This is a genomic window from Microbulbifer mixtoriginis (SeqCode), from assembly GCF_052466695.1.
On record NZ_CP174285.1, the window covers coordinates 4188839 to 4245000 of the forward strand.

Here is a 56162-nt window from a genome sequence, read left to right on the forward strand (position 1 = left end):
GTCGATGGCGGTTATTCCTGGAATAGCGGTATGTTCCTATTCCGCGCTTCCCGTTATCTGGAGGAACTGGGCCAGCATCGAGAGGATATTCTCGGTGCCTGTCGCACAGCCTACGAGCAGGCCGCTCGAGATCTCGACTTTACCCGGGTGGATAGAGAGGCCTTCGCCGCTTGTGCCGATGAATCTGTGGATTATGCGGTTATGGAGCCTACGGAGTCGGCGGCGGTAGTGCCTATGGATGCTGGCTGGAGCGATGTGGGCTCCTGGCTGGGTTTGTGGGAGCTGGCCGAGCGGGATGACGACGACAACCTGCTGCAAGGAGATGTGTTGCAGGAAGACAGCAGCGGTTGCCTGGTGCGTGCGGAAAGTCGCTTGGTCAGTTTACTCGGTGTAGAGGACCTGGTGGTGGTGGATACCGACGACGCCCTGCTGATTGCTGACAAACAGCGGGTTCAGGAGGTGAAAAAACTGGTGGGGAGCCTCAAGCGCTCCGGCCGCAGCGAGGCCCAGCGACACCGCAAGGTGTATAGACCTTGGGGCTACTACGACTCTATCGATGCGGGTCCGCGTTTTCAGGTAAAACGCATCGTGGTTAAGCCTGGACAACAGCTTTCACTGCAGATGCACCACCACCGCGCGGAGCACTGGATTGTGGTGCGTGGCACCGCAAGGGTGACCCGCGGTGATGAAGAGCTACTGGTTACCGAGAATCAATCCACCTATATCCCCCTGGGGGTTACGCACCGGTTGGAAAATCCCGGCACCATCCCTCTGGAGCTGATCGAGGTGCAGTCCGGCAGCTACCTGGGCGAGGACGATATAGTCCGTTTCGATGACGACTATGGTCGAGGCTAGATCTCCGCGAAAGTTGTACTGCTCCCACTACAGCCTGGCGCTCACTCGCTGTACAATGCGCGCCCACTTTGACGCTGTTCCGGGAGCTGCATGAATTCTATTGAGCGCCGAGCCCTGGGTGGGCTGGCTTCCCTTTATGTGTTTCGCATGCTCGGCCTGTTTATGGTGCTGCCGGTGCTCACGGTGTACGGTGAAGGCTATCGTGATAGCACTCCGATGCTGCTGGGGTTGGCCATGGGTGCCTACGGTTTGAGCCAGGCCTTATTGCAGATTCCGCTGGGACTTCTGTCTGATCGCTGGGGCCGAAAACCCGTAATTTATACCGGCCTGGCGCTATTCGCCCTAGGCAGTATCGTCGCTGCTCAGACAGATTCCGTATATGGGCTGATTGTCGGCCGGGTGTTACAGGGGTGTGGAGCGATCGCTGCCGCAGTGATGGCGCTGGTGGCTGATTTGACCCGGGATGAAAAGCGCGGCATTGCCATGGCCGTGATCGGGGCCTCGATCGGTGTGGCCTTTATGTTGGCGGTAATACTGGGCCCGGCACTCGCGGGTGCTGGCGGACTGCCGGCCATTTTCTGGCTGACAGCAGCACTGGCCGTACTCGGCATGTTGCTGGTATGGCGGGTGGTACCAACCCCTCAAGTAGCAAAGCGCCCTGCGGTATTTAAGGGTGGTTTCCGCAAAGTATTGGGTAGTGGCCTGACCTGGCGCCTGGTCAGCGGGGCCTTCTTTTCTCACTTACTATTGACGGCGCTGTTTGTGGCATTGCCACTGGTGCTAGTCGATCGCCTGGATTGGCCGGCGGATGAGCACTGGAAACTTTATGGTCCGCTAATGCTGGGCACCTTTATCATTATGCTGCCCTTAATGCGTGTGGCCGAGCGCTCTGGCAAAGTGCCGCTTGCGCTGAACCTGGCGGCGCTTGCTCTGGTGGCTGGCAGCGCGGCGTTACTGCCGATGAATGGAACAATAGCAGTTGTACTGCTGCTGAGTATTTTCTTTGTGGGCTTCAATCTGTTGGAAGCCTTACTGCCGGCCCAGTTGACTCGCAAAGCCCCGGAGGATGCCCGTGGGGCAGCTTCGGGCCTGTATGCGACGCTACAGTTTTTTGGCACCTTTGTCGGCGGCAGTCTGGGCGGATATCTGTATGGACTCGGTGGCGCCAGTGCTGTAGCGGGGCTCGGTTTTGCTGTAGTGGTAACTTGGATGCTGCTTTGGTGGGCTCTGCGCGAGCGGCTCTCCGATATCCGTGAGGGTAGCGCTTACTAACAGTGGGTGTCTGTTGTATGCTGCTGTATAAAAATACACTGTCTGCAGCTGTAAGTGGCTGCATGCTTACATACTCAGAGTACGAGTGAAACCGTACCTGAAATTTAATATTGAATGATTAGTGCTCCGGGTGGGACCCGGGTCGAAGAGAGGAGAGGGCCATGGCCAGGGGTATCAACAAAGTAATCTTAATTGGCAATCTGGGTAATGACCCAGAAACCAAATATATGCCGAGCGGTGGTGCGGTTACCAACATTAGCTTAGCCACCAGCGAGAGCTGGAAGGATAAGCAGACTGGCCAGCAGCAGGAGCGCACTGAATGGCACCGCGTAGTATTTTTCAACCGCTTGGCAGAGATTGCCGGTGAGTATTTACGTAAAGGTGCAAAGGTCTATGTAGAAGGTTCGCTGCGCACGCGTAAATGGCAGGATAAGAATACTGGTCAGGATCGCTACACTACGGAGATTGTTGCCAGTGAAATGCAAATGCTGGATGGTCGCGGAGAGCAGGGCGGTTTCGGTCAGGGTATGGGCGGTGCCGCAATGGGTGCGGCAGGTGCAGCTATGGGGAGCCAGATGGGCGGTCAGCAAGGCGGTTACGAACAGCAGGGCGGTTTCCAGCAAGGTGGCTATCAGCAGGGTAATCAGGGGCGCCAGGCTCCCAGTAACCAACAGCAACCTGCGCAGCAGCAAAGCCAGGGCCCTGCCGGTGGTTTTGATAATAGCTTTGACGACGATATCCCCTTCTAAAACAGGCCTGTCCTGTGTCTGATCTACATACCGGATATAAGCCGGATCGGGTTGCGCTGATTCGCGCCGGAAACGATATCGATAGCGCGCTGCAGAAACGCCTGCAGCGTGCTGGTTTCCGTATACAGCTGCTCGCACCCGCAGAACTCGATAAGTTGCGCCCCGCCTCAATTGTCATTAATGCGTCGGCATGCGCGGATGACCAGGGTATGCCGGAAGCCCTAGAGGTTGCTGAGTCATTGGCACAGTGCTCCTGTCGGCATGTTATTCACCTCTCTTCCTATGCGGTCTTTGCCGGTGGTGAACCGAGGAAATATGACGAGGATGAGGTGGCGGCACCTCAATCTCACAGTGGGCGGCAATGGCTGGCTTGTGAGGAAGCCTTTTCAGAATTTGAGAATCTGACAATTCTGCGTTTTGGCTGGATGGTGGATAGCAATCCGGATGCTCTGCTGGGGCGGGTGTTACGGGGTTTTGTGACGGGTGAGCCGGTCACACTGGATGGCTGCAATAGCGGTAACCCGGTCACGGCCCTGGATCTGGCTCGTGTTGCAGTTGCAGTGGCGCAGCAACTAGCCAGTGGCGCTGAGGCTAGAGGGATCTATCACTACGGCAGCTCGGATGACTGTACTGCGGTGGAGTTTGCCCTTGAGGTTGTGGAGCGAGCCCAGTCACTCTACGACGAGGGCAGGTTCGCACAATTCAGCGCACTGGAAACCGGGCCGGACCAGAACCGAGGGGTGGTGTTGGCCTGTGGTAAGTTGCGCGATGTCTTTGGCATACAGCAGCATAGCTGGCGCCAAGGCCTCACTAGGCAGGTGGAGCTGTGGTTGGAGCGTCTGGATGCGGAGACGCAGGAATAGCTTTAGAGCGATTGTAAAAAGGGCGCCAATGTGGCGCCCTTTTTATTTGGATCAAGATAACGGCTTTAAACTTTATCGAAAATCAGGCACGCGTTGGTACCACCGAAACCAAAGCTGTTGGACATGGCACGCTTAATCTCGCACTCGCGCAATTCAGTGACTAGATCCATCCCTTCCGCTTCTGGGGCCCGGTGCTCCACATTGGCGGAAGCGGCAATAAAGTTATTTTGCATCATTAGCAGACTGTAGATGGCCTCCTGCACGCCGGCAGCGCCGAGGGAGTGTCCGGTTAGAGACTTGGTGGAGGCAAATGCGGGCACTTTGCCGGCAAAGACTTCGCTCATGGCTTTTAGCTCAGCGATATCGCCGACCGGGGTTGAGGTGCCGTGGGTGTTGATGTAGTCCACACCGCCTTGAAGCCCCTTGCCATCCATACCCGCCAGGGCTTGCTGCATGCAGCGCACTGCGCCTTCTCCACTCGGGGCCACCATATCGTATCCATCAGAAGTTGCGCCGTAGCCAGTGAGTTCGGCGTAAATGGTTGCGCCGCGGGCGAGTGCATGGTCCATTTCTTCCAGAATCAGACAGCCACCACCACCGGCGATAACAAAACCATCCCGATCGGCATCGTAGGGGCGTGAAGCCTTAGTGGGGTCGTCGTTAAACTTGCTCGATAGGGCGCCCATGGCGTCGAACAGGTGCGTGAGACTCCAGGCCAGTTCCTCACCGCCACCGGCGAAGACAATATCCTGTTTGCCCATCTGAATTAGCTCGGCACCGTTGCCGATGCAGTGGGCACTTGTGGCACAGGCGGAGGAGATACTGTAGTTCACACCTTTGATTTTATAGGGTGTGGATAAGCAGGCTGAAACGGTGCTGTTCATCACCTGGGGAACTCGGTAGGCGCCGACACGGCGAACCCCCTTTTCCTTGAGCGTGTGTGCGGCATCAATAATATTTTGGGTGGAGGTGCCGCCGGAACCCATCACAATGCCGGTTCGAGGGTTGGAGATGTCTTTCTCCTCCAAGCCGGACATTTCGATTGCCTCTCGCATGGCGATGTAAGCATAGGCTGCTGCATCTCCCATAAAGCGCAGTTGCTTGCGGTCTATATGTTCTTTGAAATCGATATCCACAGGGCCTGCAACCTGGCTGCGCAGGCCTAGCTCTTTGTACTCCTCCTGGAAGCGGATACCGCTGCGGCCTGCTCTTAGTGAATCGGTAACTTCTTTTGTATTGGTACCGATACAGGATGTGATGCCCATCCCGGTAATGACTACCCGACGCATAGTGATCTCCAACAGTACTTGGTAGTAAAGGCCTTTAAAGTTTTGCCCGCCTGAGCTTAATAAAGTTAAAAGTTATCAGTACGAGTAAATAAACCAACGCGAAGGTCTTTTGCAGTGTAGATTTCACGCCCATCCACCGACACAGTGCCATCGCCAATACCCATAACCAGCTTTCGTTCAACAAGCCGACTCATTTGAATGTGGTAGGTTACCTTCTTGCTGGTAGGTAAAATTTGACCGGTAAACTTTACCTCCCCACAGCCGAGGGCACGGCCATGTCCGGGATTACCCTTCCAGGCCAAAAAATAGCCTAGGAGCTGCCACATAGCATCGAGCCCCAAGCATCCGGGCATTACCGGATCACCGGGAAAGTGGCAATCAAAAAACCAGAGGTCGGGGTGTATATCCAGCTCGGCGATGACTTCGCCCTTATCATATGCTCCCCCCTCTTTTGATATATGGGTGATACGGTCAAGCATCAGCATGTTGGGGGCGGGCAATTGTGCATTGCCTGGACCAAACATTTCTCCGCTGGAGCAGGTCAGTAGCTCCTCTCTGTTGTAGCTACTTTTTTGAACAAAATTACTCATCTTCTCCCCGGCTGTGGGTGGTTACGCAACTCATGTTGAGCGTTTTTGTAAGAGCGGGCATTCTAAGCGCTGTGTGTCGCTTGTCCAGTCAGTCAAAATTATTTTTGTGACTGTCGTAGTAATTACCTTCACAACATCTTATATGATCAATTGTGTAGAGCGCTGACACATCGGAGGAATTTGGCGTCATCCTTTGTAAGTGAACTCTCTTTTTAGCTATGTTAGGTTCCCGTCGGGCGCGGGGGAGCGCTCGTTTTAAGTTCATGGGGGAGCATAATGCTCAAGAAATGTTTATTCCCGGTTGCCGGTTACGGCACCCGTTTCCTGCCAGCCACCAAGGCGATGCCGAAGGAAATGTTGCCACTGGTGAACAAGCCGTTGGTGCAGTATGGGGTAGAAGAGGCCATCGAAGCCGGCCTGACAGAGATAGGTTTCGTTACTGGACGCGGTAAGCGCGCTATTGAGGACCACTTTGATACCAATTACGAGCTGGAGCACCAAATTGCCGGAACTGGTAAAGAGCGCTATTTGGACTCTGTTCGGAAGGTGATTGACAGTGCCAGCTTTTCTTATACCCGCCAAGGCGAAATGCGTGGTTTAGGCGATGCGATATTACAGGGACGCCGCTTGGTGGGGGATGAGCCATTTGGGGTAGTGTTGGCGGATGACCTGTGTCTAAATAATGACCTTGGCGTACTATCGCAGATGGTGCAGCTTTACAAGCAGTTTCGCTGCAGCATAGTGGCCGTCGAAGAAGTGCCGATGGAGCAGATTCATAAATTCGGTGTGATTGCCGGCAATGAAATCAAGCCGGGCCTATACCAGGTAACGGATATGGTGGAAAAGCCGGCCGCTGAAGATGCGCCAAGCAATAAGGCAATCATCGGCCGCTATATTCTCACTCCAGATATTTTTGATCTCATCCGTGACACCCCGCCGGGCAAAAATGGAGAAGTGCAAATTACCGATGCGCTGCTGACCCAGGCGCGCCAGGGTTGTGTTCTTGCTTACGCTTTTAAAGGGCGGCGCTTTGACTGTGGCTCTGTGGAAGGGTTTATTGAGGCCACTAACCACGTCTTTGAAAATGTGTATTTGCCGGAACAGGCTGCCGAGGAGAAAAAATAAGTGTCAGAGCTGACCTGCTTTAAAGCCTATGATTTGCGTGGCCGGGTGCCTGATGAGCTGAATACCGAAGTGGCTTATCGGGTGGGGCGGGCATTTGCCCAATTTCTGGGGGCGAAACGTGTTGTGGTTGGTCATGATATTCGACTCACCAGTGGTGAGCTGACGGATGCCCTGGTGAATGGTTTGCGCGACGCTGGTACCGATGTCTTCCACATTGGTGAATGCGGCACCGAAGAAGTGTATTTCGCTACTTTCCATGGTGATTTTGATGGCGGTATCTGTGTTACCGCCAGCCATAACCCCATGAATTACAATGGCATGAAGTTTGTTCGTACGGGTAGTAGGCCGATTAGTGGGGATACCGGGTTATTGGAAATCAAGCGCCTGGCAGAGGAAAACAGCTTTGCTCCTGTTGCAGAGCGCGGTGGACTGCAGAGTTTTGAGCACAGGCCGGCTTTTGTTGAGCACTTATTGGGTTATGTTGATAGTAAAGCGCTGAAGCCTTTGAAGCTGGTAGTGAATGCGGGCAATGGTGGTGCAGGTGCAGTTGTCGATGCGCTAGCCCCTCATTTGCCTTTTGAGTTTGTGCGGGTTCACCATCAGCCTGATGGGAATTTCCCCAACGGTATCCCCAACCCAATCCTACCGGAAAACCGTGCTTCAACTGCAGAGGCGGTGCGTGAGAGTGGCGCCGACTTTGGTATTGCCTGGGATGGAGATTTTGACCGCTGTTTCTTCTTCGATGAAAACGGTGATTTTATCGAGGGCTACTATGTGGTCGGCCTGCTTGCCGAGGCCTTCCTGGTCAAGCACAAAGGCGCCAAAGTGGTCCACGATCCCCGCCTGCTGTGGAATACGGAAGATATTGTGCGTGCTGCTGGGGGTGAGCCGGTTCAAAGTAAAACTGGCCATGCCTTTATTAAGGAGCGCATGCGCAAAGAAGATGCTATTTATGGTGGTGAGATGAGTGCACACCATTATTTCCGTGACTTCGCCTACTGCGATAGTGGCATGATCCCCTGGTTGTTGGTGGCGGAGCTCGTCAGCCGAAGCGGTAAGACTCTGTCCCAGTTGGTGGGAGAACGTATGGCGGCTTTCCCTTGCTCGGGTGAGATCAACTCCAAGGTGCAGGATGCGGCAGCGGTTATTAAAGCTGCAGAGGAAAAGTATGGTGCAGATGCACTCAGTGTCGAGCACGTGGATGGTCTGAGCGTGGCTTATGCCGAGTGGCGCTTTAATTTACGCATGTCCAATACTGAACCAGTGATTCGCCTCAATGTTGAGTCCCGCGGGGATAAGGCTTTGATGCGTGAGAAGACCGAAGAGCTACTAAAGCTGATTCGTTCATGATTGATTTCCTGATTAGCTCTGAATAGGCTTCACGAGCTGCCGCCTTGAAATAAAAAAAGCCCCATTTTATGGGGCTTTTTTAATGGGTGCTGGTTTACGACATCTGGCCTTCTCGTATCTAGGGCTAGGACGATACTCCGAGCCTGCTAGACATTTCTCTCCACGGCAAAGCTGGCTAGTTGTTGTAGTGCGGTTTTTTGATCACTCTCGGGTAGGAAATCCAGCTGAGTTTTGGCATCCTCCACGGCAGCGCGGGCCCGCTCCATGGTGTAATCCAGTGCTCCGCAGGCCTCAATAGCCTCGACAATTTCTACCAGCTTTGCTGCACTGCGCTGTTCAATTGCCGCCTTTACCAGAGCCGCCTGGTTTTGGCTGCCATTGGCCATGGTGTAGATCAGGGGAAGTGTGGGCTTGCCCTCCGCAAGATCGTCGCCGACATTTTTGCCTAGTTCTTCCGGGTTGCCTCGATAGTCCAGGGCGTCATCCACCAGCTGGAATGCGAGGCCTAAATGGCGTCCATACAGTTTCAGGGCATTTTGTTCCTTGGCAGAACAGTCGGCCAAAACGGCGGCGGTCTCACAGGCCGCTTCGAACAATGCTCCGGTTTTCTTGTAAATTACACTGAAGTAGTTTTCTTCGCCGACCTCTGGGTCGCCGGCGTTTACCAGCTGCTGTACTTCACCTTCGGCAATGGTATTGGTGGTGTCAGAGAGGATTGCCATGATGCGCATGTCCTGTAGGGCAATCATCATCTGGAAGGCACGGGAGTATAGAAAGTCTCCCACCAGGACGCTGGGTGCATTGCCCCATTTGGCATTGGCGGTAAGGCGGCCGCGGCGCATATCGGAGGTGTCCACCACATCATCGTGTAGCAGGGTGGCGGTGTGGATAAATTCGATAATGGTGGCCAAATCAATATGGCCCTCATCTTGGTAGTTACAGGCCCTGGCACATAGCAGTACCAGCAGGGGTCGCAGGCGTTTGCCGCCGGCCTCAACCAAGTAGTGGCCTATATTTTCCACCAGGGGGACATCCGAGTGCAGTTGGTCGAGAATACGCTGGTTGACCGCGGCAAAGTCTTCGGCGGCGACCCGGTGAAAAGGCAGCATTTGAGAGTTCCTTAATACGACTAGACAGGCGCCCCCGAAGGCTCGGGCGGCAGAGGGCCGCTATTGTATCAACCCGGCGAATTGATTAGAATCTGCGCCCCGTCGATTGCGGGCTCCGCGGCTTTACTGTTGTTGGTGCCGCCGGCGAAATAGATGTTAAACAACACGGCGCAAGCTCCCGAAATGCGGAGCAGTGACTCGATAGTCCTCCCGCTGCTTCGTGTCGTCCATACCGGAGCATAGAAATATGTACGCTGTTATTGAGAGCGGTGGCAAGCAACACCGTGTAGAAGAAGGCGAAGTACTTCGCCTGGAAAAGCTGGAAGTAGCTACTGGCGAAACCATCGATTTCGACAAAGTGCTGATGGTCGTTGATGGCGACAAAATCAACATCGGCGCTCCCGTTGTAGACGGCGCTAAAGTATCTGCTGAAGTGGTAAGCCACGGCCGCGGCGAGAAAGTGAAGATCATCAAATTCCGCCGTCGTAAGCACTCCATGAAGCGCCAGGGCCACCGTCAGTGGTACACCGAAGTTAAAATCACTGGCATCAAGGCATAAGAGAGGAGTAACGACTCATGGCACATAAGAAAGCTGGCGGTAGTACGCGAAATGGTCGCGATTCCGAGAGTAAACGCCTGGGCGTGAAGCGCTTTGGCGGCCAAGCTGTAGCGGCAGGCAACATCATCGTTCGTCAACGTGGCACCAAGTTCCACGCTGGTGTTAACGTTGGTATGGGCAAAGACCACACCCTGTTCGCCACTGCGGACGGCGTTGTGAAGTTTGAAGTTAAAGGCCCCAACAACCGCAAGTTCGTTTCTATCGAAACTGCTTAAGCGGTCGCAAGCCCTAGCTTCATAAAAAGCCCCGCTATTGCGGGGCTTTTTTGTTGGGGCAGCCCTAATAGAGGGGTGGTGGGAAGTTGGGGCGGCAGATGCCTGCGAGTGGCGGCTTGTCGGCTGGTATGATGAATATGATGGTAGGTGTGTGTATGTGCGCACCGGATGAGACAACCGCTGTGGCGGTGGAGTGATTATGAAGTTTGTCGATGAGGCGCCCATATTTGTGCAGGCGGGTAAAGGCGGCAATGGCTGCCTGAGTTTCCGCAGGGAAAAGTTTGTAGAGAAGGGTGGTCCGGACGGCGGTGACGGCGGTGATGGCGGTTCCGTCTACCTGGAGGCCGATGATTCCCTCAACACTCTGGTAGATTACCGCTACCAGCCCCGTTACGCCGCTGAGAGCGGCCAGCCTGGCCGTGGGCGTAACTGTACTGGGGCCAAAGGGGAAGACCTTGTTCTTAAAGTGCCTGTGGGTACCACAGTAATCGATGTGGATACCGGTGAAGCTGTTGGTGATATGACCCGGGCCGGTGAGCGCCTGCTGGTCGCCCAGGGGGGCTTTCACGGTTTGGGTAATACGCGCTTTAAATCGAGTACTAACCGAGCCCCTCGCCAGACCACCAATGGTAGCGAGGGTGAGCTTCGCAGCCTGAAGTTGGAGTTGAAGGTGCTTGCGGATGTGGGAATGTTGGGGTTGCCCAACGCCGGCAAATCCACGTTTATTCGGGCGGTATCGGCGGCCAAGCCTAAGGTGGCTAACTATCCCTTCACGACCTTGGTGCCAAACCTAGGCGTGGTACAGGTACAGCGGCATCGCAGTTTTGTGATTGCCGATATTCCGGGTTTGATTGAGGGGGCGGCTCAAGGAGCAGGCCTGGGTATTCGTTTCCTCAAGCATTTGACTCGCTGCCGGGTGCTCCTGCATTTGGTAGACCTGGCGCCATTTGATGGTTCGGACCCAGTAGAGAACGCCCGCGCTATCGAGCGTGAACTGGCTAGTTTTAGCGATACTCTGGCGGGTCGAGAGCGCTGGTTGGTACTGAATAAGACTGACTTGGTGCCTGCTGCTGAACTGGAAGAGCGCTGTCAGTCGGTTGTGGATGCGCTGGGCTGGAAAGGGCCGGTGTTCCGGGTGGCGGCTATTCGCGGTGAGGGTACGGATGTGCTTAGCGGCCGCTTGATGGATTACCTGGAGGAGCGCCAAGAGCTGGAGGATCGCGATCCGGAATTGGCTGAGGCTGAACTGGAGGCGCAGCGTCAGATGCAGCGCGAAGCCCGCGAGCGTATCGAGGAGCTTCGGGATAGCCATCGCGCCAAACGCAGGGCTGCCAAGGGGCATGTCGATGATGACGAAGATTGGGATGATGACGATCACGATGTCGATATTGAGTATCGCTCCTGAATCGTATGTTTCCGGTGACTAATCTGTGCTGCCGCGCAGAATTTCTGTCAGCTCCGGCTCTTTACCGGCAATGTGATGATAATTCGATAGGCCCCTAGGGGCCGGTGTCCAGGGAGGAAGTATGGGCTCCGTATCAGTGTCCCGTAGAGGGCTTTCTAAGGGGCAGCGCTGGGTGGTAAAAATTGGCAGTGCCCTGCTTACTGATAACGGTCGCGGCGTCAATAATTCGGCGATCTGCGCCTGGGTGGCGCAGATCGCCGAATTGCGCCAGCAGGGTGTTGAAGTGGTGTTGGTTTCTTCTGGGGCAGTAGCCGCGGGTATGGATCGTCTCGGCTGGAACCGCAGACCGGAGTCGATCCATCAGTTGCAGGCCGCAGCTGCGATAGGGCAGAGCCATCTGGTACAGGTCTATGAGCAGGCTTTCGGTCGCTTCGATATACGCAGCGCGCAGATTTTGCTGGATCATGATGATCTCTCCAATCGCACTCGTTACCTCAATGCGCGCAGTACATTGCGAACACTGCTCTCCTTGGGAGCTGTGCCGATCGTCAATGAAAACGATACCGTTGTAACCGATGAAATACGTTTCGGCGATAACGACACTTTGGCGGCGTTGGTGGCTAACCTTGTCGAGGCGGATGCCCTGTTGATTTTGACCGATGCCGATGGGCTTTTTACCGAAGACCCTCGCGATAACCCCGATGCGGAGCTCGTTGGTGAGGCCTCGGCACTGGATCCGAGGCTACTGGGGATGGCGGGGGACTCCCGCAGTGGTCTGGGACGAGGAGGTATGACCACCAAGGTGCGTGCGGCACAACTGGCGGCTCGTTCCGGTGCCTGCACTGTGATTGCCGGGGGTGCCAGAGAGGGAGTGGTAACACGGGTATGGAAAGGCGAGGATTTGGGAACTCTCCTGCTTCCGGAGGCGGACCCCTTGGCGGCGAGGAAGCGCTGGCTTGCCGGGCAGCTACAGGTGCGCGGTAGTCTCACTCTCGATAGTGGTGCTGAGAGGGCATTGCGCGATGGTGGTAAGAGTTTGCTATCGGTGGGGGTGACTGCGGTGCAGGGGCGTTTTCACCGGGGAGACTTGGTTTCCTGTCTTGATGGTGCGGGACATGAGATCGCCCGTGGTCTTGTAAATTATGACAGCAGCGAGAGTGCCAGGATTCTCGGGCAGTCATCGGAGCACTTTGTTGAGTTGCTCGGCTATCGTGATGACGATGAGTTGATACACAGAGATAACCTTATCTTGCTCTAGCAGAAGTACTGGCTTTCAGGCATAAAAAAACCCCGCATTGCGGGGTTTTTTGTGTCTGCTACCTAAAGAATTAGGCGGCGAGAGCTTTAACCTGAGCGTTCAGGCGGCTCTTGTGACGAGCGGCTTTATTCTTGTGAATAATGCCTTTGTCTGCCATGCGGTCGATAACGGGAACCGCTTCTGCGTATGCAGTTTTTGCTTTTTCAGCGTCGCCTGCATCGATGGCCGCAACTACCTTCTTAATGTAGGTGCGCACCATGGAGCGCAGACTGGCGTTATGCATGCGGCGCTTGTCGTTCTGGCGCGCGCGTTTCTTCGCTTGAGGTGAGTTGGCCACCGGTTGCTCCTGTCTGGAATCTATAAATCTGTAACTAACAGGCCCTGGGGCCCGATCGGGACGCGACATTATCCCCACAGCTGGTTGTTTGTCAACCATCTGGGCAGATAGCTTGCGCTTTGTCTGCCAGTGCAGGTGCGTGATTAGCGGGTCGGCAGTTTTAGGCTGAACTCCACACCGCTATTATCTGTGCGATTTCGAGCCTCCAAGCGGGCTCGGTGAAAGTCAGCAATCAATTTAGCGATATGCAATCCAAGGCCCAAATGCCCAGCGTTGTCACCTTCCTTACGCACAGATACCAGGGAATCGAACAGCTTGTGTGCATAGCCATTGGGTAGCAATGGACCGTCGTTACTCACACTAATTAGGTATCCGTCCTTTTCGCTGTAGACTGCAAGCTGAATCTCACTGTGCTTTGGGGCGAAACTACAGGCATTGTCTACCAGCTTATCTAAAAGCTGTGCCAATAGCTCCGGCGCGCCCTCACAGCGAAGCTCTCCATTAGGCTTTTTCAGAGAAAATTGGTGGCGGGGGTGGGCGTCGCCATAGCACTGCACCATAACTTCCAGCAGGTCCGCCAAGTCAAAGCGCTCGCGCTCTGCCTGATGAATGCTGGCTTCCAGGTTGCTGGCCGCAGAGAGGCTGTTGAGGATGCTGGATAGGCGGGTACTGCCATCCATCGCGCGTTCGGCATAGCGGCGGCTATCTTCATCCAGTTTGCTCGTGGAGAGGTTATCAAGTGAAGAGCGCACCACCGCGAGAGGTGTGCGCAACTCGTGGGACAATTTGCTGGCGAGGGTTCGCAGGTATTGGTGGTACTGATCTAGCTCGCCCAGCAGGCTGGCAAAGGCACGGTTAAGTGCGCCCAGTTCGTCTCTGGCAGAGGAGAGGGGAAAGTTGCCACGCAATTTGCCACTGCTGTCGACCGCATTGCGCGCAGCGCGGTGCAGCTTGCGAATGCGCCAAGATAGCCAGCTGGCGTAGCCGAGCAAAAACAGTAGTGCGGTTGCTGCTGCCGCACAGCTAATCAACCATAACCTGTGTGCGGCGCTATCGGTCATCGACTGCATAGCCTCAGCGGACTGCAACACAAGCACTCGTCCCAGCAGAGGCCTTTCTACGACTTCGTCAGCCCGGGTTATCACGGGCACACTGACTGCTCCTATACGCGACTGTAGTGGCCCGCCAAACCACTGCTCGGCTGTATCACGTCCAATGCCACTGCTTAGCGGCAGTTCATTTTGGGGTAGCTTTGGTAGCTCTTCCCTGGCAAGCAGTTTGCGATAAATCCAACTGCGCAGCCAGGGCCGCGGTGTGCTCTGCTCCTCAATGGCCACCTGTGGTTGGCCGTTACTGGCGAGCAGGAATCCCTCGCTGTCTACGACTGCCAAGCGCAGGTCTGGGCGGGCAAAGTGGTCCAATTCCGCCTGCAGCTTGGGCAATGGGGCAACTAAGTGCCCCGGCAGGCCATCGAAGGGAAGGGTGCTGGCACTGTGAACTGGTGGGGAACCGTTGCTACTGGTGCGGTCGAGTATTTGAATGGATAGGCTGCCACGTGTGAGTGTGTAGGGAAGGCTGAGTTCAAGTTGATACCCCTTCGGTGAAGCGGTCCAGCGCCCGCGCAGGCGCAATTCGCGTTGGTAGTTGCCTTCGCGTGGATTGTGCCAAAAGGCCTCGACAGGCCCCCGGCTCGCCACTGGCAACAGGTAATGGCGCCCATTGGTAAACAGTTGAACGGTATCCCCTCCGGCGAGCAGGTTTGTGCGAGGGTCCCGGTAGGCTGGGGTCTCATCACTGACTGTTAGCAGTAGGTAGATCTGATCAGCATACTGGCCGAGTGTGATCTGGGCCTGGGGCATATGCTGCTCATTGAGCAGTTCTCGGGGAGTAAGCTCCCAGGGACGCCAATCGTCCCCGTAACCATCTACAACTGGAGGGTGGGAGAGGGGGTTTAAGTAGAGCTGGCTGCCAGGCGGTCTAGCATGGCGTGCGGGATCGGGAGCGATTAACTCTGGTGCGCTGGCCAGGCGCGCGGCAATTGCAGCAGCTGTGGCCTCAAGGGCCTGTAGTTGGCCCTGCGCTAGTGCCGCATCCACCTGACGGAGATACTGACACCCAGCCCAGGGCAGGGCCAGCGCCACAAGGCTCACCAATAGGAGTTGTCGGCGAAGTTTCATCTACGGGTCCCCGAAAAGCTGTAGACCGGCTGCTATGTTGCCGAGGCAATCAGAGCTGCCAGCGATAGCCCATGCCATAGGCTGTACCTATAGCGTTGAATTCATTATCCAGGGCCTGAAATTTTTTGCGGATTCTCTTTACGTGGGAGGTGATGGTGTTGTCATCCAGAACTACCCGAGCGGCCTCCATCAACTGACTGCGGGACTTCACATGCCCGGGGCGCTTGGCTAGAGCGTGGACAATCCAGAATTCAGTGACAGTGAGATCAACTACACTTCCGTCCCAGTGGCAATGCAACCGGGAAATATCCAATTCCAGCTTGCCCTGGGTAAGGCTCTCCCCTTCATCGCTCTGGTCGCGCAGTACGCTGACTCGTCGCAGCAGCGCGTTGATACGCGCTTGCATATGGGGCAGGGAGATATCCTTAGTGAGATAGTCGTCGGCGCCTAGGCGTAGTCCCGAAATAATATCCAACTCGGAGTCTCTGGCGGTGAGAAACAGGATTGGCAGGCTGGGGGCCATGGCGCGAAGCTCCCTGCACAGCTCAAAACCGCCTTCCACTTCACTGCCGAGCCCGACGTCGATTACCGCCAGGTCTGGCAGTCGCTGCCGGAAAGCTTCCATGGCCTCAATTCTTGCGCTGTAGAGATCGACTCGATAACCGCTGCGGCGTAATGCATCGCGGTAATTTTCGGCGATGGCGCGCTCGTCTTCGACAATAGCGATAGTTGCACTCATGGCTGATTCCGGCTGCTTCCTTTGTGGCGGAGAATCATGCACGAAATAGCAGCTTATTGGCAAAAAGGCGGGCGCAAATGGCCCGCAAGCACAACAGGGTTTCTTTCACGGAGGAGAGTTTGTGGCCATATTTTTAATCAGTCCACAGGCGCAATAGCGATTTGAAGTCACCTTGCGCAGCCGCGAGGATTTGTAGTCCATCGCGGCTGTTTAGCAGTTGTTAGAAGTGTCCGGCCATGGATTCCGGTAGGGAAAATCGGATATCTACGCGGCGCTCCATGGCGTAGGCGTCGACATCGCCCTTGGGGGCTTCTGAGTAGGTGGAGCCCATAGCGCGACGGCTGATACGGGAGGCGTCAATACCCAGAGAGATCAGTGCCTGTTCAACACTTAGGGCACGTTGGTCCGAGAGCACGTTGTTGTAACCATCGCTGCCCCGTGGGTCTGCGTGTCCCTCCAGTTGAATCTGCAGGTGGGGATGGCGTTTCAGGAAGTCTGCCATGGCATTCAGCTGTTGAAGCTGGGTGGTCTGGAGTTCGTCTTCCCCGGTGGTGAATAGCATCTGGAACTGTAATGAATCCAGTGCCACTTGGCTGGCATCATTCGCGGACAGTCGAGCCGCACCCAGTTGCTGTGCCAGGTTGCTGAGCTCTGCACGGCTCTCTGTCAGTTGTGTTGCCAGCATATCAGCCTCTTCTGCTTGCTTGACCTGTTCGCCGAGCCAGGCTCCACCGATTGCGCCGGCGATAAACCCGACAGGGCCCCCTACAGCGGCACCGGCAACGGCTGCCGTGGTAAAGACCGTGGCCTGCTTGGCCGGGGTCAGTTTCGATTCGTTGAGTTCATTCGCCTGGGTACCAGAGGCGATCAGGGAAGTCAGGGCTGCAACCATTAATGTTTTTTTCATTGCTACTCTCCTTGGAGGCTTTCTTTTACTCGGTGGGGCTGTGTGTGGCCCGTTTGAGTGCTATTAAAAAGCTCCAAGGAGGCACTGGCGTGGCGCAGTGGTGGCAAATCGCTGCGCAATTGTGGCGAAAGATGGCAACCGGTGTGTCCTGTTATTTCAGGCGGTGGTAGCGCCGGTCGCGGGGCGAATCTACGCGGACACGCACACGCTGGGGGCGGGGGCCACGCATTATCGCAATGTAAAGCACAATCGCCAGTGCCAGGGCAATAATCAAAGCGTTAATGGTCATCCTGTCTTCTCCCCGCGCCACCGATTCCGTGGGACGCGTCACTAATTCACAGCTAGTATAGGCTCGTGGGCTCCAGGTCGTAGGAGCATAAAGATATCCACCCCTCAATGACTTTTGTGGAATTGCGGTAGACTTGCCGGCCAGCAGATATCGCCCAAATCCAGGAGTCACAGCGTTGCCCCAGTCGCCGCCCACCCAAGACCAGCCCGTCGAAAAAACCGGTACATCCAGACTCCTGCGCGGCAGCTCGGTGGTGGGGGCCGCAACGATGTTGTCCCGGGTTGCCGGCCTGGCCAGGGATATGGCTCTGGCGCGCTTTGCCGGGGCTGGGGACGCCGCCGATGCTTTTTTCGTGGCGTTTAAAATCCCTAACTTTTTCCGCCGCTTGTTTGCTGAGGGCGCCTTTGCTCAAGCATTTGTGCCGGTGTTGGCGGAGTACCGCCAAAAGGGGGGCATTGCTGCAGCACGAGAGCTCAATGATCGCGTCGCGGGAGCACTCGGCGGTGTTTTGTTGTTGGTTACTTTATTTGGTGTATTGTGCGCGCCTCTGGTGACGGGGATCTTTGCATTTGGCTGGTGGTGGGATGGCAGCGAAAGGGAAAAGTTTGAGCTCGCCACCGGCATGCTGCAAATTACCTTCCCCTACCTGATGTTGATCTCCCTGGCGGGTTTCACCGGCGCTATTCTGAACAGCTTTGATCGCTTTGCGATCCCGGCACTGACGCCAATTATGTTGAATCTGGTGTTGATTGGTGCGGCAACTATAGGTACGGCTTGGTTCGATCCGGAGATACTGGCCTTGGCTTGGGGTGTGCTTTTGGCCGGAGTGGTGCAATTGCTGTTTCAGCTACCTTTTCTGGCGCGCGAGGGGTTATTGCCAAGGCCCAAGTGGGATTGGAGCCACCCGGGGGTGCGCAAAATTCTGCGCCTGATGGCTCCGGCAATTTTTGGAGTATCGGTCACTCAAATCAGTTTGGTATTGGATACGCTGCTGGCTTCATTCCTGCCCAGTGGCAGTGTCTCCTGGTTGTATTTTTCCGATCGCCTGACCGAATTACCGCTGGGGGTGTTTGGTGTGGCTGTGGCAACGGTGATATTGCCGAGCTTGTCTCGTTTGCACAGCGATGGAGACCCGCGCCGCTTTCGCCATACCCTCGACTGGGCACTGCGCAGCGTTACCCTTATCTCCCTGCCTGCGGCGGTAGCCCTTGTGGTATTAGCTGAGCCGCTGTTGACCACGCTATTCCAATACGGCCAGATGCAGCCCAGAGATATGCAGATGGCGGCTTGGTCCCTACGAGCTTACGCCTTGGGGTTGTTGGCTTTTATGTTGATCAAAGTGCTAGCACCGGGCTATTTTGCCCGTCAGGATACCTATACGCCGGTGCGTTTTGGCTTGATCGCAATTTCGGCCAAGATGGTGCTGAGCCTTCTGTTTGTTATCCCGCTGAATCATTATTTTAAACTCGGCCATATGGGACTGGCGCTGGCTACCGCCTGCCAGGCGGCAATCAACGCCTGGTTACTGTACAAGGGTTTGCGCCGGGATGACGTTTACATGCCTGAGGCTGGTTGGGGGCGATTCCTATTGCGGTTGATAGCGGCGAATTTGGCGATGGTCGCTGTGCTGATGGGGCTCCTTCACGTCTGGGAAAGTTGGAGTGCCTGGGGCTGGTTTGAACGGGCCTGGCGTATGAGTGTAATAGTAGCCGCAGGGGGCTTGGCCTACCTGTTTACCCTGTTTGTGTCAGGCCTGCGCCCACGTCACTTCCGCGCCACCAGTTAACTTTGAATAGACGCCAATATGGCATGAATTGTATCGGCCAGTCGCTACTGGCCGCCCTGTGGGAATCCGCTATACTGTGCGGCTCGATTTTATGAGGATGGGAAGATCGTTTTGGCCCAGGAACGCGAACTAATTCGCGGGTTGCACAACCTGCGCGCCCGCCACCGTGGATGCGTGGCGACGATCGGCTCGTTCGACGGCGTACATCTTGGTCATCAGGCGATCATTGCCCAGTTGCAACAGCGTGCGCTTGAGCAGGGCCTTCCTTCGGTAGCCATTATATTTGAACCCCAGCCCCACGAGTTCTTCTCTGGCGAGCAGGCTCCCGCGAGGCTGATGCGTTTTAAGGAAAAAGTGCTGGCGCTGTTCGATGTGGGCGTGGAGCGAGTCTTGTGCCTGCAGTTTAACGATACCCTGCGCGGCCTCAGTGCTGAGGCATTTATCCAGCGGATACTGCTTGATGGCCTGGGCATTCGCCATCTGGTGGTGGGCGATGATTTTCGTTTTGGCTGTGACCGCAGCGGAGACTATAGCCTCCTGCAAACGATGGGCGCCCAGCATGGCTTTACCGTGGAAGATACCGCGACTATGGAAATACGCGGCTCCAGGGTGAGCAGTACCCGTATTCGCGAAGCCCTGCAGGGTGGTGATTTTGAGCTGGCTGAAACCCTCTTGGGGCGGCCCTACAAGATTACCGGCAGGGTGGCGCCAGGGCGTTCACTCGGTCGTCAGCTGGGTGCGCCCACGGCCAATGTGCGCCTGCAGCGTTACCGCTCCCCGCTAGTTGGCGTTTATACGGTGCGCACCACTGCCACAGATGGTTCTGAGCTTGCTACGGGGCGCCAAGACATAGATGGCGTGGCCAATGTGGGATTTCGCCCCACTGTAGAGGGCGAGGGCGCGCGCCCCCTGCTGGAGGTGAACCTGTTTGATTTCAATGGCAATCTCTATGGGCGAGAGCTCGCCGTGGAGTTCTGCCACAAGTTGCGCAACGAGGAGAAGTTTGCCTCGTTGGATATTCTCAAGGCTCGTATCGCCGAGGATATTGAAAATGCCCGGCAGTGGTTTAAACAAAATCCTAGACCGCACCAATAAACTGAGACGACCTAATTTATTTTTCTACTAGAGCTGAAGTAGACACCCAATGACTGATTATAAAGCGACCCTGAATCTGCCTGAGACCGATTTTCCCATGCGCGGCAATTTGCCGCAGCGTGAGCCGGCAATTCTGAAAAAATGGCAGGACAACAAGCTCTACGAAAAAATTCGCGAGGCGCGTGCCGGGCGCGAGCAATTTATCCTGCACGACGGCCCTCCCTATGCGAATGGCGATATTCATATTGGTCACTCAGTTAACAAGATTCTCAAAGACATCATTATCAAGTCGAAAACCCTGAGTGGTTTCGATGCTCCCTACGTACCTGGCTGGGACTGCCACGGCCTGCCGATTGAGCACCGCGTAGAGAAGAAAATTGGCAAAGCTGGCAGCAAGGTGGACCATAAGACTTTCCGTCAGAAGTGCCGTGAATATGCCGCCAAGCAGGTGGATGGGCAGAAGAAAGATTTTGTACGCCTGGGAGTGTTTGGCGAATGGGACAACCCCTACCGCACTATGGATTTCCAGTTTGAGGGCGATATTATTCGCGCCCTCGGCCGTGTGGTGAAAAATGGCCATCTTGCACGCGGTTTCAAACCGGTCTACTGGAGTGTGGTGGGTGGTTCTGCGTTGGCGGAAGCGGAAGTGGAGTATCAAGATAAAGTCTCCTATTCCATTGACGTTTGCTACCCGGTGAGTGAAGAGGCGGATCTGGCCATAGCCGATGCCTCTGGTGGCCATGCTGGAGAAGGCCCACTGTCGGTGGTGATCTGGACTACAACACCCTGGACCTTACCCTCGAGCCAGGCGGTCTCCGTAAACGGTGAACTGGAATATGTGGTGGTGCAGGCAGGCAAGCGCCGCCTGTTGATCGCAGAAGCCTTAAAGGATGCGGTACTGGCCCGCGCAGGCTTCGAAGGGGAAGTTGTGGGTCGCATTCGCGGCGCGGCCCTGGAACACTTGAAAGTGCATCACCCCTTCTACGACAAGTTGCTGCCCATTGTCCTGGGCGATCATGTCACTACCGATGCTGGAACCGGCTGTGTACATACAGCCCCAGACCACGGTCCGGACGATTTCCAGGTAGGCAAACGTTACGGTATCGAGACCCTCAATTACATTGATAATAATGGTGTTTATCGCGACAGCGTGCCGCTATTTGCTGGCGAGCATGTCTACAAAGTGGACGACAAGATTGTTGCATTACTTGAGGAACGCGGTGTGCTGCTGCATAAGGGCAAGCTGGAGCACAGCTACCCGCATTGCTGGCGAACAAAGACACCGCTGATCTACCGTGCGACTCCTCAGTGGTTTATCAGCATGCGCCAAAATGACCTGCTGGATCAGGCGCAAAAAGCCGCCGATGACGTATTGTGGATCCCCGGCTGGGGTAAGGCACGTATCGACTCCATGCTCAATGGCAGCCCGGACTGGTGTATTTCCCGCCAGCGCACCTGGGGAGTGCCTATCGCTTTGTTCGTGAACAAAGAGACCCACGAGCTGCATCCGGAATCTCCTGCGTTGATGGATAAAGTGGCGGCCCTGGTTGACGAAAAGGGTATGGATGTCTGGTTTGATCTGGATGCTCGGGATCTTCTGGGTGATGAGGCGGAACATTACGAGAAAGTTACCGACACCCTCGATGTCTGGTTCGACTCAGGTGTGACCCATTACGCGGTGTTGGAGCGCCGCGAAGGGCTGCGCTTCCCCGCCGATCTATATCTGGAAGGGTCCGACCAGCATCGCGGCTGGTTCCAATCTTCCCTGAAGACTTCTATCGCCATTAATGGTTGCGCGCCTTATAGACAGGTCCTGACCCACGGTTTCACCGTGGATGCGCAGGGGCGCAAGATGTCGAAGTCTATCGGCAATACCGTTGCTCCCCTGGATGTAATTAATAAGTTGGGTGCAGATGTACTGCGCCTGTGGGTATCGGCCACTGATTTCAGCGGTGAAATGGCCGTTTCCGATGAAATTCTTAAGCGCACCGCCGATTCTTATCGCCGCCTGCGCAATACCGCCCGTTTCTTCCTATCTAATCTGGCCGGTTTCGATCCGCAAAAAGACCTGCTGCCGGAGGAAGAGTTGCTGGCACTAGATCGCTGGGCGCTGGATAAGGCTGCACACCTACAGGATGAGATCCTGGCAGCCTACGATAATTACCAGTTCCACCAGATTTACCAGAAGCTGCATAACTTCTGCGTGGTTGAAATGGGTGGTTTCTACCTGGATATCATCAAGGACCGCCAGTACACCACCAAGGAAGAAAGTGTCGCGCGTCGCTCCGCACAGAGCGCGCTCTACCATATTGTGCAGGCATTTGTGCGCTGGATTGCCCCAATCCTCAGCTTCACTGCGGAAGAGTTGTGGCAGTTTATTCCTGGTAATAATGCCGATAGCGTGTTTATCGAAGAGTGGTATCCGTTGCCCAAATTGTCAGCCGAAGCTGATAAAGGTGCGGCCTATTGGGCTGTGATGGCCGAAGTGAAAACGGCGGTAAACAAGGTATTGGAGGAGCAGCGCGCTGCTGGAGCAATTGGTGGGTCTCTGCAGGCGGCAGTTACTCTGTATGCCAATGATGATCTGCGCGAGAAATTGCTCGAGTTGGAGAATGAACTGCGTTTTGTATTGATTTGCTCTTCCACTTCAGTGCAGCCTCTCAGTGATGCGGCGGGTGCTGAAAGCACCGAGCTTGAAGGTCTTAAAATTGGTGTGAGCAAAGTGGATCACCCCAAATGTGAGCGTTGCTGGCACTACCGTGCAGATGTGGGTGAAAACAGTGATTACCCAGATATTTGCGGCCGCTGTGTAGAGAATGTGGCTGGTGACGGCGAGGTAAGGCACTATGCCTAAGACTAATCTGCTATTCGGCCACCCCTGGCGCTGGTATTGGCTGGCACTGGCTGTGGTGGTTCTGGATGTTGCCACTAAAATCTGGGCTGTGGGCGAATTTATGTACGGCCCTGCGGTGCAAATTATTCCGGGCTTTCTGCAGTTCACCTATGCGGAAAACTACGGTGCAGCTTTCAGCTTCCTGTCTGATGCGGGTGGTTGGCAGCGCTGGTTTTTTGGTGTGATCGCAATGGTGTTTAGCATTGTGGTCATTATCTGGTTGTGGCGTTTGCCAGCGCTAAAGCGCTGGGAGCCCTGTGCCCTGGCCCTGATTTTGGGTGGTGCTCTCGGAAATCTGTGGGATCGCATTCTGCTGGGATATGTGCGGGACTTTATTTCCGTGTACTACGGCAGTTGGCATTTCCCAGTGTTTAATGTGGCGGATATGGGTATCAGTATCGGCGCGGCCATGCTGGTTATAGAGTTGCTTTTCTTTGCAGAAAAAGACGGCGACAAGACAAAAAATAACGCGGAAGTTTAACGAACCATGAGTAATAGCGTTATCGGCGAGCACAGCCGCGTAACTCTGCACTTCAGCCTTAAGCTGGATGACGGTACCGAGGTGGACTCCACTTTCAAAGGCGATCCCGCTTCTTTTAGTGTGGGGGATGGCAGCCTGCTGCCAGGCTTTGAAAAAGCCCTCTTCGGTCTCAAAGCTGGCGATGAGGCGGAAATCGAAATCCCCCCTGAGCTGGGCTTCGGTCAGCGTAACCCGGCCAATATGCAAAAGGTCCGCCGCGACAGCTTCGCTCCGGATATTGAGCTGGAGCCCGGTTTGGTAGTTTCCTTTGATAATGGAAGTGGTGAATTACCCGGTGTAGTTCGCGAGATTGAGGAAGATGAAGTAACCGTTGACTTCAACCACCCTCTGGCAGGGCAGACACTGAGCTTCCACGTAAAAATTATCGCAGTGGATTCGATTCAATAAGGGCAATTTTTCACCCGTTGAATAGATTATCGAAAGAGTGCTGAAGTAAAAATGCAAATCCGACTGGCTAATCCCCGTGGCTTCTGTGCCGGCGTCGACCGCGCGATTGATATTGTTAACCGTGCCTTAGATGTCTTTGGTGCGCCCATCTATGTACGTCACGAGGTGGTACATAATAAGTTTGTGGTGGAAAGCCTGCGCGAGCGCGGTGCCGTGTTTGTGGACGAGCTGTCGGAAGTGCCCGATGATGTTATCGTTATTTTCAGTGCCCACGGTGTATCCAAAGCTGTGCAAAGGGAAGCAGAAGATCGCAACCTGCGTGTATTCGATGCCACCTGCCCACTGGTTACCAAGGTGCATATCGAAGTCAGCAAATTCAGCAGTGATGGCGCCGAGTGCATACTAATCGGCCACGCCGGACATCCGGAAGTGGAAGGCACTATGGGTCAGTATGATGGCACTGCCGGTGGTGCTATCTACTTGGTCGAAGACGAGGAGGATGTGGCAAAGCTAAAGGTGAATGACGAGAATAATCTCGCATATGTTACCCAGACCACCTTATCCATGGACGATACTGCCCGGGTAATCGATGCCTTGCGACAGCGCTTTCCCAACATCCGCGGTCCGCGCAAGGATGATATCTGCTACGCCACCCAAAACCGCCAGGATGCTGTCCGCCAACTTTCTCTGGAGAGTGATCTGGTGTTGGTTGTGGGCAGCCCTAATAGCTCCAACTCCAACCGCCTGCGCGAACTGGCCGAGCGCTGTGGTGCCGATGCCAAGTTAATCGACGGCGCTGTTGATATTGATGCCGATTGGCTCACAGGCAAAAAATCCATTGGCATCACCGCCGGTGCCTCGGCTCCAGAGGTACTGGTCCAAGAGGTGATTGGCAAATTGCAACGGCTTGGTGCCACAGTGCCAGAAGAGATGGATGGGCGTGAGGAGAATATTCGCTTCTCTTTGCCCAAGGAGCTGCGCTAAATGCGGCTCCCTCTTGATATCGTTTTTTAATCCTTTCCCTCCCGCTTCTTCTCCTCCTTTCCGCCCATCGCCTATTTGCGACCGTTAGTCAGTAATGGCCTTATTCATCGACGTGTTCACTTTTTACTGCCTTAAAAATTGATATATAAGTTATATATTGAGTACAAACTGGAAGTAGTGCTTGTGTAATCTTTACGCACTTTTCATTGGGCGTAATTTAAAGCCGACCGTTTTTCCTAGTGTTCCGAAAATAAGAGAGTCTGAAACCTATAAGTGTAACGAAAAAAAGGATATGAAACTGGTGACTGGTAACTTTAGGGTTGTCTGAAATTTGAGAAGAGTAGTATGAAAGAACTTAGCCGTAGCTATGGATTTACTTTAATTGAATTAATGGTGGTAATTACTGTGCTGGGAATAGTGACTGCACTTGCAGTTCCTTCTTTTAGCACATTAATTGAGAACAACCGTATAACAACAATGACTAACGACCTAAATGCAACTTTACAGTATGCACGTTCTGAAGCGGTACGCCGCAAAGGTGAAGTTAGAGTGAGTGCGGTTGATGATGATATTAGTAAGGGCCTCAGAGTATGGGTTGATGATGGCAGCGGAGCTTTTGATGATGATGATGTCGAACTGCGTGTTTTGAATGTCAACCTTGGCGGCCTTGATCTGTCGGCAACAGTAGATAGCTCTTCAAAACCAGCTATAGACTTTTCTTTTAATGCTCGTGGAGAGAGTAGCTTGGGGGGAACTTTGGTGTTAGATCTATGTGATAGCCGACAGGGTGATTATGGTCGTAAGTTGGAGTTGCTTGTTTCTGGGGCGCTCAGGTTAGAAACAAATGTTACCTGCAATAGTAGTGGGGGGGCAATAAGTGTTTGATCAACGGGGTGCAACATTAATTGAAGTTTTAGTTTCTATTCTGGTTTTAGCTGTAGGTTTATTAGGCTTGGCTGCCACTCAAATGATGAGTTTGAAGAATGGAAATGGCTCACATCACCGTTTTATGGCAGCCCTTGCCGCTCAGGATATTATTGAACGAATGAGGGCTAATCCTGTTGGTTTTAAATCTGGAGGCTATGATGGTGATCATGGTTTGAGTGTTGCGCTTGCTGAGGAGGGCAGCGATATATCTGGTAGCCAGCCGGGCACAGAAAATAATGCTTCAACTCCCGATTGTAGTAACAAATGCACACCTGCGGAATTAGCCGATCTTGATATTTATGAGTGGGAAAATCTATTAGCGAGTAACCTGCCTTCCTCGGCAGGGAGTATTAAAAGGAGCGCTAGTGGGGTAGAAGTCATCATCAGTTGGAAAGAGCAGCATACGGGAAGTAAATACGGTAGCGGCTCTGACAGTCTGGATGATGCAACTTTTGAAATGAGTGTGGAATTATAGATTATGATTTCTTTTTCATTGCAACGTGGCCTTTCATTGATTGAGTTGATGATTGGTATCTTGTTAAGTTCTCTTTTACTGCTCGGTGTATTGCAGATATTCCAGAGTAATAGTGACACTTTAAGAATGCAGAGTGGATTCTCAAAGGTACAAGAGAGTGGCCGATTTGCAGTAGACATGCTGGGTAGGGAGATTAGGCAGGCGGGTTTTTGGGGTTGTGCAAAAAGTAATGAGATAGAAAAACTGCTAAAAACTGATGATGAGTTTCTCAAGGAGATAGGCTCTAATGGTATTCTAGGCGAAGATAACGCTTCCAGCACAAAAAAAATTGATGGAAAAGAGGTCGAGCTCGGTTCAGATATACTGATTCTTAGTGGTGCTGAAGATGCCTGTGGCGGTAAAGGGAGAGTGCTGAATGGAGCAAATGATGGTGATGTTATTGTAACACAACACTGCCCCATTGAAGCTGGTGATATCGTGCTTGTATCGAATTGTTTGTCGGGAAGCGTATTTACCGTTACCAGTATTGCCTCTGAAGGAGCTGCTAAAAACAAGAATCTTAAATATGCAAAGGGTGTAGTTTCTGAGGGCTGGGTTGAAAATCAAAGTGATTCCTTTGGTTTGGATAATACATATGGTTCAAACTCCAAGATTTTAACTCCTTATCAAAGGACGTATTTTATTTCTGAGGGAGCTCCAGGTGGTAGTTCTTTGTTTGTTATGGATTTTGATGGTAATACTCATAATACTCAGGAGCTTGTTCCTGGCGTGGAAGACATGCAGATAACTTATGGCCTTGATACATCTGGTAGTGGAATCATAGATAAATGGCAGGCAGCTAGTAGTGATAAAGATGTTATGGCTAAGGTGGTTGCAGTGAAAATTGAACTTGTGATTGCTAGTGATAGTGATGCCGGTGTAGATAGTCAAACGTTAACAAGAATGGATGGTACACAATATCAACCTAGTGCAGATGGGAAATTAAGAAAGTTATATGTAACTACTATTAAGGTGCGTAATAGGGGGAGCATGTAATGAAGTACTTTAAAAAAGAGCAGGGGGCCGTTTTAATGGTTAGCCTGATTATTCTTTTAGTTTTGACTCTCATAGGTATTTCTGGTGCTCGTAGTGTTTTGATGAGTGAGCGTATGACTTCAGCCTCCAGAGAGGCTAAGGTTGCTTTGGAAATTGCTGAATCAATAGCCAGATTAGGGGAGGAGGAAATAGAAGGCCTGGTTAAGATTAGTGATTTTGGAGCAGCAAGTTGGCAGCATAAAGAGGGAGAGGGTCCTGAAGACATCTTTGCTAAAGATACCTGGAAAGATGCTAACTCTACCTCTAAAGAAGTCTCTATGTTGGATTCTGAAGGCAATAAAATATCTGGTCGTATGTATGTTGAACGTTTTGGTATGGCTGCGGGTGATTCCAATGTGGATAACGTGGATTTGAGTACAGGTAGTACCGGCGGTGATGATACTACTGTCTACGTTTTTAAAATCGTCAGTCGTGGTGTAAGTGCCAGTGGTACAGAAAGAGTTATTGTAACTCTGTATGGTAAAGAATTTTAAGGAGTGAGGCTGTGAGATTAAAAAGTGATTTTAAAAACAAAATTAATTTTCGTACTTTGAATGCAGCTCTGTTATTAACTTTGCCAACGAGCACTTTCGCTGCGCCGGGTAACTTGTCTGACGTTCCACTGTATTCCCGGGGTTCGGCTGAGCCGAATATTATGTTTTTATTAGATTCCTCTGGGTCTATGCAAAAGATAGTTTATCCACCTTCTGAATATGATGTCGATGCTAATGATAAGCCTAGCTGCTCCTCCCCGCTATCAGATGAGGGGTATGATATACGCTTCGCTGTAAGTACAAGTAGTGGAGCTGTTTTATTTTCTGTAGACGGTGGAGATACATGGAAGACATGGAATTCAACAACAAATTGCTTTGATGAAGAAGAAGAGTACAGGGCTAGGCTCTATGCTAATACCTATGCGAGTGGCGGAGCATATTTTTATACCGATGATAGCAATAATTATGAGGCCAATGTTACGGGAGACTTTCTAAATTGGTATTTTTCAGACGAAACAAGTTTGGGGTCTTATGTAGCAGATAAATTTCTGGATGAGGATGGAAACCCGAAAAGATCAAAAGTTGATATTCGCAGAACCGATGTAATGAAATCTGCAGCAAAGGATTTGGTTTCCCAGCTTGAGGATGTTCGTATTGGACTGATGCAATTTAATGGTAATCATGGCGGGAGAATGTTACAGGGGTTGACTAGTCTTACGAGTGATAACCGTTCTTCTATTCTTAATGTGATCGATGAAATTGGTGCAGGGGGAAATACTCCTTTAGCCGAATCATTTGCTGGTGTTGGCCGTTATTTTATTACTGGATATGAAAATCAAAAGCTTAATTATAAAGATAGTAATGGCAATAATGAGCAGGAATCGGCTTCGAAAATTTTTGCTGGTTACTCAAGTGGTAGTAGTGAATCTACCATTCTGGACTGGGGTAAGGTAAGTAAACCAGATGCTACTGTTTCTGGTAGCGCCATTCAATATTATTGCCAAAAGAGCTTTATGGTGGCTTTAACTGATGGTGCGCCCACTAAGGATAATAGCGTAAGCGATATTTTATATAACTTTGATACACGGGATTGCAGTTCAAATCCTGGCGGCTGTACTAATGATAAAATGGATGATGTGATCAAAGCGCTATATGATGTTGATTTGCGCCCAGATCTTAAAAATCCAGATGATACTCCAGTTATTAATAATATAACCAGCTACTTGATAGGTTTTGCGAATCAGGGATTATCTGATTCTAAAGTAATGAAGAATGCCGGTGAGCTGGGTGGAGGTGGTGTCTACTCTGCAGATAATGCGTCTCAGCTACAGCTAACCTTTAATAAAATCTTCAAAGAAGTGCAGGCTATTACTGGTAGTTCAGGTTCGGTTGCTTTTAACTCAACCGTGTTGGACAGTGGTTCGGCAATTTTTGCAGCTCAATTTAATAGTGGCAATTGGAATGGGAATTTATCTGCTTGGAGCTTAGACTCTTCGGGAGTTCTTGCTGATTCCCCCACCTGGCAGGCGGCTCCTATTCTTGATGCTCTTTCGGATGTGGATACAAGAGTAATGCTCACTTACCAGGATAATAAGGGGGTGCCATTTACTGCAGCAGGAGTGGGAACATCTAGCTCTGACCATGCAAAGGATCTCACATTATATAGTTATATCACTAATGCTGAAGACGATGGAAGAGTCAGTGATCGGATTGATTTCTTGCGTGGAGACCGCTCCAAAGAGGGAGGTAAGGAAGGAGAGTTTCGGGAGCGTGAGAGTCGTTTAGGGGATATTGTTAATTCTACACCAGTGTATGTGGGGGGGCCTAATGCTCGGTGGTCTGAAGCATCTTTCCCAGAGAGTACCTCATATACTGACTTTAAAGCCGCAAAAAAAGATCGAACGCCAATCGTTTATGTGGGGGCGAATGATGGTTTCTTGCATGGATTTAATGCCAGTATGGATACAACAAACTCTGCGGATGCAGGAAAGGAAGTGATTGCCTATTCACCATCTATTTTGCTCAGTGAAGTTCATGATGAAGGATTGCATCCACTTAGTTCACAATACTACGACCATAAATTTTATGTTGATGGTACACCAACGGTTTCCGATGCTTATATTAATGATAAATGGCAAACTATTTTGGTGGGAGGGTTAAATGCGGGAGGAAAAGGTTATTACGCATTGAATGTTACAGACCCTACAACCTTTAGCGAGGAAAATGCCGAAAACATAGTAATGTGGGAGTTTTCTGATAAAGATAATGAAAATCTGGGTTTTAGTTTCAGTCGCCCCCAAATAGGACGGATGGCCAATAACGAATGGGCGGCAATTTTTGGTAATGGTTATAATAGTAAAACCGGAGACGCGGGAATTTTCATTGTTTATTTGGATGGTTCCGATGCTTCAGCCAGTAAATATACTTATTTGTCAACTGGTAAAGGTAGTGCTTCTAACTTAAATGGCATGTCGACACCAGCAATTATTGATTCAAACCTGGATGGTATTATTGACCGTGTTTATGCTGGCGACTTACAGGGTAATATGTGGGCTTTCGATGTTTCTAGCGCTGACTCAAGTAGATGGTCGGTAATTAAGAGTAGTGCTACAGGTTTTGCCGAGCCTTTATTTACCGCTACTGGAGAAGCTATAACTGCACCACCATTAGTTGTACGAAATATAAAAGATACTGAATCTCCGGGTTTGCTTGTTACTTTTGGAACTGGCCAGTATTTGGTAGATACAGATACTGCGGATAAGAATGAAGGTGGTTTTTATGCCGTATCGGATAATGGCACTTATGGTTTGACAAAAACTCATCTTACTAAACGCTCTTTAGTTACCGAGTCAATCTCAGACGGTTCTCTTCGTCGTAAAATTGATGATGAGGCTGCTGAGGTTGATTGGAGTAGCGAGTTTGGTTGGTATATCCCGCTCCAAGCAGGAGATGATGTTAATGGAGGTGAGCGAGTGATCACCAGACCATCCGTACAAGGCTACGTTCTTTTCTTTAATACAATGATTCCCAGTGGGCAAGTGTGTTCAGCAGGGGGTAGTGGTTGGCTTATGTCGGTCGATATCTGGAGTGGAGTTGCTCCGGAAAATGAAGTCTTTGATGGTGATGGCAGTGGAACAATTGACAGTAATGATTACGGTTATGTAGGAGAGTACATGGCTAGTAGTAGCCCAAATGAATCAGGCTTTATCGATAACTCTCAGACTGGCAATAAGATTCAATCAACGGGGAACAGTGCTGGGGGAATTGATCAGAGGGAAGTGAAAACGTCTGGGGGAGGTCGAATTGGACGTTTATCCTGGGAAGAAATTACGCCATTTTAATTTTAATTACTGCCCAGCTTTACTGGGCAGTTCCTTTTATACATTTATATTTTAAAGCTATGAATAAGCAAATTGGTTTTACTCTAATTGAATTGATAATTGCTATAGCAATTGTCGGTATCCTGGCTGGAATTGCTTGGCCGGCCTATCAGGAAAATGTGCGTACTGCCAGTAGGGCTGATGCACAAGGGGCGCTAATGGGCCTTGCTCAAGCGATGGAGAAACATTTTACTGAGAACGGAACCTATGAAGGCGCGGCAACAGGAGATGCAGATACTGGTGTACCAAATATTTTCCCCTCATCTTCTCCATTGGATGGGGGAGCAAAAAAATATAATCTGAGGATTACGGCCGCAAGTCAGAGTACATATACGCTAAGAGCTACCCCAATTAATGGTCAAGCAGGAGATGGTATAGTAGAACTCCGCTCAAGTGGGGTTCGAGGTTGGGATCGGGAAAATGATAGTAAAATTGATGACCCGAAAGATATGTGTTGGAATAAAAACTGTTAATTAGCTGATAGATTCTTTTGGCAAACTAAATCCTGTCCACTGCCGTTTTCTACAATTCCATTGCCATTTTTGTCTTTTGCATAATAAGGGCGGCCAATAGCATTAAGAATTATTATCCAGCCATATTTTGCCTCGCCAGTGGCGGGGCAATAGGAAAAATTCCCACTTTGTGATGGGGTTTTACCATTAGGCTTAAAAGTAAGATAACCTTTATTATTGAATGCAGCCCACATAAGAGATGCATTATTTTTTAAGCCACTTAACTTTCTTTCTATTTTTTCTCCGGTATCTAGTTCACCATCCTGATCAATATCAGCGAATAATAGTGCTCCATCAGACCAGTTATCGGCACAGACATCGTCTAGTCCGCGTGGACAAAGCGTATAATGAAGGTTTTCATTATACGCTTTATTACGCATCAGCATTAGCAACTCAAACAGTTCCTGTTGCCTTATTTTACTTTGATAACGTTTAATGAAATCACTAAAGCTGGGTATTGCCAGCAGGGTGACAATCGCAAGTATCGTGATTGTGAAAAGTAACTCTATGAGGGTAAATCCCGTAGCTTTATTCACGGTGCAAACTCCTCGGTTGTGAGTTTGCACTAGCATACAGTTGTTCTGCTAAAACCCAATCACGGGTAATTACGGTACTATCGTTCCCGTTAAGTCTCTAGCCCCAACTTCTTCAACCGGTATCGCAGTGAGCGAAAACTGATGCCAAGCTTCTGAGCTGCGGCGGTACGGTTCCAGCGAGTCTTGGTGAGTGCGCTTTCAATCGCTTCTTTTTCAATATCCTGCAGGAATTCATCTAGGGAGTTGTACTGGCTGGGATCAAAGCGATTGTTTTCTTCCGATTGGGTTCTATTTAAGGCTTCACCTTTAGTGCTGGTAGAGGAAGCTTCTCGATCTTGCGTTTGCTCATCCTTCTCCAGTAGCAGGTCGTCAAGGCATATTTCCTGATGGTCGCATAGGGTAAAGGCGCGTTCGAGGATATTTTCGAGTTGGCGAACATTACCGGGGAAGGGGAAAGCCTGTAGGGCTTGCATGGCATTGGTAGAGATACTTGGGGGTATTATCTCTGAATTCTGGGCAATACGCTGCATAATGGCATCGACCAGTAAGGGTATATCTTCACTGCGCTCGCGTAGAGGGGGTGTGGATATTTCGATTACATTGATGCGGTAATATAGGTCACTGCGAAAGCGCCCTTCGCTGACCTCTTTGGCCAGGTCCTTGTGAGTAGCGCTGAGGATACGTACATCGATAGGGGTTTCCTGGCTTGCGCCTATAGCCCGAATGCGTTTTTCCTGTATCGTACGCAAAAGCTTGACCTGCATATCCAGAGGTAGGTCGGCAACTTCGTCAAGAAATAGAGTACCGCCCTGAGCGCTCTGTAGTAGACCTGCTTTATCTTTATGTGCGCCGGTAAAACTGCCTTTTTTATGTCCAAAAAACTCGCTCTCCATGAGGTCAGCGGGAATGGCTCCACAGTTAATGGGGACGAAAGGTTTGTCGGCACGGGCTCCCTGAGAATGAATGGCCCTGGCAGCCAGTTCTTTGCCTGAGCCCGATTCGCCACTGATATAAACCGGGGCATCACTGCGCGCAACTTTGGCTATCTGTTCGCGCAGCTTGCGCATATTGGGGGCTTCCCCTAAAAGCAGCTGTTTCGCGCTCTTGCTCTGTTGTGGATCTCGCTCTCTATTCAGGCGTAGGGCCAGCTGAGCAAGGTTGCGCAGCCGCTCTAAATCGACCGGTTTACTGACAAAGTCAAATGCGCCGAGCTTTAGCGCCTTAATGGCAGTATCCATATTGCCGTGCGCGGTAATCACTGCGGTGGGCAAGTCTCGAAGAACACCGCTCTGGATATGCTCGACTAGCTGTAGACCATCGCCATCTGGCAGACGCAGGTCGGTCAGGCAAAAATCGTAGTGGTTCTCTTTAAGCAGGCGTGTTGCCTCCGCTAAGCTGGCGGCGGTGTGACAGTTCACATCCATGCGCTGCAGAGTGAGTGTGATTAGTTTGCAGATATCCGGTTCGTCATCGACAACCAGGGCCAGAGGTAGCATCAATTCTCTGTCTTTTCTTGTTTTGTGGAGATTGTGGGCAAAGGTGCCGATTCTGATTATGTCAGAAATTCTTTACGAATATTCTCATACATTTTGGGAAATATTCCTGAGCAGAATCAAGTCACATTCTTTTAGTGAGCAAATTCAACTCTAAAGCAACTCATATCATCCTTGCTGCGGCAGTGGTAGAGATTGGCCTGATTGGTTTCACAGAGTTCTCGGGCAATATAAAGACCCAGACCACTGCCGCGGTTGCCGGTAGTGAAAAAGGGCTCAAAAATCTTGTCTTGGTGTTCTTGTGGAACCCCTGACCCTTGGTCTTTCACATCCAATTGAGTACAACCGCGCTCAGAATTGTAGTACACACTAATTGATGCATGTCTCTTGCCGGAGGCTACTTGAGAGTGGTGCAGGGCATTGTCGGTTAAATTGGTGACCACCTGGGCCATTTGTGCCGAGTCAAACCTGGCTTTGAGAGGTTGCTCAGGTAAGTCGAGCTCAACTTGGTCTGCCCTGTTGGATCCGACGTTATAGTCTTGGATCAACTGTAGTAGCCAGCTACTGATGTCGTGTTCTTGTGGATTGCCAGCTTGACGCCGAGAGAGTTGCATAACATTTTCGACGATCTGATTAACCCTCTGGCTCTGCCTACAGATGATCTCGGTGAGATAGTGATCTTCCTCAGCCAATTGTGAGGACTCAGACAACAGTTGGGCAGCATGGCTGATAGCCGAGAGAGGGTTGCGAATCTCATGGGCGATGGAGGCGGTGAGATGTCCGAGAGATGCAAGTTTCAATTTCTGTGCAGCTACGGTTAGCTTGCGATTATCTTCTACGAATACCAGTGAACTGTTGCCGCTTTCATGCTCGAGCTTCGCGAAGTTTAGGTGCAGTTCTCTACCATTGTCCCCTTGTAGCAGTGAAGTATCGGGTCCTTTAGTATCGCGCCACTGGCGAATCGACTGGAGTAATGAGCCCTCTGCGAGGCTTTTAGCGTGTAACTGCTCTCCCAAGAGCCGTCGGGCCGCCTGATTAATCAGCTCGGGCTGGCCAGTAGGGCCCATTACCAGTACTCCGGTGCCCATACGCTCAATAATTTGCTGTGCCAGCCGCTGAAGGTGTGCAGCTTGGCGGCTTTGCTGGTCGGCGCGAATATTGGCGCTACGAATACGTACAGACAAATACTGTAATGCGCTCACCGTGGCGAATAGCAACAGGCCTAGGCTTCCTGCGGCGACAATATCCTGACTGGTGCCTTTACCTGAGATCAAATTATACAACTCTAGGCCGATGACCCCGAGACTTGCCAGCGCCGCGAAGAAGGCACTCATTCGGCGGTCTAAAAGAATAGATCCGATTGAACAATTGATTAGCAGTAGATAGCCGAGACCGGATTTCAAGCCACCGCTGGATTCAATTAAAAGAAGGAAAACCAGAATATCACAGGCCAGAATGATACCAATTTGGCCTGTACCTACTTGATAGGCTTGCTGGCGTAAAAAAATTAACCAGCCAAAGTTAAGTAGGGAATACACCACGCTTGTATATAAGAAAAGTAGCGGTGCAGTATCCCCAAGGGCGCCGGCTCCTATATCTGAATAGAAAATTCCAAGTAACACTAGGGCGATAGATAGCCGATAAATTGCGCAAATTCGCAATAGCTCATGGTGTTGAAAAGAGGGGGTTGTACTGGTGTCGTTGGCACTACTCAAGGTGGTTTCCCGGTATGTTGTTATGGTGACCGCTGCCGTTATAGCCCACAGGGGTTACAATGGCGGCCTGTCTTGTCCGAGGTTTAACCATGTCTACTTTGCAGCTAGTGCTGGCACAAATCAATTCTCTCGTAGGAGATATCCCAGGTAACACCGCTCGAGTAATTGAGGTGGCTAACAGGGCCCACCGAGAATTGGGTGCCGATCTGGTCCTTTTTCCCGAGTTGACTTTGTGTGGCTATTCTCCAGAGGATTTACTGCTGCGTCCCAGTATGCAAACTCGAGTTGAGGCTGCACTGGAAGCATTGAAAGCTGTTCAACTGCCCTGTGCAATTCTGATCGGCTATCCCCGTCATCTAAACGGCAAGCTATTTAATATGGCGGGCCTGATTGCCAACGGAGAGTTGGTGGCGGAGTATGCCAAGCAAAAATTGCCAAACTATCAAGTATTCGATGAGAAGCGTTATTTCACCAAAGGTGATCAACCTTGTGTCGTGGATATCAAGGGTATTTCGGTAGGCTTTAGCATTTGCGAGGATATCTGGCATCGGGAACCCATACAGCAGACCGTAGAGGCAGGGGCCAAATTGATTCTGAATATCAATGCCTCTCCCTTTCATCGCGGTAAATCTCTTCAGCGACAGGAGTTGATATCCACTCAGGCACGTGTAGCGGAAACGCCAATTGTGTATGTGAATTGGTGTGGTGGTCAGGATGAGCTGGTCTTCGATGGGGGTTCCATGGCTGTGGATGCCGATGGACAGATCTGCGCCAGGGCAGAAGAATTTGCCGAGCAGTTACTGCCCGTATCGGTTTCCCAGCAGAGTGGAAGAGTAACCCTATTACCCGGTGAGGTGGCGCCTCTTATGGGGGATCTGGCATCGGTTTATCAGGCGCTGGTACTGGGAGTACGCGATTATGTTAATAAAAATGGTTTTAACGGTGTGGTACTGGGACTCTCAGGTGGCATTGACTCGGCTTTGACCCTGGCGATTGCCGTGGATGCACTGGGCAAAGATCGGGTGGAAGCAGTGATGATGCCATTTCATTACACTTCAGATCTGAGTAAGACCGATGCCGCCGATCAGGCACAGCGCCTTGGCGTCAATTACCGGGAAATTGGAATCGAGCCCATTTTCGATGCCTTCATGGGGGCATTGGCCGAAGAATTTGCAGGTAGTGCGAGAGATACCACCGAGGAAAACCTGCAGGCGCGAGCTCGCGGAGTATTGCTGATGGCGATCTCCAATAAGAAGGGGGCCATGGTACTGACCACCGGTAATAAGAGTGAGATGGCAGTCGGTTATGCGACTCTTTACGGAGATATGGTTGGGGGCTTCAACGCGCTAAAAGATGTACCCAAGGTACTGGTGTTTGAGTTGGCGCGCTATCGAAATACGGTCTCGGAAGTCATTCCTGAAACTGTTATCACACGGCCGCCAAGTGCTGAGTTGGCCCCAGATCAGGCGGATACTGACAGTCTGCCTCCCTACGAAGTGTTGGATGAGATTCTGAATCTCTACGTCGACAGAGACTTCAGTGCCGAGCAAATTGTTAAGCAGGGGTTTGAGCGCAGCATTGTTGAGCGTGTGGTGCGCCTGGTATCACGCAATGAGTACAAGCGTCGCCAGGCTGCCGTGGGTGTGCGGATTTCAGAGCGGGGTTTTGGCCGAGATCGGCGCTACCCGATAACCAATGGTTGGAAGGCTGGCGAGTAAGCTGGACTAGAACATAAAACGGCGCCGAAAGGCGCCGTTTTATGTTCAGCAAGGGGTATTACATCAGCTCCGGAGGGAGAGGGGCTTCATCGCGGTTGTACTCGGGGTTATACAGCTCGCGGCTATCGAAACCTTCGGGATCAGACTTTTCAAACAACCCGAGGGTAACACGGTGTACCAGGCTGCGGCCGCTGGCGCCTTTGAAGAAGTCATAGTTGAAGGTGCCATCTTCATTGAACGCTGGATGCTTGGGATAGTTGTTGCGCAGCACGCTCAGGGCGTTGGCTTCCAGCTCCGGCATCTCCATCATGTGGTAGCCCTGTACCATCACTGCGAGTGCATCGGGTACGGCCGGAGTCTGTTGGAAGTTTTCCACAACATAGCGGCCACGGTTGGCGGCGGCGAGGTAGGCGCCGCGCTTGAAGTAGTAGTTGGCCACATGGATCTCATAGCGAGCCAGCAGGTTACGCAGGTGAATCATGCGTTTCTGCGCATCTGCGGCGTAGCGGCTTTCCGGATAGCGGGCCATCAACTGAGAGAAGTAGGCGAAGGATTCGCGAGCAGCGCCTGGATCTCGGTTGGTGAGGTCGGTAGGCATAAAGCGCTCAAACAGGCCGGCGCCCTCGGTGAAGGAGGATAGTCCCTTCATGTAGTAGGCGTAATCGACGTTGCGGTGTTGCGGATGCAGCCGGATAAAACGGTCCGCTGCGGCGATGGCGGCATCGTTTTCATAGTTGCGGTAATAGGCGTAGATCAGCTCCAGCTGGGCCTGTTCTGCATAGTTGCCGAAGGGGAAGTTGTCTTCCAGGGCGCGCAGGTTCTTGATCGCCAGATCCCACTGGCTAGTGCGAAGTTGCCGCTGGGCAGCCTCGTAGAAGGCTTGTTCAGTGCGGTTGCCAGTGGGCAGGCCCTCTTCTGAGTCATCGGTGTTGGCACAGGCAACCAATAATACCGACACCAAGGCCAGCGACAGCATTTTCCAGGCTTGCATAGCCCCTCGCTCTATCATTCTCACACTCTACCTTATTAAACTATCCGCCAAGATTAATCTGGCGCTCCAGACATTTAAACACAGTCCCGGAGCTGCCCAAAGTATTTGCAATTGTTTGATGAATGACCACCTAAAACTCGATATTGAAGTTCCGGCCAGTATGGCTGGTCGAAGATTAGACCAGGCAGCAGCCGAATTAATTCCCGATTACTCCCGTGCTCGCCTGCAATCCTGGATCAAAGGCGGCCAGCTCACCTTGAATGGTGCTGTTGCCAAGCCTAAGGATAAGCTATTTGGCGGTGAGCAGCTCAGTCTACGCGCGGAATTGGAGGCTCAGGGAAGCTGGAGCGCCCAGGCCCTGGACCTGAATATTGTCTATGAAGACGATAGTCTCATTGTGATCAATAAGCCTGCAGGCCTAGTGGTTCACCCGGCTGCAGGTAATCCTGATGGCACTTTGCTAAACGGCTTGCTGCACCACCGCCCAAATCAGGAGATGATTCCCCGTGCTGGCATTGTGCACCGCTTGGACAAAGACACCAGTGGCCTGATGGTTGTCGCCAAGACTTTACCGGCACAGGTACACCTTGTAGACCAATTGAAGCAGCGGACGGTCAGTCGGCAGTATGACGCTTTGGTACAAGGCTATATCACCGGCCCCGGTCGCGTCGACGCGCCTATCGGTCGCCATCGCCAGAATCGACTGAAAATGGCGGTACTCGATTTTGGTGGTAAAGAAGCCATCACGCATTATCAAGTGCATCAGCGTTTCCGTGCCCACACCCTGTTGCGCTGCAAGCTGGAAACCGGGCGTACCCACCAGATTCGAGTGCATATGGCCCATATTCGTCATGCATTGGTCGGCGACCCGCTATATGGTGGGAGGCCTAAATTGCCCGCCGAGGCTAACAGGGAGCTGGTTGAGGCACTACAGGGGTTTCCCCGTCAGGCCCTACACGCTGCAGAGTTGGCCCTGGTTCACCCGCGCACCGGGGAAAATATGCACTGGTGTGCTCCTATGCCAACGGATATGCTTCAGTTGCTCGAGCTCCTCAATAGGGATCGGAGTGAGTGAATTCTGTGACTATATCTTCACTTGAGGTGGAGTGTGCAGTCACGGCCCGCTCCGCAACATCGATATAAAGCAGAAAAACTATGTCCCTCGATCATTACCTGACTCCCTCTTGGCCGGCGCCAGCCAGGGTGCGTGCCGTCACTACCTTGCGCAATGGCGGTGCTAGCACCGGAGTTTTTAGCAGCTTCAATCTTGGCGCCCATGTGGGGGATGTGGAACCTGCAGTAATGGCCAACCGGCAGCAGTTGTCGGAGGAATTGAAGCTGCCGGCGGTGCCTCAGTGGCTGGAGCAGATTCATAGTGACAAGGTCATTGAGGCACAGAGCGATGGGCTTGTGCGTACCGCTGATGCCAGCTTTAACCTTGGCGGTGGCGCTGCTTGCGCGGTTCTTACAGCCGACTGTCTGCCGGTGCTTATCTGCGACAAGACGGGCACCAGGGTAGCTGCAGCACATGGGGGATGGCGCGGTTTGGCCGAGGGCATTTTGCGTAACACGGTTACTGCGCTTGATTGCGACCCAAAAGAATTACTAGTCTGGCTGGGGCCTGCGATTGGCCCCGAAGCTTTTGAAACGGGCGTCGATGTTTTAGAAGCCTTTTTCGAGCATGCGCAAAGTGGCATGCATACCGAGGCGATTGCTCAGTGTTTCCGTCCCCACAGTAAGAAACCCTTGCACTTTCTTGCTGATATCTATGCTCTGGCGCGAGCTGAATTGGCTGAACTTGGCGTAGAAAATATTTACGGGGGAGAATATTGTACAGTGAATGAAGCCGAACGTTTTTTTTCTTACCGCAGGGAAAGAACTACCGGACGAATGGCTTCATTAATCTGGTTGGCGGATGATGAAAGCTGAGAACACAGTAAAGGAAGGCGAGTGATTTTTGCTGTGCTTTCTATCTATTGGGGCCTTACTTGCAAAAATCAAGCTTCAGGTGGGGATTTAAAACTAGATTTAAGAAAAAATATTTTGCGCATTAATGATTTACGTCAGGAATTCCCACCAATTGATTTAAATCATTGAAAACCTTCCTCCCGCCCCTATTTTATTTCCCAACACTACACTGAAGCGTGGCGCCGCTTGGCTGCTATCGACCCAGTACTACACAAAATCCCCGAGTAGGAGAGGTTGCATTCATGCGTATAGACAGAATGACAAACCCGCTGCAGGCAGCTTTTGCCGATGCACAATCTCTGGCCGTTGGCAGAGATCACAACCAAATTTATCCAGAGCACCTATTGCTTGCGCTGCTCAACCAAAATAACGGCAGTGTGCCTGCATTTTTGTCGCAGGCCGGATTTAATCTAAATGGTCTGCGCAATGACCTGGCTAAAAGGCTGGATAACCTGCCAACTATCAGCTCCCCCACTGGGGACGTAGGTATGTCGCAGGAGCTGATGCGCCTGATGAACCTCACGGATAAAAAAGCGCAAAAAAATGGTGATAGTTTTATTTCCAGTGAGACAGTTTTACTCGCTGCGTTTGATTCTGCTGCAGGGGAAATTGCCAAAATACTCAATGCCAATGGCGACTTAAAACAATTAGAGGCAGCGATACAAAAAGTGCGTGGTGATGAAAAAATTGACGATCCCAATGCGGAAGAGGCACGCCAGGCACTAGACAAGTACACCTTAGATCTGACCGAGCGCGCAATAGCCGGCAAGTTGGACCCGGTGATTGGTCGCGACGATGAAATTCGTCGTACGATACAGGTATTGCAGCGTCGCACTAAAAACAACCCGGTACTGATCGGTGAACCCGGTGTGGGAAAAACCGCGATTGTCGAGGGGCTCGCTCAGAGAATTGTGAACGGTGAGGTTCCCGAGGGCCTCAAAGACAAGCGTCTGTTGTCATTGGACTTGGGCGCTCTACTAGCCGGCGCCAAGTTCCGTGGAGAATTTGAAGAGCGCTTAAAAGCTGTTCTCAATGAGCTTTCCAAGCAGGAAGGGCGGATCATTCTGTTTATTGATGAGCTGCACACCATGGTGGGGGCTGGCAAAGCTGAGGGTGCTATGGATGCCGGTAATATGCTTAAGCCGGCTCTAGCGCGCGGTGAGTTGCACTGTGTTGGCGCCACAACCCTGGATGAATATCGCCAGTACATCGAGAAAGATGCGGCCCTTGAACGTCGCTTCCAAAAGGTACTGGTGGATGAGCCCACCGAGGAAGATACCATTGCCATATTGCGGGGATTAAAAGAACGCTACGAAGTGCACCACGGTGTGGATATCACCGACTCGGCCATCATTGCTGCCACCAAATTGTCCCAGCGTTATATTACCGATCGTCAGCTGCCGGACAAAGCCATCGACCTGATCGATGAAGCGGCTAGTCGTATCCGCATGGAAATAGATTCCAAGCCGGAATCGATGGATAAACTGGAGCGCCGTTTAATCCAACTTAAAATCGAACGCGAGGCAGTCAAAAAAGATAAAGATGACGAGGCCACACAGAAGCGCTTAGCCAAGTTGGAGGAGGAAATTCACCAGCTGGAAAAGGAATACTCCGATCTCGAGGAAGTTTGGAAAGCGGAGAAATCCCAGCTTGCGGGTAGCCACGACCTGAAAGAGAAACTGGAACAGGCCAAGTTGGATATGGAATCGGCGCGCCGCGCCGGTGACTTAACCCGAATGTCGGAGCTGCAGTACGGTGTTATCCCACAGCTGGAACAGCAGTTGAAGTCTGCTGCAACCCATGAGGCTAGTGAAGAGCCGCGCCTGTTGCGCAATCGGGTGACCGATGAAGAAGTGGCCGAAGTTGTTTCTCGCTGGACAGGTATCCCGGTTTCCAAAATGCTGGAGGGCGAGCGGGAAAAATTGCTGCGTATGGAAGGCGAGCTTCACAAACGTGTTATAGGCCAGGGTGAAGCGGTGGAAGCTGTCGCCAATGCGGTGCGGCGCTCCCGCGCGGGTCTCGCCGATCCTAATCGCCCCAACGGCTCTTTCCTATTTCTGGGCCCCACCGGAGTTGGTAAAACTGAGCTCTGTAAGGCGCTGGCACAATTTCTCTTCGACACCGAAGATGCCATGGTGCGCATCGATATGTCGGAATTTATGGAAAAGCACTCAGTGGCCCGCCTGATAGGCGCACCTCCGGGGTATGTGGGTTACGAGGAGGGCGGCTACCTGACTGAGGCAGTGCGTCGTAAACCCTACTCGGTGGTATTGCTCGATGAAGTGGAAAAGGCACATCCGGATGTATTCAATATCCTGCTGCAGGTGCTGGATGATGGTCGCTTGACCGATGGCCAGGGTCGTACCGTGGACTTTCGCAATACTGTTGTAGTGATGACTTCCAACTTGGGGTCGGACCTGATCCAAAAATTTGCCAGCGCCGAGAGTGGTGATGACCTGGATGCCGAAATTCGTTATCGACAGATGAAAAATGCGGTGATGGAAGTGGTGGGCAATCACTTCCGCCCAGAATTTATTAACCGTATTGATGAGGTAGTGGTATTCCACCCGCTGGATAAGGCGGAAGTGCGCTCCATTGCGGAAATTCAGTTGCGACAATTGTGCCGCCGTCTGAGCGAGCGTGATCTGAAGCTGGAGGTTTCCGAGGGCCTGTTGAATAAGCTTGCTGAGGTGGGCTTTGATCCAGTCTATGGCGCGCGGCCACTGAAACGGGCGATACAAATCTGGCTGGAAAACCCACTGGCGCAAGATGTGCTCGCAGGTAAATTTACTCCCGGCACCACTATCCACGCGGATGTCGAGGGTGATCGGGCGGTATTCCGCTAGTCGGTATTATTCGTTTGTCTGTCGATGAAACAGGTAGTTATACATCTGTTTCATCGACTCTTAGAGTAGGATATTTCGTTTTCTTCCTCCTTCTTTATTTCGCTCAAAAATTGGGTGCAGGTACCTATCTTTCCACCATTATCGTCACTTCCGTCCCTTCCATGGCGTTCAAATATCATTTCAGGCTAATCCAATGAGAGTCTAACAATACGCACGGGATTTTCTTTATAAACTAAATCTGGTGGTCTGTTCAGTTGGTGGCTCCCAGAGTCAGACTTCCCGTCTTGTTGATCCGCGGCATTGTTGTGAATGATCGGGGGTAAATTATCAGTAAACGCATGGTGCTAATGCTGCTCGGGTGCCTGGTACTTTTTGGCGGTATTTTTGCGTATAAATTTATTGCCCAGCGCATGGTGAATCAATTTCTGGACAATATGCGTTTGCCGGCTCCTACAGTGACCTCGGCGAAGGCGCAGGTGCAAAATTGGCCAGAGGATTTAAGCGGGGTTGGTACAGTCCGTGCCGTCAATGGTGTTGAGGTTACGACAGAGGCCGAGGGTGTGGTTAGTGCTATCCACTTCAAGTCCGGCCAGTATGTACACAAAGGCGACCTTCTCGTGGAAATATTCGCCGAGCCGGAGAAAGCACAGCTGCAGGTTCTGGATGCTGAGCTGCGTTTGGCAAGGCGCAATTATGCACGAATTAAAACGCTTACCGCGCGTGGTGTGACCACCGAAGCAGAGCTCGATAGTGCACGTAGCACCTTGGATCAGGTAGTGGCCAATATCGAGGTACAGCGCGCCAGGGTGGATCAGCGTAGAGTGCTGGCGCCTTTTAATGGTGTTCTAGGAATACGCCGTATTGATCTTGGGCAGAATGTTAGCCCCGGGGACGCGGTAGTCACTCTTCAACAGCTCACGCCTATCTTTGTCGACTTTTCCCTGCCAGAGCAGAAATACTCTCTGGTTAAGGAGGGGATGCCAATCAGCCTGACTACCGATGCTTTTCCCGGTAAAACCTATCTGGGGAGAATTACCGCGGTAGACCCCAGAGTAGATAGGGCCAGCCGCAATTTCCTGATACAGGCTACGCTCGAAAACCCCAAGAAGCACCTGCGCCCAGGTATGTTTGCCCAGGTTTCTGTAAAAATTGAAGCCAGCCGTCGAGTACTTTCGGTCCCCCGAACGGCCCTGTTGTTTGCTCCCTATGGCGTATCGGTCTTTGTGTTGGAAACGGATGCCTCTGATAACAGTATCACCGCAAACAAACGTTTTGTTAAAACCGGGGAGGAGCGCGGTGATCTGGTGGAAATTGTAGAAGGATTGCTACAGGGCGATGAGGTGGCCAGCAGCGGCTTGCTCAAATTGCGCAACGGTGAGGCTGCGGTAATCAACAATGAGAACAAGCCGCCAGAGGACCCATCTCCCACTCCTGAAAACAGTTAATTTCTACTGGGTGTTGCGGTGAATTTTACAGAAATATTTATTCGTAAACCGGTATTAGCTTCAGTAGTCAGTTTATTTATTTTTCTACTGGGTTTGCGCTCAATAACTGAATTAAATATTCGCCAGTATCCGGAACTGGAGAATGCAGTTATTACAGTCACTACTATCTATGTGGGAGCAGACTCCGATCTTGTACAGGGATTTATTACCACGCCGCTTGAACAGGAGATTGCAACGGCGGATGGCATAGATTACATGGTATCTACCAGCGTACAGGGGCTCTCGACCATCAATGCCTATGTACGATTTGATTACGACCCCAACGAGGTGCTGACTCAAATTGTTGCCAAGGTAAATAAATTGCGCAGCGACTTGCCCGAAGAGTCTGAGGATTCCAGTGTGGAGATGCAGCAGGGGGAAACAACCGCTGCCATGTACCTTTCTTTTTCCTCGGAGATCCTCGCTAACAATCAAATTACCGATTACTTAGTTCGGGTTGTGCAGCCCAAGCTGGCCACTATAGCCGGCGTACAGCGTGCACGTTTGCTTGGGGACAGTACTTTTGCTATGCGCGCCTGGTTGAAGCCTAAAGAAATGGCTGCGTTGGAGGTGACACCTGAAGACGTAGCCAATGCCCTGCGTAATAACAATATCCTTTCTGCAGCGGGGGCTACCAAGGGCTCTAGAGTAGCTATAGAAATACGTGCAGACACGGATATTTCCCGCCAAGTGGATTTTCAAAATCTGGTGGTGCGTGCGAGCGGCGATCAATTGGTAAGACTTAGAGATGTAGCGGATATTGAGTTGGGAGCGGAGACTTACGATAGCTCGGTGACATTTAACGGGCAATCTGCCACTTTTATTGCTATTGAAGTCGCCCCCAATGCAAACTCCTTGGATGTTATCAAACATGTACGGGAAAAGCTGGAGAGTGAAATTTTTCCCCAGCTACCGGAGGGGATGCAGGGAGAAATTCCCTATGACAGTACTGAGTATATTCAGGACTCTATTTCTGAGGTGGTGCGTACCATTGTCGAGGCAGTGATCATCGTTATCGTGGTCATCTACCTGTTTCTGGGGTCTTTGCGCAGTGTTTTGATTCCTGCCATCGCGCTTCCTCTTTCCCTAGTGGGTGCAATGTTTCTGATACTGTTGATGGGCTTTTCCATCAACTTGCTAACTCTGTTAAGTATGGTGCTGGCTATTGGCATAGTCGTGGATGATGCGATTATCGTTTTGGAAAATGTGCACCGCCATATTGAAGAGGGGCTCACGCCTCGCGAAGCAGCCATTGTAGGGGCTCGAGAACTAGCATGGCCAGTAGTAGCCATGACTACCACTTTGATCGCCGTGTATATTCCTATTGGCTTTCTCGGTGGCCTTACCGGAACTCTGTTTATCGAGTTTGCGTTTTCTCTCGCCGGTGCCGTGCTGCTATCGGGTGTGGTCGCGCTAACACTTTCACCAATGATGGCTTCTAGGATACTGAAGCCGCGTGACGGTGGGGGGACACGCTTGGAGGCCTGGTTGGAGCGGCGCTTTGCGAATTTACAGAAGGGTTTTGAAAAGCGCTTGCACAACGCATTAGAGGAACGCAGCGTTATTTTGCTTTTCGGTTTGATTGTTTTGGTGAGCTGTTATTTTCTTTTTATTACTTCACCGCAGGAGCTGGAGCCTACAGAAGATCGGGGTTTGGTCCTCACTATATCCACAGCAGATGCTTATGCCACACTGGATTATGTTGAGCAATATACAGGGGAGTTGGTGGATATTGCTGATCTCTATACTGAGGTGGAAAATATTTTCCTGCTCAATGGCGCCGGTACTTTTAGCAGTGGTGTCAATAATGCTACGGCGGGCTTTGTATTAGGGCCCTGGGAAAAGCGTAAACGTGACACTGCACAAATGCAGGAACTAATCAGTGAGGATGTGCGCAACATCGCTGGTCTTAAAGTGGCTGTGGTTGTGCCGCCGAGCTTGCCCACTGCAGGTGGTCAACTGCCGGTGGAATTTGTTATCGGGGCAACAGAGCCAGTGGAGAATCTCGCCGATGTTGCCAGTGAGATCATGGCAAAGGCCTTGCAAAGCAGGAAGTTCATTTTTCTGGACTCCGATCTGAAAATTGATAAGCCTAAGGTCGTTATTGAAATAGACCGAGAGAAGGCTGCGACTATGGGGGTGGATATGGTGAACCTTAGTCGTGACTTGGGGGCAATGCTTTCCGGTGCTTATGTTAATCGCTTTTCACTCGATAATCGTAGTTATAAGGTGATCCCCCAGGTCGAGCGAGTTGATCGCCTGACTCCTGCCCAGTTGAAGCAATATTATATCCGGGCGATTAACGGGGACCTGGTTCCTATTAATACTCTGATTAATCTACGCCAAATCGTTGAACCACAGCAATTAAAACGCTTCCAGCAACTTAATGCGGTTACGATATCCGGAGTGCCGCGCCCAGGTGTCACCCTAGGTGAAGCGTTGGACGTTTTGGAAAATGCGGCGAGGCAAATACTGCCAGCCGAGTATTCTGTGGACTACTCCGGTCAATCCCGTCAATTCAAAACGGAAGGTTCTGAATTGGTCATAACTTTTTTCTTCGCACTGATAGTAATTTATCTGGTGCTGGCGGCCCAGTTTGAGTCCTGGCGCGACCCTCTCATTATGTTAGTGACTGTCCCGATGAGTGTGTGCGGCGCTATGATCTTTGTAAGCCTGGGTCTAACCACACTTAATATCTACACCCAGGTGGGACTGGTGACTCTAATCGGCGTTATCTCCAAGCATGGAATTCTAATTGTGGAGTTTGCCAATAAATTACAAATGGGGGGAGTGGATAAGCGTACCGCTATAGAGGAGGCTACTTCTATTCGTCTGCGGCCGGTATTGATGACAACGGCATCACTGGTGCTGGCAATGGTGCCACTGTTGATTGCTTCAGGGCCCGGTGGTGGGGCCCGTTTTGCCATGGGGCTGGTCGTCGCCTCGGGTATGACGATTGGCACATTGTTTACCCTTTTTGTGGTGCCTGCCATGTATCTTTATTTGGGGCGGGATTACGAAAAGATAAGGGCACAAGTGCAGGGCAATTAATGGCCTCGCGCATGATACTTTTAAGCGTCAAGGATACCCCTTGTGGTGTTACTACGGCGGAACTCACTGGGAGTAACTCCCTCGTGTTTTTTAAAGAAGCGGGTAAATACCGCGCGCTCGGCAAAGTGCAGCTTTATTGCGATACTCTCGACAGATTCACTGGAGGACAGCAGTAGGCGTTTGGTCAGGGCCAGGGTGACACTGTCTTTTAGCTCCTGAAAAGTAACTCCCTGTTCTTTCAATCTCCTTTGCAGGGTGCGGCCGCTGGTGCGAAAGTGAGCGGCGGCCTGTTTAATGGTGACTTCTTCGCGGAGAATGTGTTTTTCCAGCCATGAGCGCAGGCTCGCGGCTAAGTTGTAACTCGATAGCGTATTGTGTAAAACAGTTTTTAAAACATTTCGGCTCTGGCTACGCAGTAACTTGTGGTAGCTGGGGATAGGAAAATCCAGTGTTTCAGAGCCAAGAATAATGGCGTTGGTATCGCAGTCAAATTCTACTGGGCTTTGGAATATACGGGCATAAATAGAATCATCCTCGGGTTTTGGTCTGCGCAACTTAACACCGCATACCTCAGTAAACTGGGGGTTCAGCGTACGCAATAATTCCGCGATTCGGGCCATTAACATTTCGGCAAAGAAATGGTTTACCGGTTCGCTAAATAATTCTAAGCGCCATTGCAGAGTGAGGACTTCACATTCTTTTTCTTGTCTTGTTTCGAATCTTAGTAGCGGCGCCAGGGTTTGCGATAAAACAATTTCCGCAGGGCGCAGTATTTCCCGTGGCCGCCGCAGGGAGGGTTGCGCCTCGATAATGGTTTCTTCCAGCCACAAGATAATAGGAAAGCGACTGAAACTGAGTCCCGGCGAAGAAACTGGGGAAAGTGCTACCAGGTTTTCAATCAGCGCATTGAACTCGCTGTAACTCAGTCGCTCGTTCTCGCGGGGATTCCAGCTAAATGCGAAAGGCAGCCGCTCAATTAGAGTACCAATAGGAATACCCAGCCGCGCAGCAGCTGTAACGAAATAGGGTGCAAATATTTTAGGCACGCCGGCATGGCCGGACATATTTTTATTCTGGTCTCTCATGACTCTTTGCCGTCCGGGTGGCGTTAATTCGATCATAGCAAAGGCGTATCAATCTAAGAAAACAATAATGTGAATTATGACGAACCGGTCGCCTCATGTGGCGCACTTGATCATCCTGTGGCGCCATAAATCCTATTGCGGCACCCACCTCAGCAGATAAGTTGCAGGGGTCTGCAGCGTGTTGCGAAACGGATACCTCGAGACTCTGCGGTCAGTAAATATCCACTTATAAAATTATAAAGGTCAATAACCATGACACTGTCTAAACGACTGGGCGCAGGCCTGTCTGTTTTTTTTGCTGCGATGGTAGGCACTTCTGCAGCGGTAGCCGAGAACTGCTACATCCTGGTCCATGGACATGGAGTCGAGGGGCATACAACCAGTACAGCGAGCGATGGGAGTTTAGTGCAACCGGCACTGGACTATTGGAGCGAAACCTATTTCGATGAATATAAAAACAGCAGTTTTATCGACCAGCTGCTAATCAGCGGCGGCAATTACGGAGTAGTGGGGTACAACTCTACCGATGAGGGTGAGCTGCCCTACTGGCACGATAAAACCTCCGGTGAAATTGCACGGCAAATTATTCAGATCCGCAGTGGAGCCGGAGACAGGTTCGAACACGAAAACCAGTGTTCTGCCGATGATACCTTCTGGATTATTTCCCACAGCCAGGGCGCTGCGCAGATGATGTATATCGCTGGCAACGCTGTTGAAGGATCACCTTACTACAACCGTGCTTACAATCAGTACGACACAGATACTGAAGTACAGGATGTTAAAAAGTGCTCGACAACTTGGTGGGGTAGCAAGAGCTGTAAAACCGTTTCTGAGGAAGTGCAGGTTGCCAGCCTGAGTGATGCCAACGCGGTTACTGTGGATTTTGATAGTGCGATTAGTGGAGTGGCTGCGATCTTCACCACTGGTGGAGCAATCACCGGTACCGAGGGCGTGGATCGTATCTGTAATGGCACTTGGTATGACGAGGTGATCAATGACCTCTTCTTTGGCAGGGAGTGTGCCGCGGTGCGCTATATGCAGACCAACGATATTTATACCGTGCGTAATTACGTGGGCACTAATCTGGGTGCGCCTGTCTACACCATTGGCGGCTACGCGGGCTTTCCCGGTGCAGAAAGCGTTTCCTCGGCACTGTTGAATGGTGAAGATGATGGTTATATTAATCTCGCTTCCCAGATGAACTGTTCTGGTTCCGGCAAACGAAGCCTCTGGTCAAACCTCAAGCAGTACGACACCTTCATGGGTATTGCCTACGGCAGTGCCACCTTCTCCTGTGACAACGACAATAAGGGTACGGCTCGTTCCTACAATCTGGCCAGCATTTATACCGATCACGATGCTCAGCGCAATGGCGGTATTTTGTCTCCGGATTACGATGGCATTCCCGATGGTTTGAATTGTGGGGTTGGTAAAAACAGCGCCGGCCGAATTGCCGCCTGTACTCAGTAATTTTTGCGGGAGCTAGCCCATGTCCGTCAGCAACAATCGCCTCAAGGGGCGCTTAGCCATCCTGGGATCCATTGTCTTTATCGCCGCAGCCGTGGCTTATTGGTTCACTGGTGAGGGTGGGGAAGTATCCACAGCGGTTGTTGCCAAGGCGGAAGCTGGCGGGCTCCATGCCCCGCAGCCACAGAGGGCCGAGCTTCAAGAGGTAGCGCTGGTTGAAGAGAAACCGGTCGAGGATAAATCTGTTCAGGTTTGGCAGGAGATCCAGGCGCGGCCGGTCAAGACCGAGTTGCACCAGTCACTGCTCTCTGATCTGGCAAAATTTCACCGCTATCCACCGGAAAATCGCGCGATCAAGAGCGCTTCGCAGGATCCGATTTCCCAGACCCATGCCCCAGACCAGCGCACTACCTACAGTGACAATGGAGACACCTTGACCCTGTGGACTGATCAGAAGTTCTATCTGTATGGTGATACCGTGCGTGTCTTCGCCTTTCAGACCGATAGCGATGGTGTCAAGGTACCAGCGGACCTGACCGCCCTGATGGTGTTGGATGACCAACATGTGCTGGGTTCACTGACCTTTGAAGATGGTAACGGGGACTTGGTTTACGAGGCGGAGATAGAGGCGGGAGCTTACCAAGGGCAGTCGCTGCCAACGGGTATTTATAAGATCATCGTGGATACGGATATCGATGGCCTGCGCGATGCAGCGGCATTTACACTGTCAGAGGATACGGGCAGCTATACCGGCAACTTGCGAGACTCGCTTACCAGTGAGGGTAATTTACTAGTGGAAGCCGAAGTGGAAATATTGCAACAGGGCCGTTTTTACTTCCGTGGTTCCCTCTACAACGATGAGCAGACGCCCATTGGCAGCACCCAATATGCGGTTGAGCTTTCTCCAGGGCGCCACTGGATCCCCTTCGAATTTTACGGTCTGATGATCCGCGATGCCGATCAGGATGGCCCCTATCTGGTTAAGCAGCTGAGTATTGCGCGGGTGACGGTGCCCAGGGCAGATAGGCTGTTTGAACCCGGCTATTACACCGAGCGTTACAGCCTGGAGCAGTTTAACGAAACGCCTTATAAAGAGCTTTAAAAGCTAGGGCTTAGCAGTTATCGCGAATACTCTGTTTTTCCTTGGTAATGCGTTCCTGGCGTTCATCTTCTCCCAACATACGGTGATTGCCCTGTTCGTCGATTTCACGTACCCGGGCGTGGGTAGTCAGGGCTTTCAGGTTTTTCTGGGAGGACTCACAGCGTTGTGCGCGTGCAGCTGCCTGGGCGCGGGCTACTTGCTCATCCACTTTTGAGGGGCCTTGGGCTTCTTGTTTTGTGGTATTTTTTCTCTCGGGAGTGGGCTTGGCAGCCACTTGTTTGGCTTTTTCTGCAGCTATCGCAGCCTGTTGTTCCGCTTCCCATTGTTTGTAGCGCTCCGACTTCGGCTTCTTTATAACTTCAACCTCAGTGCTACTGGGTGGCTGCTCCCCAAAGTGCACCACGCCGTTCTCATCCACCCACTTGTAGATGCCGTTGGCTTGAGCGGCCAGTGCCAGGCCGGAGAATAGCATTGCGAGTGCGATGCGCATCGGATTACCCCTCATCGTTGTATCTTTCCTTACCCGACATATTGTACCGGTAACAGTGGACTTTCCTGTAACTCTCTTAACACTTTCAGTCATGTCTATTGACAGTCAATGTTGGATTGGCAAAATCGACTGTTTCCTCGGCGAGTAGTCGTCTCCGCACACCCGCGGCCAGGACACTAGCACAGGTGGACCACCCCTCCGCCGCAATTCCGCCGAGAGGCTCTCCCTACCCCTGGAGGCCTGCTAGCCTGCAATTCGGACACCGCCGTGTCGGTTTCAGGCTGGGTGTTTTACTGCGCGCGATGATCTCATCCTAAAAATCGGCATGTAAACACGCAACAGGCTGATATCTGTCATCATTTTCCTTTACAATTGCCGTTCAACATTCTTGTTGTTCGTTCGGTTAGCGGTTCTTTGGTGATGGCTATCCTACCAACTAGGTGAATTGAGGAGACTCAAGTGGAATTACTTTCCGGCGGCGATATGTTGGTTCGCGCGCTGCAGGATGAAGGGGTAGATCTGATTTTTGGCTACCCGGGCGGTTCGGCACTGCATATCTATGACGCCATCTTTAGGCAGAAGTCCATCAAACACATTTTGGTGCGGCATGAACAGGGTGCTACTCACGCTGCAGACGGCTATGCCCGCTCAACAGGCAAGGCGGGTGTTGTACTTGTGACCTCGGGTCCAGGGGCCACGAATGCGATTACCGGAATTGCGACCGCCTATATGGATTCGATTCCTATGGTGGTGATTTCGGGTCAGGTGCCCAGCGATAAGATCGGTGAAGATGCCTTTCAGGAAACCGATATGGTTGGGTGCTCGCGGCCAATCGTAAAGCACAGTTTCCTGGTGAAGAACGCCGAGGATATTCCCGAGATCGTTAAGAAAGCTTTCTATATAGCCACGACTGGCCGCCCTGGCCCTGTGGTGATTGATGTACCCAAGGATGTAACCAACCCCGCCGAGCGCTTTCCCTATCGCTACCCGGATAAGCTGCGCATGCGCTCCTATACGCCGGCGGGCAAGGGCCACAGTGGACAAATTCGCAAGGCGGTGGCGTTGTTGCTATCGGCGCGGCGACCGGTAATTTACGCTGGCGGTGGTGTGGTTCAGGGGGATGGCTCCGAACTGCTCACTGAGTTGGCTCGCCATTTGAATTATCCCGTGACCAATACCTTGATGGGACTCGGCGCTTTTCCCGGTAGCGATAAACGTTTTCTCGGTATGCTCGGCATGCATGGCACCTTCGAGGCTAATACCGCTATGCATCATGCAGATGTCATTCTGGCGGTGGGAGCGCGTTTCGATGACCGCGTTACCAATACTCCCAGCAAATTTTGTCCGGGAGCCAAGATTATTCATATTGATGTGGACCCGGCTTCTATTTCCAAAACCATCGTCGCCGATATTCCCATCGTTGGTACTGTGCAGTCAGTACTGGCTGATATGCTGGAAGCCTTTAAATCCAGTGAGGAACAGCCGGACCAGTCAGCAATCGTTGACTGGTGGCGTCAGATAGACGACTGGCGTGAACGTCACGGCCTCTATACCGTTCCGCGATACAAAACTGACGGCGCCCTGATCATGCCGCAGGAGGTCATTCGTGCGGTTTACGATATCACCGAGGGCGATGCCTTCGTGACCTCTGATGTTGGACAACACCAGATGTTTGCCGCCCAGTATTACCATTTCGACAAGCCGCGCCGTTGGATTAACTCCGGCGGGCTCGGCACCATGGGTTTTGGTCTGCCTTCTGCCCTGGGGGTGAAGATTGCCCACCCAGATAAAGAAGTTGTCTGTGTGACCGGTGAGGGCAGTATCCAGATGTGTATTCAGGAATTGTCCACCGCTACTCAATACCATCTGCCGGTTAAGATTCTGTGTCTCAATAACCAGGCACTAGGCATGGTGAAGCAGTGGCAGGAAATGCAGTACGAAGGGCGCCTTTCCAACAGTGTCTACGAAGAGTCTCTGCCGGACTTCGTCAAGCTTGCAGAAGCCTATGGCCACCTGGGTGTGAAGATTGAGCGAAGAGAAGACCTGCATGAAAAACTGCAGGAGGCCTTTGCGCATAAAGACCGCACGGTGTTTATCGATGTTTATGTCGATCCCTCTGAGCATGTCTACCCGATGCAAGTCATGCCGAGTGGTTCCATGCGTGATATGTGGCTGAGCAAAACCGAACGGACATAGGGGTTAGGGAAATGCGGAGAATTATTTCGGTTTTGATGGAGAACGAGCCGGGAGCGCTATCCCGAGTTGTGGGATTGTTTTCCCAGCGCGGCTACAACATTGAGAGCTTGACTGTGGCGCCTACAGAAGACGCCACTTTGTCACGTCTCACCATGGTGACCATAGGTGATGATCACAAGATCGAGCAGATAACAAAAAACCTCAACAAATTAATTGATGTGGTGAAGCTGGTTGACCTTACTGAAGGCTCTCACATTGAGCGGGAATTATTGCTGGTAAAGGTGCGCGCCAATGGAGCCCAGCGCGATGAGGTCAAACGAAGTGTAGATATTTTTCGTGGGCAGATAGTGGATGTTACCAGCAGTATGTACACGGTTCAGGTTGCCGGTACCGGTCAAAAACTCGATGCATTTTTACAGGCATTGGGAGAGCACACCATTATGGAAGTCGTGCGCTCCGGGGTTTCTGGAATTGCCCGCGGTGAAAAAGTATTAAGTGTTTAGATAGCAGGAAATAGGAATTTAGTCATGCAAGTTTATTACGATAAAGATTGTGAACTTTCTTTAATTCGCGGGAAAAATGTTGCGATTATCGGTTACGGTTCTCAGGGGCATGCCCACGCCAATAACCTCAAGGATTCCGGTGTAGAAAATATTGTTGTCGGTTTGCGCAAGGGTTCTGGCTCCTGGAGCAAAGCGGAGAGTGCCGGCCTGCGTGTTGCCGAGGTAGAGAGTGCGGTCAAAGATGCTGATGTGGTAATGATTCTGGCACCGGATGAGTACCAAGCCAATATTTACAAAGAGCAAGTGGCCCCCCATTTAAAATCTGGTGCGGCACTCGCCTTTGCTCACGGGTTCAATGTGCATTTCGAACTGATTGAGCCGCCGGCAGATATAGATGTCATTATGATTGCGCCAAAAGGTCCCGGGCATACTGTACGCTCCACTTATCTTGAAGGGGGCGGTGTGCCAACTCTGATTGCGGTTTATCAGAATGCTTCCGGCAATGCGAAAGAACTGGCACTTTCCTACGCCAGTGCAAATGGTGGCGGCCGTTCTGGAATTATTGAAACTAATTTCCGTGAGGAGACTGAGACAGATCTTTTTGGAGAGCAGGCTGTATTGTGCGGGGGGGTTTCCGCCCTGGTGACCGCTGGTTTCGAAACTCTGGTTGAGGCCGGTTACGCGCCTGAGATGGCCTATTTCGAGTGCCTACATGAGCTGAAGTTGATTGTCGACCTGATGTATCAGGGCGGTATTGCTGACATGCGCTATTCTATTTCCAATACTGCAGAGTACGGTGATTATGTCACTGGGCCGCGGATTGTTACCGATGAGACTAAAGCAGAAATGCAGCGCGTTTTGAAGGGTATTCAGACCGGGAAATTCGCAAAGGACTTTATGTTGGAATCTCTCGCTGGACAGCCGCGCTTAAAGGCTGAGCGCCGCATTGGTGCAGAACATCAAATTGAGCAGGTGGGTGCCAAGCTTCGTGCCATGATGCCCTGGATCAAAGCGAATAAAATTATTGATCGGACAGAAGGCAACGGTTGAGAACTGTTTAACTAAAAAGACGGCGGGATACCCCGCCGTTTTTTTTTGCCCTGTGCCCACACAGGGCAATGGCGTACACTCGCTGGCTGCAAAATGCATTAACGGAGAGTCTATGAGCGTTCAAGGGGATGATAAGCAGCCCGAAGACCCAATTAGTGGTCTGAATGAGGAAATTCGTCTGCCCGTCGACGAGCACATTGAGGAAGAGGTTGCAGAGAATGGCAAAAAGGTGCGCGCGCGCGGTGTCTATCTCTTGCCCAACCTAATCACCACCGGAGCCCTTTTTAGCGGTTTCTACGCAATTATTGCCGGTATGAGCGGTAACTTTGAGGCTGCCGCGATCGCAATTTTTGTGGCTATGGTTTTGGATGGCCTGGATGGGCGGGTTGCACGTCTGACCGACACTCAAAGTGCCTTTGGTGTGCAATATGACTCCCTCTCTGACATGGTTTCTTTTGGCCTTGCTCCAGCTCTGGTAGCTTTTAGCTGGGGGTTGGATTCTTTGGGCAAATTTGGCTGGGCTATCGCATTTTTGTATGCGGCTTGCGCCGCCCTGCGCTTGGCCCGATTTAATACCCAGGTAGATACCGTCGATAAAGGGGTATTTATTGGTCTTGCCAGTCCAACAGCTGCGGCAATTGTTGCCAGCATGGTTTGGGCTGGCCACGATCTCGATGTCGGTGCGGGTTTGGCAATGATCGCCGCATTGGTAACCGCCGTGGCAGGGCTTTTAATGGTCTCAAATTTCCACTATACAAGCTTCAAGGGACT

49 protein-coding genes (2 of these 49 running past the window's edge) are annotated in these 56162 nt (G+C 51.8%); 35 read left to right on the plus strand and 14 right to left on the minus strand.

Translation table 11 applies throughout. The annotated features are described in order from the left end of the window. From ACJJI0_RS18335 to ACJJI0_RS18350, 4 genes are all read left to right on the plus strand, one after another. Nucleotides 1-855, plus strand: partial view of a mannose-1-phosphate guanylyltransferase/mannose-6-phosphate isomerase gene (locus ACJJI0_RS18335; RefSeq protein WP_444883693.1) — the 3' portion only. Its footprint begins 552 nt before the window's first position; the window shows 855 of its 1407 coding nt (coding positions 553-1407); its start codon lies beyond the left edge, outside the window; it ends in the stop codon at nt 853-855. Between the two features lie 90 nt (nt 856-945). Continuing rightward, entirely contained in the window at nt 946-2127 is a 1182-nt protein-coding gene (locus ACJJI0_RS18340; RefSeq protein ID WP_444883694.1) for an MFS transporter, read from the plus strand. Nucleotides 2128-2288: 161 nt separating this feature from the next. After that, entirely contained in the window at nt 2289-2876 is a 588-nt protein-coding gene (gene ssb, locus ACJJI0_RS18345) for a single-stranded DNA-binding protein (RefSeq protein ID WP_444883695.1), read from the plus strand. A gap of 14 nt (nt 2877-2890) precedes the next feature. Continuing rightward, the gene (locus ACJJI0_RS18350; protein ID WP_444883696.1) at nt 2891-3739 is read left to right on the plus strand and encodes a sugar nucleotide-binding protein; all 849 of its coding nucleotides are present in this window, start codon (nt 2891-2893) and stop codon (nt 3737-3739) included. Nucleotides 3740-3804: 65 nt separating this feature from the next. Here ACJJI0_RS18350 and fabB read toward each other — a convergent pair whose 3' ends face one another. Both fabB and fabA read right to left on the minus strand, forming a co-directional pair. Beyond that, nucleotides 3805-5028: a beta-ketoacyl-ACP synthase I gene (gene fabB, locus ACJJI0_RS18355; RefSeq protein WP_444883697.1), complete on the minus strand. Its 1224-nt coding sequence runs from the start codon at nt 5026-5028 to the stop codon at nt 3805-3807. Nucleotides 5029-5093: 65 nt separating this feature from the next. After that, the gene (gene fabA, locus ACJJI0_RS18360; protein WP_444883698.1) at nt 5094-5618 is read right to left on the minus strand and encodes a 3-hydroxyacyl-[acyl-carrier-protein] dehydratase FabA; all 525 of its coding nucleotides are present in this window, start codon (nt 5616-5618) and stop codon (nt 5094-5096) included. Between the two features lie 276 nt (nt 5619-5894). Between fabA and galU the strand changes: the two genes are divergently transcribed. Further along, complete coding sequence (galU, locus tag ACJJI0_RS18365; protein ID WP_444883699.1) at nt 5895-6743, plus strand: UTP--glucose-1-phosphate uridylyltransferase GalU; 849 nt, start codon at nt 5895-5897, stop codon at nt 6741-6743. Next, nucleotides 6744-8093 carry a phosphohexomutase domain-containing protein gene (locus tag ACJJI0_RS18370; RefSeq protein ID WP_444883700.1) on the plus strand — a complete coding sequence of 450 codons (1350 nt, stop codon included), beginning with the start codon at nt 6744-6746 and terminating at the stop codon, nt 8091-8093. Between the two features lie 146 nt (nt 8094-8239). Here the strand turns inward: ACJJI0_RS18370 and ispB are convergent, their stop codons facing one another. Then, nucleotides 8240-9202 (minus strand): octaprenyl diphosphate synthase, encoded by a 963-nt coding sequence (gene ispB, locus ACJJI0_RS18375; protein WP_444883701.1) that lies wholly within the window; start codon nt 9200-9202, stop codon nt 8240-8242. Between the two features lie 247 nt (nt 9203-9449). Between ispB and rplU the strand changes: the two genes are divergently transcribed. From rplU to proB, 4 genes are all read left to right on the plus strand, one after another. After that, on the plus strand, nt 9450-9761 hold the full coding sequence (gene rplU, locus ACJJI0_RS18380) for a 50S ribosomal protein L21 (RefSeq protein ID WP_252084438.1): 312 nt from the start codon (nt 9450-9452) through the stop codon (nt 9759-9761). Between the two features lie 17 nt (nt 9762-9778). Continuing rightward, a complete protein-coding gene (rpmA, locus tag ACJJI0_RS18385) occupies nt 9779-10036 on the plus strand; it encodes a 50S ribosomal protein L27 (RefSeq protein ID WP_067086922.1) in 258 nt (85 codons plus the stop codon). Between the two features lie 199 nt (nt 10037-10235). Then, nucleotides 10236-11441: an Obg family GTPase CgtA gene (gene cgtA / locus ACJJI0_RS18390; RefSeq protein ID WP_444883702.1), complete on the plus strand. Its 1206-nt coding sequence runs from the start codon at nt 10236-10238 to the stop codon at nt 11439-11441. 121 nt (nt 11442-11562) lie between these two features. Then, the gene (gene proB / locus ACJJI0_RS18395) at nt 11563-12699 is read left to right on the plus strand and encodes a glutamate 5-kinase (RefSeq protein WP_444883703.1); all 1137 of its coding nucleotides are present in this window, start codon (nt 11563-11565) and stop codon (nt 12697-12699) included. Nucleotides 12700-12769: 70 nt separating this feature from the next. Here the strand turns inward: proB and rpsT are convergent, their stop codons facing one another. The 5 genes from rpsT to ACJJI0_RS18420 form a co-directional block, all read right to left on the minus strand. Further along, entirely contained in the window at nt 12770-13036 is a 267-nt protein-coding gene (rpsT, locus tag ACJJI0_RS18400) for a 30S ribosomal protein S20 (RefSeq protein ID WP_020411431.1), read from the minus strand. 143 nt (nt 13037-13179) lie between these two features. After that, nucleotides 13180-15213, minus strand: a complete 2034-nt coding sequence (locus ACJJI0_RS18405; protein ID WP_444883704.1) for an ATP-binding protein — start codon at nt 15211-15213, stop codon at nt 13180-13182. A 49-nt stretch (nt 15214-15262) separates the two neighbouring features. Next, nucleotides 15263-15952, minus strand: coding sequence for a proteobacterial dedicated sortase system response regulator (pdsR, locus tag ACJJI0_RS18410; protein WP_444883705.1), 690 nt, complete (start codon nt 15950-15952; stop codon nt 15263-15265). Between the two features lie 220 nt (nt 15953-16172). Next, nucleotides 16173-16859 carry an OmpA family protein gene (locus ACJJI0_RS18415; protein WP_444883706.1) on the minus strand — a complete coding sequence of 229 codons (687 nt, stop codon included), beginning with the start codon at nt 16857-16859 and terminating at the stop codon, nt 16173-16175. 151 nt (nt 16860-17010) lie between these two features. Continuing rightward, entirely contained in the window at nt 17011-17148 is a 138-nt protein-coding gene (locus tag ACJJI0_RS18420; protein WP_172975300.1) for a hypothetical protein, read from the minus strand. A 175-nt stretch (nt 17149-17323) separates the two neighbouring features. Between ACJJI0_RS18420 and murJ the strand changes: the two genes are divergently transcribed. From murJ to ACJJI0_RS18480, 12 genes are all read left to right on the plus strand, one after another. Further along, nucleotides 17324-18934 carry a murein biosynthesis integral membrane protein MurJ gene (murJ, locus tag ACJJI0_RS18425; protein ID WP_444883707.1) on the plus strand — a complete coding sequence of 537 codons (1611 nt, stop codon included), beginning with the start codon at nt 17324-17326 and terminating at the stop codon, nt 18932-18934. A 111-nt stretch (nt 18935-19045) separates the two neighbouring features. Continuing rightward, nucleotides 19046-20029 (plus strand): bifunctional riboflavin kinase/FAD synthetase, encoded by a 984-nt coding sequence (gene ribF, locus ACJJI0_RS18430; protein WP_444883708.1) that lies wholly within the window; start codon nt 19046-19048, stop codon nt 20027-20029. A gap of 49 nt (nt 20030-20078) precedes the next feature. Next, nucleotides 20079-22883 (plus strand): isoleucine--tRNA ligase, encoded by a 2805-nt coding sequence (ileS, locus tag ACJJI0_RS18435; RefSeq protein WP_444883709.1) that lies wholly within the window; start codon nt 20079-20081, stop codon nt 22881-22883. Then, nucleotides 22876-23403 (plus strand): signal peptidase II, encoded by a 528-nt coding sequence (lspA, locus tag ACJJI0_RS18440; RefSeq protein WP_444883710.1) that lies wholly within the window; start codon nt 22876-22878, stop codon nt 23401-23403. Before ileS ends, lspA begins: the two co-directional genes overlap by 8 nt. 6 nt (nt 23404-23409) lie before the next feature. Further along, the gene (locus ACJJI0_RS18445; protein ID WP_252084449.1) at nt 23410-23850 is read left to right on the plus strand and encodes an FKBP-type peptidyl-prolyl cis-trans isomerase; all 441 of its coding nucleotides are present in this window, start codon (nt 23410-23412) and stop codon (nt 23848-23850) included. Between the two features lie 51 nt (nt 23851-23901). Beyond that, entirely contained in the window at nt 23902-24834 is a 933-nt protein-coding gene (ispH, locus tag ACJJI0_RS18450) for a 4-hydroxy-3-methylbut-2-enyl diphosphate reductase (protein ID WP_252084450.1), read from the plus strand. Between the two features lie 345 nt (nt 24835-25179). Beyond that, entirely contained in the window at nt 25180-25719 is a 540-nt protein-coding gene (locus tag ACJJI0_RS18455; protein ID WP_444883711.1) for a GspH/FimT family pseudopilin, read from the plus strand. After that, entirely contained in the window at nt 25712-26236 is a 525-nt protein-coding gene (gene pilV, locus ACJJI0_RS18460; protein WP_444883712.1) for a type IV pilus modification protein PilV, read from the plus strand. The genes ACJJI0_RS18455 and pilV overlap by 8 nt, the downstream gene beginning before the upstream one ends. Before the next feature lie 3 nt (nt 26237-26239). Beyond that, nucleotides 26240-27271 carry a PilW family protein gene (locus tag ACJJI0_RS18465; protein ID WP_444883713.1) on the plus strand — a complete coding sequence of 344 codons (1032 nt, stop codon included), beginning with the start codon at nt 26240-26242 and terminating at the stop codon, nt 27269-27271. Then, entirely contained in the window at nt 27271-27804 is a 534-nt protein-coding gene (locus ACJJI0_RS18470) for a pilus assembly PilX family protein (RefSeq protein WP_444883714.1), read from the plus strand. The genes ACJJI0_RS18465 and ACJJI0_RS18470 overlap by 1 nt, the downstream gene beginning before the upstream one ends. 11 nt (nt 27805-27815) lie before the next feature. Then, nucleotides 27816-31145 (plus strand): pilus assembly protein, encoded by a 3330-nt coding sequence (locus ACJJI0_RS18475; protein ID WP_444883715.1) that lies wholly within the window; start codon nt 27816-27818, stop codon nt 31143-31145. A 59-nt stretch (nt 31146-31204) separates the two neighbouring features. After that, complete coding sequence (locus ACJJI0_RS18480; RefSeq protein ID WP_444883716.1) at nt 31205-31657, plus strand: type IV pilin protein; 453 nt, start codon at nt 31205-31207, stop codon at nt 31655-31657. Here the strand turns inward: ACJJI0_RS18480 and ACJJI0_RS18485 are convergent. From ACJJI0_RS18485 to ACJJI0_RS18495, 3 genes are all read right to left on the minus strand, one after another. Next, nucleotides 31654-32232, minus strand: coding sequence for a GspH/FimT family pseudopilin (locus tag ACJJI0_RS18485; protein ID WP_444883717.1), 579 nt, complete (start codon nt 32230-32232; stop codon nt 31654-31656). The two genes, ACJJI0_RS18480 and ACJJI0_RS18485, sit on opposite strands and share 4 nt — an antisense overlap. 89 nt (nt 32233-32321) lie before the next feature. Further along, on the minus strand, nt 32322-33728 hold the full coding sequence (locus ACJJI0_RS18490; protein WP_444883718.1) for a sigma-54-dependent transcriptional regulator: 1407 nt from the start codon (nt 33726-33728) through the stop codon (nt 32322-32324). A 131-nt stretch (nt 33729-33859) separates the two neighbouring features. Continuing rightward, entirely contained in the window at nt 33860-35440 is a 1581-nt protein-coding gene (locus ACJJI0_RS18495; RefSeq protein WP_444883719.1) for a sensor histidine kinase, read from the minus strand. Between the two features lie 89 nt (nt 35441-35529). Between ACJJI0_RS18495 and ACJJI0_RS18500 the strand changes: the two genes are divergently transcribed. Continuing rightward, nucleotides 35530-37158, plus strand: coding sequence for an NAD+ synthase (locus tag ACJJI0_RS18500; RefSeq protein ID WP_444883720.1), 1629 nt, complete (start codon nt 35530-35532; stop codon nt 37156-37158). A 58-nt stretch (nt 37159-37216) separates the two neighbouring features. Here ACJJI0_RS18500 and ACJJI0_RS18505 read toward each other — a convergent pair whose 3' ends face one another. After that, the gene (locus ACJJI0_RS18505) at nt 37217-38149 is read right to left on the minus strand and encodes an outer membrane protein assembly factor BamD (RefSeq protein WP_444883721.1); all 933 of its coding nucleotides are present in this window, start codon (nt 38147-38149) and stop codon (nt 37217-37219) included. A gap of 118 nt (nt 38150-38267) precedes the next feature. Between ACJJI0_RS18505 and rluD the strand changes: the two genes are divergently transcribed. The 6 genes from rluD to ACJJI0_RS18535 all read left to right on the plus strand — a co-directional run bounded on the left by rluD (nt 38268) and on the right by ACJJI0_RS18535 (nt 47498). Continuing rightward, nucleotides 38268-39224 carry a 23S rRNA pseudouridine(1911/1915/1917) synthase RluD gene (gene rluD / locus ACJJI0_RS18510; protein ID WP_444883722.1) on the plus strand — a complete coding sequence of 319 codons (957 nt, stop codon included), beginning with the start codon at nt 38268-38270 and terminating at the stop codon, nt 39222-39224. An 80-nt stretch (nt 39225-39304) separates the two neighbouring features. Then, nucleotides 39305-40078 (plus strand): peptidoglycan editing factor PgeF, encoded by a 774-nt coding sequence (gene pgeF / locus ACJJI0_RS18515; protein WP_444883723.1) that lies wholly within the window; start codon nt 39305-39307, stop codon nt 40076-40078. A gap of 21 nt (nt 40079-40099) precedes the next feature. Next, the gene (locus ACJJI0_RS18520) at nt 40100-40246 is read left to right on the plus strand and encodes a hypothetical protein (protein ID WP_444883724.1); all 147 of its coding nucleotides are present in this window, start codon (nt 40100-40102) and stop codon (nt 40244-40246) included. 113 nt (nt 40247-40359) lie between these two features. Next, nucleotides 40360-42963 (plus strand): ATP-dependent chaperone ClpB, encoded by a 2604-nt coding sequence (gene clpB / locus ACJJI0_RS18525; RefSeq protein WP_444883725.1) that lies wholly within the window; start codon nt 40360-40362, stop codon nt 42961-42963. A gap of 347 nt (nt 42964-43310) precedes the next feature. Further along, on the plus strand, nt 43311-44408 hold the full coding sequence (locus tag ACJJI0_RS18530) for an efflux RND transporter periplasmic adaptor subunit (RefSeq protein ID WP_444883726.1): 1098 nt from the start codon (nt 43311-43313) through the stop codon (nt 44406-44408). 18 nt (nt 44409-44426) lie between these two features. Beyond that, nucleotides 44427-47498, plus strand: coding sequence for an efflux RND transporter permease subunit (locus ACJJI0_RS18535; protein WP_444883727.1), 3072 nt, complete (start codon nt 44427-44429; stop codon nt 47496-47498). A 20-nt stretch (nt 47499-47518) separates the two neighbouring features. Here ACJJI0_RS18535 and ACJJI0_RS18540 read toward each other — a convergent pair whose 3' ends face one another. Continuing rightward, nucleotides 47519-48583 (minus strand): AraC family transcriptional regulator, encoded by a 1065-nt coding sequence (locus ACJJI0_RS18540; protein WP_444883728.1) that lies wholly within the window; start codon nt 48581-48583, stop codon nt 47519-47521. Between the two features lie 252 nt (nt 48584-48835). On the opposite strand from ACJJI0_RS18540, the gene ACJJI0_RS18545 reads away from it, so the two are divergent. Continuing rightward, nucleotides 48836-50053, plus strand: a complete 1218-nt coding sequence (locus tag ACJJI0_RS18545) for a hypothetical protein (RefSeq protein WP_444883729.1) — start codon at nt 48836-48838, stop codon at nt 50051-50053. A gap of 19 nt (nt 50054-50072) precedes the next feature. Next, nucleotides 50073-51152 carry a DUF4785 family immunoglobulin-like domain-containing protein gene (locus ACJJI0_RS18550; RefSeq protein ID WP_444883730.1) on the plus strand — a complete coding sequence of 360 codons (1080 nt, stop codon included), beginning with the start codon at nt 50073-50075 and terminating at the stop codon, nt 51150-51152. 10 nt (nt 51153-51162) lie between these two features. Here ACJJI0_RS18550 and ACJJI0_RS18555 read toward each other — a convergent pair whose 3' ends face one another. After that, on the minus strand, nt 51163-51642 hold the full coding sequence (locus tag ACJJI0_RS18555) for a DUF4124 domain-containing protein (RefSeq protein ID WP_444883731.1): 480 nt from the start codon (nt 51640-51642) through the stop codon (nt 51163-51165). A 459-nt stretch (nt 51643-52101) separates the two neighbouring features. Here ACJJI0_RS18555 and ACJJI0_RS18560 point away from each other — a divergent pair, with 459 nt between their 5' ends. From ACJJI0_RS18560 to pssA, 4 genes are all read left to right on the plus strand, one after another. Beyond that, a complete protein-coding gene (locus tag ACJJI0_RS18560; protein WP_444883732.1) occupies nt 52102-53838 on the plus strand; it encodes an acetolactate synthase 3 large subunit in 1737 nt (578 codons plus the stop codon). A gap of 11 nt (nt 53839-53849) precedes the next feature. Continuing rightward, nucleotides 53850-54341 carry an acetolactate synthase small subunit gene (ilvN, locus tag ACJJI0_RS18565; protein WP_252084471.1) on the plus strand — a complete coding sequence of 164 codons (492 nt, stop codon included), beginning with the start codon at nt 53850-53852 and terminating at the stop codon, nt 54339-54341. 24 nt (nt 54342-54365) lie between these two features. After that, the gene (ilvC, locus tag ACJJI0_RS18570; protein WP_444883733.1) at nt 54366-55391 is read left to right on the plus strand and encodes a ketol-acid reductoisomerase; all 1026 of its coding nucleotides are present in this window, start codon (nt 54366-54368) and stop codon (nt 55389-55391) included. Between the two features lie 112 nt (nt 55392-55503). After that, nucleotides 55504-56162, plus strand: partial view of a CDP-diacylglycerol--serine O-phosphatidyltransferase gene (pssA, locus tag ACJJI0_RS18575; RefSeq protein ID WP_252084473.1) — the 5' portion only. Its footprint extends 217 nt past the window's final position; only the first 659 of its 876 coding nucleotides appear in the window; the start codon lies at nt 55504-55506; its stop codon lies beyond the right edge, outside the window.

Excerpts from the sequence above, each read along its gene's own strand:
- clpB (WP_444883725.1), top strand. The coding sequence starts at position 40,360 with ATGCGTATAGACAGAATGACAAACCCGCTGCAGGCAGCTTTTGCCGAT.
- ACJJI0_RS18455 (WP_444883711.1), top strand. The coding sequence starts at position 25,180 with ATGAAAGAACTTAGCCGTAGCTATGGATTTACTTTAATTGAATTAATG.
- galU (WP_444883699.1), top strand. The coding sequence starts at position 5,895 with ATGCTCAAGAAATGTTTATTCCCGGTTGCCGGTTACGGCACCCGTTTC.
- ACJJI0_RS18480 (WP_444883716.1), top strand. The coding sequence starts at position 31,205 with ATGAATAAGCAAATTGGTTTTACTCTAATTGAATTGATAATTGCTATA.
- ACJJI0_RS18340 (WP_444883694.1), top strand. The coding sequence starts at position 946 with ATGAATTCTATTGAGCGCCGAGCCCTGGGTGGGCTGGCTTCCCTTTAT.
- pdsR (WP_444883705.1), bottom strand. The coding sequence starts at position 15,952 with ATGAGTGCAACTATCGCTATTGTCGAAGACGAGCGCGCCATCGCCGAA.
- ACJJI0_RS18420 (WP_172975300.1), bottom strand. The coding sequence starts at position 17,148 with ATGACCATTAACGCTTTGATTATTGCCCTGGCACTGGCGATTGTGCTT.
- rpmA (WP_067086922.1), top strand. The coding sequence starts at position 9,779 with ATGGCACATAAGAAAGCTGGCGGTAGTACGCGAAATGGTCGCGATTCC.
- ACJJI0_RS18445 (WP_252084449.1), top strand. The coding sequence starts at position 23,410 with ATGAGTAATAGCGTTATCGGCGAGCACAGCCGCGTAACTCTGCACTTC.
- fabB (WP_444883697.1), bottom strand. The coding sequence starts at position 5,028 with ATGCGTCGGGTAGTCATTACCGGGATGGGCATCACATCCTGTATCGGT.
- ACJJI0_RS18555 (WP_444883731.1), bottom strand. The coding sequence starts at position 51,642 with ATGCGCATCGCACTCGCAATGCTATTCTCCGGCCTGGCACTGGCCGCT.
- ilvC (WP_444883733.1), top strand. The coding sequence starts at position 54,366 with ATGCAAGTTTATTACGATAAAGATTGTGAACTTTCTTTAATTCGCGGG.
- ileS (WP_444883709.1), top strand. The coding sequence starts at position 20,079 with ATGACTGATTATAAAGCGACCCTGAATCTGCCTGAGACCGATTTTCCC.
- pgeF (WP_444883723.1), top strand. The coding sequence starts at position 39,305 with ATGTCCCTCGATCATTACCTGACTCCCTCTTGGCCGGCGCCAGCCAGG.
- ispB (WP_444883701.1), bottom strand. The coding sequence starts at position 9,202 with ATGCTGCCTTTTCACCGGGTCGCCGCCGAAGACTTTGCCGCGGTCAAC.
- cgtA (WP_444883702.1), top strand. The coding sequence starts at position 10,236 with ATGAAGTTTGTCGATGAGGCGCCCATATTTGTGCAGGCGGGTAAAGGC.
- ACJJI0_RS18530 (WP_444883726.1), top strand. The coding sequence starts at position 43,311 with ATGCTGCTCGGGTGCCTGGTACTTTTTGGCGGTATTTTTGCGTATAAA.
- ACJJI0_RS18465 (WP_444883713.1), top strand. The coding sequence starts at position 26,240 with ATGATTTCTTTTTCATTGCAACGTGGCCTTTCATTGATTGAGTTGATG.
- fabA (WP_444883698.1), bottom strand. The coding sequence starts at position 5,618 with ATGAGTAATTTTGTTCAAAAAAGTAGCTACAACAGAGAGGAGCTACTG.
- ACJJI0_RS18470 (WP_444883714.1), top strand. The coding sequence starts at position 27,271 with ATGAAGTACTTTAAAAAAGAGCAGGGGGCCGTTTTAATGGTTAGCCTG.
- proB (WP_444883703.1), top strand. The coding sequence starts at position 11,563 with ATGGGCTCCGTATCAGTGTCCCGTAGAGGGCTTTCTAAGGGGCAGCGC.
- ACJJI0_RS18490 (WP_444883718.1), bottom strand. The coding sequence starts at position 33,728 with ATGCTACCTCTGGCCCTGGTTGTCGATGACGAACCGGATATCTGCAAA.
- ACJJI0_RS18545 (WP_444883729.1), top strand. The coding sequence starts at position 48,836 with ATGACACTGTCTAAACGACTGGGCGCAGGCCTGTCTGTTTTTTTTGCT.
- ACJJI0_RS18500 (WP_444883720.1), top strand. The coding sequence starts at position 35,530 with ATGTCTACTTTGCAGCTAGTGCTGGCACAAATCAATTCTCTCGTAGGA.
- ACJJI0_RS18505 (WP_444883721.1), bottom strand. The coding sequence starts at position 38,149 with ATGCAAGCCTGGAAAATGCTGTCGCTGGCCTTGGTGTCGGTATTATTG.
- ACJJI0_RS18550 (WP_444883730.1), top strand. The coding sequence starts at position 50,073 with ATGTCCGTCAGCAACAATCGCCTCAAGGGGCGCTTAGCCATCCTGGGA.
- ACJJI0_RS18405 (WP_444883704.1), bottom strand. The coding sequence starts at position 15,213 with ATGAAACTTCGCCGACAACTCCTATTGGTGAGCCTTGTGGCGCTGGCC.
- ACJJI0_RS18540 (WP_444883728.1), bottom strand. The coding sequence starts at position 48,583 with ATGAGAGACCAGAATAAAAATATGTCCGGCCATGCCGGCGTGCCTAAA.
- ssb (WP_444883695.1), top strand. The coding sequence starts at position 2,289 with ATGGCCAGGGGTATCAACAAAGTAATCTTAATTGGCAATCTGGGTAAT.
- ilvN (WP_252084471.1), top strand. The coding sequence starts at position 53,850 with ATGCGGAGAATTATTTCGGTTTTGATGGAGAACGAGCCGGGAGCGCTA.
- lspA (WP_444883710.1), top strand. The coding sequence starts at position 22,876 with ATGCCTAAGACTAATCTGCTATTCGGCCACCCCTGGCGCTGGTATTGG.
- rplU (WP_252084438.1), top strand. The coding sequence starts at position 9,450 with ATGTACGCTGTTATTGAGAGCGGTGGCAAGCAACACCGTGTAGAAGAA.
- ACJJI0_RS18415 (WP_444883706.1), bottom strand. The coding sequence starts at position 16,859 with ATGAAAAAAACATTAATGGTTGCAGCCCTGACTTCCCTGATCGCCTCT.
- ispH (WP_252084450.1), top strand. The coding sequence starts at position 23,902 with ATGCAAATCCGACTGGCTAATCCCCGTGGCTTCTGTGCCGGCGTCGAC.
- rluD (WP_444883722.1), top strand. The coding sequence starts at position 38,268 with ATGAATGACCACCTAAAACTCGATATTGAAGTTCCGGCCAGTATGGCT.